General features: G+C 72.5%; 55 protein-coding genes (1 of these 55 only partly in view). 43 read left to right on the forward strand and 12 right to left on the reverse strand.

Features of this window, described 5'->3' with window-relative positions; translation table 11 throughout:
- The first annotated feature begins 48 nt into the window (after positions 1 to 48).
- Together DEI81_RS00740 and DEI81_RS00745 are read left to right on the forward strand one after the other, a co-directional pair.
- A complete protein-coding gene (locus DEI81_RS00740) occupies positions 49 to 1020 on the forward strand; it encodes an aldo/keto reductase (protein WP_111008598.1) in 972 nt (323 codons plus the stop codon).
- Positions 1021 to 1081: 61 nt separating this feature from the next.
- Entirely contained in the window at positions 1082 to 1654 is a 573-nt protein-coding gene (locus DEI81_RS00745; RefSeq protein ID WP_111008599.1) for a hypothetical protein, read from the forward strand.
- Between the two features lie 199 nt (positions 1655 to 1853).
- On the opposite strand, the gene DEI81_RS00750 is transcribed toward DEI81_RS00745, so the two are convergent.
- Positions 1854 to 2501, reverse strand: coding sequence for an NADPH-dependent F420 reductase (locus DEI81_RS00750; RefSeq protein WP_111008600.1), 648 nt, complete (start codon positions 2499 to 2501; stop codon positions 1854 to 1856).
- A gap of 81 nt (positions 2502 to 2582) precedes the next feature.
- On the opposite strand from DEI81_RS00750, the gene DEI81_RS00755 reads away from it, so the two are divergent.
- A complete protein-coding gene (locus DEI81_RS00755; protein WP_111008601.1) occupies positions 2583 to 2867 on the forward strand; it encodes a GNAT family N-acetyltransferase in 285 nt (94 codons plus the stop codon).
- Between the two features lie 98 nt (positions 2868 to 2965).
- On the forward strand, positions 2966 to 3460 hold the full coding sequence (locus tag DEI81_RS00760; RefSeq protein ID WP_111008602.1) for a VOC family protein: 495 nt from the start codon (positions 2966 to 2968) through the stop codon (positions 3458 to 3460).
- 23 nt (positions 3461 to 3483) lie between these two features.
- Here the strand turns inward: DEI81_RS00760 and DEI81_RS00765 are convergent, their stop codons facing one another.
- Positions 3484 to 4629, reverse strand: coding sequence for a hypothetical protein (locus tag DEI81_RS00765; protein WP_146243975.1), 1146 nt, complete (start codon positions 4627 to 4629; stop codon positions 3484 to 3486).
- Positions 4630 to 4756: 127 nt separating this feature from the next.
- Here DEI81_RS00765 and DEI81_RS00770 point away from each other — a divergent pair, with 127 nt between their 5' ends.
- From DEI81_RS00770 to DEI81_RS00780, 3 genes are read left to right on the forward strand one after another with little or no spacing between them, the layout of a single operon-like run.
- Entirely contained in the window at positions 4757 to 5263 is a 507-nt protein-coding gene (locus DEI81_RS00770; protein ID WP_111008604.1) for a MarR family winged helix-turn-helix transcriptional regulator, read from the forward strand.
- A 2-nt stretch (positions 5264 to 5265) separates the two neighbouring features.
- A complete protein-coding gene (locus DEI81_RS00775) occupies positions 5266 to 5784 on the forward strand; it encodes a metallophosphoesterase (RefSeq protein WP_111008605.1) in 519 nt (172 codons plus the stop codon).
- A gap of 55 nt (positions 5785 to 5839) precedes the next feature.
- Complete coding sequence (locus DEI81_RS00780) at positions 5840 to 6778, forward strand: NUDIX hydrolase (RefSeq protein ID WP_111008606.1); 939 nt, start codon at positions 5840 to 5842, stop codon at positions 6776 to 6778.
- Here the strand turns inward: DEI81_RS00780 and pcp are convergent.
- The 3 genes from pcp to DEI81_RS00795 are packed head-to-tail and all read right to left on the reverse strand — an operon-like array spanning position 6771 to position 9359.
- Positions 6771 to 7412 (reverse strand): pyroglutamyl-peptidase I, encoded by a 642-nt coding sequence (pcp, locus tag DEI81_RS00785; protein WP_111008607.1) that lies wholly within the window; start codon positions 7410 to 7412, stop codon positions 6771 to 6773. The genes DEI81_RS00780 and pcp overlap by 8 nt on opposite strands.
- Positions 7413 to 7422: 10 nt before the next feature.
- The gene (locus tag DEI81_RS00790; RefSeq protein ID WP_220035604.1) at positions 7423 to 8742 is read right to left on the reverse strand and encodes an MFS transporter; all 1320 of its coding nucleotides are present in this window, start codon (positions 8740 to 8742) and stop codon (positions 7423 to 7425) included.
- Complete coding sequence (locus DEI81_RS00795; RefSeq protein WP_181435284.1) at positions 8739 to 9359, reverse strand: GntR family transcriptional regulator; 621 nt, start codon at positions 9357 to 9359, stop codon at positions 8739 to 8741. Before DEI81_RS00795 ends, DEI81_RS00790 begins: the two co-directional genes overlap by 4 nt.
- 147 nt (positions 9360 to 9506) lie before the next feature.
- Between DEI81_RS00795 and DEI81_RS00800 the strand changes: the two genes are divergently transcribed.
- Together DEI81_RS00800 and DEI81_RS00805 are read left to right on the forward strand one after the other, a co-directional pair.
- Positions 9507 to 10241, forward strand: a complete 735-nt coding sequence (locus DEI81_RS00800) for an aminoglycoside phosphotransferase family protein (protein WP_111008610.1) — start codon at positions 9507 to 9509, stop codon at positions 10239 to 10241.
- Positions 10242 to 10360: 119 nt separating this feature from the next.
- Positions 10361 to 11305, forward strand: a complete 945-nt coding sequence (locus DEI81_RS00805; protein ID WP_111008611.1) for a DnaJ domain-containing protein — start codon at positions 10361 to 10363, stop codon at positions 11303 to 11305.
- Positions 11306 to 11356: 51 nt separating this feature from the next.
- Here DEI81_RS00805 and DEI81_RS00810 read toward each other — a convergent pair whose 3' ends face one another.
- Entirely contained in the window at positions 11357 to 11719 is a 363-nt protein-coding gene (locus tag DEI81_RS00810) for an RNA-binding S4 domain-containing protein (protein ID WP_111008612.1), read from the reverse strand.
- A gap of 44 nt (positions 11720 to 11763) precedes the next feature.
- Between DEI81_RS00810 and DEI81_RS16450 the strand changes: the two genes are divergently transcribed.
- Complete coding sequence (locus DEI81_RS16450; protein WP_258368395.1) at positions 11764 to 12084, forward strand: hypothetical protein; 321 nt, start codon at positions 11764 to 11766, stop codon at positions 12082 to 12084.
- A gap of 216 nt (positions 12085 to 12300) precedes the next feature.
- The gene (locus tag DEI81_RS00820) at positions 12301 to 13572 is read left to right on the forward strand and encodes a hypothetical protein (RefSeq protein WP_146243976.1); all 1272 of its coding nucleotides are present in this window, start codon (positions 12301 to 12303) and stop codon (positions 13570 to 13572) included.
- A 25-nt stretch (positions 13573 to 13597) separates the two neighbouring features.
- Here DEI81_RS00820 and DEI81_RS00825 read toward each other — a convergent pair whose 3' ends face one another.
- Entirely contained in the window at positions 13598 to 15052 is a 1455-nt protein-coding gene (locus DEI81_RS00825; protein ID WP_258368396.1) for a S1C family serine protease, read from the reverse strand.
- A 190-nt stretch (positions 15053 to 15242) separates the two neighbouring features.
- Between DEI81_RS00825 and DEI81_RS00830 the strand changes: the two genes are divergently transcribed.
- The 5 genes from DEI81_RS00830 to DEI81_RS00850 all read left to right on the forward strand — a co-directional run bounded on the left by DEI81_RS00830 (position 15243) and on the right by DEI81_RS00850 (position 19415).
- Positions 15243 to 16262: an iron ABC transporter permease gene (locus tag DEI81_RS00830; protein ID WP_111008614.1), complete on the forward strand. Its 1020-nt coding sequence runs from the start codon at positions 15243 to 15245 to the stop codon at positions 16260 to 16262.
- The gene (locus DEI81_RS00835) at positions 16259 to 17281 is read left to right on the forward strand and encodes an iron chelate uptake ABC transporter family permease subunit (RefSeq protein ID WP_258368397.1); all 1023 of its coding nucleotides are present in this window, start codon (positions 16259 to 16261) and stop codon (positions 17279 to 17281) included. The genes DEI81_RS00830 and DEI81_RS00835 overlap by 4 nt, the downstream gene beginning before the upstream one ends.
- A 166-nt stretch (positions 17282 to 17447) precedes the next feature.
- Complete coding sequence (locus DEI81_RS00840; RefSeq protein ID WP_111008615.1) at positions 17448 to 17930, forward strand: FHA domain-containing protein; 483 nt, start codon at positions 17448 to 17450, stop codon at positions 17928 to 17930.
- Entirely contained in the window at positions 17930 to 18637 is a 708-nt protein-coding gene (locus DEI81_RS00845) for a MerR family transcriptional regulator (RefSeq protein ID WP_111008616.1), read from the forward strand. Before DEI81_RS00840 ends, DEI81_RS00845 begins: the two co-directional genes overlap by 1 nt.
- Before the next feature lie 292 nt (positions 18638 to 18929).
- Positions 18930 to 19415 (forward strand): MerR family transcriptional regulator, encoded by a 486-nt coding sequence (locus DEI81_RS00850; RefSeq protein ID WP_258368453.1) that lies wholly within the window; start codon positions 18930 to 18932, stop codon positions 19413 to 19415.
- A 124-nt stretch (positions 19416 to 19539) separates the two neighbouring features.
- Here the strand turns inward: DEI81_RS00850 and DEI81_RS00855 are convergent, their stop codons facing one another.
- The gene (locus DEI81_RS00855) at positions 19540 to 20355 is read right to left on the reverse strand and encodes a ParA family protein (RefSeq protein WP_111008618.1); all 816 of its coding nucleotides are present in this window, start codon (positions 20353 to 20355) and stop codon (positions 19540 to 19542) included.
- 121 nt (positions 20356 to 20476) lie between these two features.
- Here DEI81_RS00855 and DEI81_RS00860 point away from each other — a divergent pair, with 121 nt between their 5' ends.
- The 3 genes from DEI81_RS00860 to DEI81_RS00870 all read left to right on the forward strand — a co-directional run bounded on the left by DEI81_RS00860 (position 20477) and on the right by DEI81_RS00870 (position 26394).
- On the forward strand, positions 20477 to 23884 hold the full coding sequence (locus DEI81_RS00860) for a pyruvate carboxylase (protein WP_111008619.1): 3408 nt from the start codon (positions 20477 to 20479) through the stop codon (positions 23882 to 23884).
- Positions 23884 to 24375 carry a peptide deformylase gene (locus DEI81_RS00865; protein WP_111008620.1) on the forward strand — a complete coding sequence of 164 codons (492 nt, stop codon included), beginning with the start codon at positions 23884 to 23886 and terminating at the stop codon, positions 24373 to 24375. Before DEI81_RS00860 ends, DEI81_RS00865 begins: the two co-directional genes overlap by 1 nt.
- Positions 24376 to 24498: 123 nt before the next feature.
- Positions 24499 to 26394, forward strand: a complete 1896-nt coding sequence (locus DEI81_RS00870; protein WP_146243977.1) for a hypothetical protein — start codon at positions 24499 to 24501, stop codon at positions 26392 to 26394.
- 61 nt (positions 26395 to 26455) lie between these two features.
- Here the strand turns inward: DEI81_RS00870 and DEI81_RS00875 are convergent, their stop codons facing one another.
- Positions 26456 to 28315: a long-chain fatty acid--CoA ligase gene (locus DEI81_RS00875; RefSeq protein WP_111008622.1), complete on the reverse strand. Its 1860-nt coding sequence runs from the start codon at positions 28313 to 28315 to the stop codon at positions 26456 to 26458.
- A gap of 118 nt (positions 28316 to 28433) precedes the next feature.
- On the opposite strand from DEI81_RS00875, the gene DEI81_RS00880 reads away from it, so the two are divergent.
- The 3 genes from DEI81_RS00880 (at position 28434) to DEI81_RS00890 (ending at position 31624) form a co-directional block, all read left to right on the forward strand.
- Positions 28434 to 29387 carry an ROK family glucokinase gene (locus tag DEI81_RS00880; RefSeq protein ID WP_111008926.1) on the forward strand — a complete coding sequence of 318 codons (954 nt, stop codon included), beginning with the start codon at positions 28434 to 28436 and terminating at the stop codon, positions 29385 to 29387.
- 27 nt (positions 29388 to 29414) lie between these two features.
- Positions 29415 to 30161: a 1-acyl-sn-glycerol-3-phosphate acyltransferase gene (locus tag DEI81_RS00885; protein ID WP_111008623.1), complete on the forward strand. Its 747-nt coding sequence runs from the start codon at positions 29415 to 29417 to the stop codon at positions 30159 to 30161.
- A 125-nt stretch (positions 30162 to 30286) separates the two neighbouring features.
- Positions 30287 to 31624: a class II 3-deoxy-7-phosphoheptulonate synthase gene (locus tag DEI81_RS00890; protein WP_111008927.1), complete on the forward strand. Its 1338-nt coding sequence runs from the start codon at positions 30287 to 30289 to the stop codon at positions 31622 to 31624.
- A gap of 103 nt (positions 31625 to 31727) precedes the next feature.
- Here DEI81_RS00890 and pknB read toward each other — a convergent pair whose 3' ends face one another.
- Positions 31728 to 33740 (reverse strand): Stk1 family PASTA domain-containing Ser/Thr kinase, encoded by a 2013-nt coding sequence (gene pknB / locus DEI81_RS00895; RefSeq protein WP_220035616.1) that lies wholly within the window; start codon positions 33738 to 33740, stop codon positions 31728 to 31730.
- Positions 33741 to 33879: 139 nt separating this feature from the next.
- Complete coding sequence (locus tag DEI81_RS00900; protein ID WP_146243978.1) at positions 33880 to 35106, reverse strand: LysM peptidoglycan-binding domain-containing protein; 1227 nt, start codon at positions 35104 to 35106, stop codon at positions 33880 to 33882.
- A gap of 212 nt (positions 35107 to 35318) precedes the next feature.
- Between DEI81_RS00900 and DEI81_RS00905 the strand changes: the two genes are divergently transcribed.
- Positions 35319 to 35672 carry an Rv2175c family DNA-binding protein gene (locus DEI81_RS00905; RefSeq protein WP_258368399.1) on the forward strand — a complete coding sequence of 118 codons (354 nt, stop codon included), beginning with the start codon at positions 35319 to 35321 and terminating at the stop codon, positions 35670 to 35672.
- A 110-nt stretch (positions 35673 to 35782) separates the two neighbouring features.
- Here DEI81_RS00905 and DEI81_RS00910 read toward each other — a convergent pair whose 3' ends face one another.
- Positions 35783 to 36901, reverse strand: coding sequence for a polyprenyl synthetase family protein (locus tag DEI81_RS00910; protein ID WP_111008625.1), 1119 nt, complete (start codon positions 36899 to 36901; stop codon positions 35783 to 35785).
- A 79-nt stretch (positions 36902 to 36980) separates the two neighbouring features.
- Between DEI81_RS00910 and DEI81_RS00915 the strand changes: the two genes are divergently transcribed.
- The 20 genes from DEI81_RS00915 to DEI81_RS01010 form a co-directional block, all read left to right on the forward strand.
- Positions 36981 to 37349 carry a DUF3040 domain-containing protein gene (locus DEI81_RS00915; protein WP_111008626.1) on the forward strand — a complete coding sequence of 123 codons (369 nt, stop codon included), beginning with the start codon at positions 36981 to 36983 and terminating at the stop codon, positions 37347 to 37349.
- A 353-nt stretch (positions 37350 to 37702) separates the two neighbouring features.
- Entirely contained in the window at positions 37703 to 38134 is a 432-nt protein-coding gene (gene mraZ / locus DEI81_RS00920) for a division/cell wall cluster transcriptional repressor MraZ (RefSeq protein WP_111008627.1), read from the forward strand.
- A 103-nt stretch (positions 38135 to 38237) separates the two neighbouring features.
- Entirely contained in the window at positions 38238 to 39197 is a 960-nt protein-coding gene (gene rsmH / locus DEI81_RS00925) for a 16S rRNA (cytosine(1402)-N(4))-methyltransferase RsmH (protein ID WP_111008628.1), read from the forward strand.
- Between the two features lies 1 nt (position 39198).
- Entirely contained in the window at positions 39199 to 39867 is a 669-nt protein-coding gene (locus tag DEI81_RS00930) for a hypothetical protein (protein ID WP_111008629.1), read from the forward strand.
- A gap of 29 nt (positions 39868 to 39896) precedes the next feature.
- On the forward strand, positions 39897 to 41678 hold the full coding sequence (locus tag DEI81_RS00935; protein ID WP_258368403.1) for a penicillin-binding protein 2: 1782 nt from the start codon (positions 39897 to 39899) through the stop codon (positions 41676 to 41678).
- 14 nt (positions 41679 to 41692) lie between these two features.
- Entirely contained in the window at positions 41693 to 43273 is a 1581-nt protein-coding gene (locus tag DEI81_RS00940) for a Mur ligase family protein (RefSeq protein ID WP_111008931.1), read from the forward strand.
- Positions 43270 to 44736: a UDP-N-acetylmuramoyl-tripeptide--D-alanyl-D-alanine ligase gene (murF, locus tag DEI81_RS00945; RefSeq protein ID WP_111008630.1), complete on the forward strand. Its 1467-nt coding sequence runs from the start codon at positions 43270 to 43272 to the stop codon at positions 44734 to 44736. The genes DEI81_RS00940 and murF overlap by 4 nt, the downstream gene beginning before the upstream one ends.
- Entirely contained in the window at positions 44733 to 45839 is a 1107-nt protein-coding gene (gene mraY, locus DEI81_RS00950; RefSeq protein ID WP_111008631.1) for a phospho-N-acetylmuramoyl-pentapeptide-transferase, read from the forward strand. Before murF ends, mraY begins: the two co-directional genes overlap by 4 nt.
- The gene (murD, locus tag DEI81_RS00955; protein ID WP_111008632.1) at positions 45836 to 47398 is read left to right on the forward strand and encodes a UDP-N-acetylmuramoyl-L-alanine--D-glutamate ligase; all 1563 of its coding nucleotides are present in this window, start codon (positions 45836 to 45838) and stop codon (positions 47396 to 47398) included. The genes mraY and murD overlap by 4 nt, the downstream gene beginning before the upstream one ends.
- The gene (gene ftsW, locus DEI81_RS00960; RefSeq protein ID WP_111008633.1) at positions 47343 to 48674 is read left to right on the forward strand and encodes a putative lipid II flippase FtsW; all 1332 of its coding nucleotides are present in this window, start codon (positions 47343 to 47345) and stop codon (positions 48672 to 48674) included. The genes murD and ftsW overlap by 56 nt, the downstream gene beginning before the upstream one ends.
- Positions 48671 to 49771 (forward strand): glycosyltransferase, encoded by a 1101-nt coding sequence (locus DEI81_RS00965; RefSeq protein WP_111008634.1) that lies wholly within the window; start codon positions 48671 to 48673, stop codon positions 49769 to 49771. Before ftsW ends, DEI81_RS00965 begins: the two co-directional genes overlap by 4 nt.
- A complete protein-coding gene (murC, locus tag DEI81_RS00970; protein WP_111008635.1) occupies positions 49768 to 51201 on the forward strand; it encodes a UDP-N-acetylmuramate--L-alanine ligase in 1434 nt (477 codons plus the stop codon). Before DEI81_RS00965 ends, murC begins: the two co-directional genes overlap by 4 nt.
- Positions 51198 to 52346 carry an FtsQ-type POTRA domain-containing protein gene (locus tag DEI81_RS00975; protein ID WP_111008636.1) on the forward strand — a complete coding sequence of 383 codons (1149 nt, stop codon included), beginning with the start codon at positions 51198 to 51200 and terminating at the stop codon, positions 52344 to 52346. Before murC ends, DEI81_RS00975 begins: the two co-directional genes overlap by 4 nt.
- A 172-nt stretch (positions 52347 to 52518) precedes the next feature.
- On the forward strand, positions 52519 to 53673 hold the full coding sequence (gene ftsZ, locus DEI81_RS00980) for a cell division protein FtsZ (RefSeq protein ID WP_111008637.1): 1155 nt from the start codon (positions 52519 to 52521) through the stop codon (positions 53671 to 53673).
- Complete coding sequence (locus DEI81_RS00985; RefSeq protein WP_258368404.1) at positions 53670 to 54398, forward strand: YggS family pyridoxal phosphate-dependent enzyme; 729 nt, start codon at positions 53670 to 53672, stop codon at positions 54396 to 54398. The genes ftsZ and DEI81_RS00985 overlap by 4 nt, the downstream gene beginning before the upstream one ends.
- Positions 54399 to 54441: 43 nt before the next feature.
- Entirely contained in the window at positions 54442 to 54975 is a 534-nt protein-coding gene (locus DEI81_RS00990) for a cell division protein SepF (RefSeq protein ID WP_111008639.1), read from the forward strand.
- A 79-nt stretch (positions 54976 to 55054) separates the two neighbouring features.
- Positions 55055 to 55351: a YggT family protein gene (locus tag DEI81_RS00995; RefSeq protein WP_111008640.1), complete on the forward strand. Its 297-nt coding sequence runs from the start codon at positions 55055 to 55057 to the stop codon at positions 55349 to 55351.
- Positions 55352 to 55528: 177 nt separating this feature from the next.
- The gene (locus tag DEI81_RS01000; RefSeq protein WP_111008641.1) at positions 55529 to 56221 is read left to right on the forward strand and encodes a DivIVA domain-containing protein; all 693 of its coding nucleotides are present in this window, start codon (positions 55529 to 55531) and stop codon (positions 56219 to 56221) included.
- Positions 56222 to 56223: 2 nt separating this feature from the next.
- Complete coding sequence (gene lspA, locus DEI81_RS01005) at positions 56224 to 56985, forward strand: signal peptidase II (RefSeq protein ID WP_309146659.1); 762 nt, start codon at positions 56224 to 56226, stop codon at positions 56983 to 56985.
- Positions 56982 to 57469 carry the 5' portion of an RluA family pseudouridine synthase gene (locus DEI81_RS01010; RefSeq protein WP_111008642.1) on the forward strand. It continues 436 nt past the right edge of the window, so 488 of the gene's 924 nt are visible here — the first part of the coding sequence; the start codon lies at positions 56982 to 56984; its stop codon lies beyond the right edge, outside the window. The genes lspA and DEI81_RS01010 overlap by 4 nt, the downstream gene beginning before the upstream one ends.

Raw genomic sequence — 57469 nt, forward strand, 5'->3', positions numbered from 1 at the left:
CCCGTTCCCGGACGCCCCAGTGCGGGTGACGCCGGTAGCGTCTGCGGCATGGCAGACATCGAACACCGTCCTCTCGGTCCCTCCGGCCTGGTCGTCTCGACCGTCGGGCTCGGCTGCAACAACTTCGGCAGACCAGGCACCGCCACCGAGACGCAGGAGGGCACGGACGCCGTCGTCCACGCTGCGCTCGACGCCGGAGTCACCCTGTTCGACACCGCGGACATCTACGGCGGCGAGCCCGGCCGGAGCGAGTCGATGATGGGCAGGTCCCTCACCGGTCGTCGCGACGAGGTCGTGCTCGCGACGAAGTTCGGCAGCGACATGCGCGGTGCGAACGGGCCCGACTGGGGTGTCCGTGGCTCGCGTCGGTACGTCCGGCTCGCCGTCGAGGGGTCGCTGCGTCGACTCGGCACGGACTGGATCGACCTGTACCAGATGCACGTCCCCGACCCGATCACGCCGATCGAGGAGACCCTGTCCGTGCTCGACGACCTCGTGCGCGAGGGCAAGATCCGCTACATCGGGCACTCGAACTTCGCCGGGTGGCAGATCGCCGAGGCCGAGCTCACCGCCTCCATCGCCGGCACCACGTCGTTCGTGTCGGCCCAGAACGAGTACAGCCCGCTCGCTCGTGGTGCCGAGGCCGAGGTCCTGCCGGCGGTGCGGGCCTACGCGCTCGGGTTCCTGCCGTACTTCCCGCTCGCCAACGGCCTGCTCACCGGCAAGTACACCCGACGCGGCGGCGGCCCGGCGGACGCCCGGATCACGAACATCAAGCCGCAGCTGCTCGACGACGCCCCGTGGGACGTCATCGAGGAGTACCAGAGCTTCTGCGAGGCCAGGGGCGTGACCATGCTCCAGGCGACGTTCGCGTGGCTGCTGGCCCAGCCCGGACTCACGAGCGTCATCGCGGGTGCGACCAAGCCGGAGCAGATCGCCCAGAACGTTGACGCCGGTTCGGCCTGGACCCCGTCCGAGGACGACCTCGCCGAGATGACGCTGGTGTTCGAGGGGGTCTGACCCGAGCGCCGACGTACGGCGGCTGGGCGTTCCTGCGCCGTCCGCGCGTAGCGTCCGGGACATGGCAGGCAACCTCCCCGGACGATCCATCCACGACCTGACCGCGGCCGCGTGGTTCGGCGGCTCCCTCATGGGTGCCATCGGGCTCAACGGTGCCGCGGCCCGCGCCAAGGACCCGGAGGAACGGACCCGTCTCACCACCATCGGGTGGCGGCGCTGGGGACCGATCCAGACGGGCGCCGTCGTGCTGCACCTGCTCGCCGACCTCGACGTGACCGCGCACAACGCGCCGCGGAGCGCGGTCCAGCACGGCATGCACCGCATCAACACCTACAAGGCCGTCGTGACCCTGGTCGGCGCGGGTGTGACGCTGTGGACGGCCGTCGTCGGCAACCGCTACGGCAAGCTCGTCGAGGCGGACGCGCGCAAGGGGCAGCCGGCGGCCGGGGCCACGGAGCCGGCGCCTGGCACGTCACCCGAACTCGCGCGCGTGCAGCGGAAGCTCCAGCGCCTGCAGTGGCTCCAGGCGATCTTCGGCGGTTGGATCATCGTGGTCGGTGCCAAGGAGGGCGAGATGCAGCGCCCCCACAACGTCGCGAAGGGCGTGGTGCGCAAGGCGCTCCGCCGCCGCTGACCCGGGCGGGCCGGCCCGGCCGCCCGGCCGGCCCCGCCCCCCTTCGCCGAGATCGCAGAAGATGCCGCTCCGACCCAGGTCAGAGCGGCATCTTCTGCGATCTCGGCGGGTGTGCCGGGGGGGGCTGGCGGCCGCGGCCGCCAGTGGCCGCGGCCGCCAGTGGCCGCGACCGCCAGCGGCCGCGGCCGCCGGCCCGGACTCACATGTCGCGGTAACGCTTCGCGTCCGCGACCGCCAGCTCGAGGTCGATCGCGGCGTACGGCTTGACGTACCCGGGGGTGTCGCGCTGGATGCGCCAGCCCTCGCTCAGACGTCCGATGTCCACGGCGTCGAACCCGAACTCGTCGATCAGGTCGCCCACGGCCTGCTTCGCCTCGTCGTCGTCACCGGCCACGACGAGGGCACGGCGCCCCTCGGTACCGCGCGGGGTCCCCGCGGTGGTCAGGTCGGCCGCGGCGATGTGGTTGAAGGCCTTGACGACGTGCGACTGCGGCAGGTGGTCCTGGAGCAGTTCCGACACCGTGGTCGTCTCCTCGTCGAGGGCCGCGATCTGCCCGTCACGCTGCGGGTAGTAGTTGTTCGTGTCGATCACGACCTTGCCGACGAGGGGCTCGACGGGGATGGTCTCGATCGCGGCGAGCGGCGTGGTCACGACGACGACGTCGCCCTTGGTCGCTGCGTCCTCCGGGGTCCCGGCGGTCGCGTGCGGTCCGAGTTCGTCGACGAGGTCCGACAGGGTCTCGGGGCCGCGTGAGTTGCTCATCACGACGTCGTAGCCGTTCTGCACGGCGAGCCGGGCGAGCTGCGAACCGATGTTCCCTGATCCGATGAATCCGATGGTGGTCATGGATCGAGTGTGCTCCGGTCGGACGCGCGATGGTCAGCGCACGTCCGGGCAGCGCGCGGGGGTGGCGGGCAGGATGGCACGATGGCCCACGAGTTCCGCAACGAGACCGACCGCGACCGCTACGCGCTCTACGTGGACGGGGCCCTGGTCAGCGTGCTCGACTATCGGGTGAACGGCGACTCGATCGCGTTCCCGCACACGTACACGGTGCCCGCGCATCGGGGTCACGGCTACGCGGGTGAGCTCGTCGAGCAGGCCGTCGCCGACGTCGAGGCCACGAGCACCCGCCGGATCGTCCCGATGTGCTGGTTCGTCGGTCAGTGGTTCGAGGACCACCCGGACAAGGCCGACCTGCTCTCCCGATGACCCCCACGATGCGGACCGCCTGGTGATCCCGGCGCCTCGGCAGTAGTGTCCCGCCGAGGCGGTCGTCCGACGTCGTGACCGCTGGAGAGGACACTCCCGTGCAGCGAATCGTCCCGTTCCTCTGGTTCGACGACCAGGCCGAGGAGGCCGTCACCTTCTACACGGGCCTGTTCCCGGACGCCCGCATCGACTCCATCGGCCGATGGCCGGACGGCACGCCCGACGCGGGCAAGGCGCTCGTGGTCGAGTTCACGCTCTTCGGGCAGCGATGGCGAGCGATGAACGGCGGACCGGGGCACCCGCACTCCGATGCGATCTCGTTCCAGGTCGACTGCGACACGCAGGACGAGGTCGACCGGCTCTGGGACGCGTTCACGAGCGACGGCGGCCATGAGGTGGCGTGCGGGTGGTGCACGGACCGGTGGGGCGTCGCGTGGCAGGTCACGCCCGTCCGACTCGCCGAGCTCCTCGCGGACCCCGTTCCCGAACGGCGGACCCGCGCCATGCTCGCCATGCAGGACATGGTGAAGCTCGACATCGCCGCGCTCGAAGCAGCCGCCGACGGACGCGGAGGCGCGGGGACCGCGGGCTGAACCTCGCTCCGAACCGGGGGTGCTCAGGCAGCGACGACCTGCTCCTCCTCCAGTCGGGAGACCTCGCGTTCGCGGGCGATCCGGGTCCGTCGGGCGACGAGTCCGTGCACGACGAGCACCAGGAGCACGGCGGTGGCCAGCCAGAGCGCCAACACGAGGGCGCTGCGGCCGAGGGACGCCGCGGGGAAGTACTGCAGGTCCTGTGCCGCTCGCAGCCAGGCCGCGCCGCTCCAGAAGGTGTGGAGTCCCGCGAACAGCCCGGGCTGGAACGCCGGCTGGAAGATCCCGCCCGACGACGTGAAGTTGAGCATCACGAACAGCATCGTGAGGATCGGCGTGGTCCACCGGCCGAGCATCGGGTGGAGTCCGACACCGAGCGCGATGATGACCAGGTCGTACATCCAGGCGAACAGGAAGATCGGCCACGCATGGTGCGTGATCACGCCGTAGACGGGACCGGCGATGACGACGCCGATCCCCGCGACGACCCCGGCGGTCGCGACGCCGATGACCGCCGTCCAGAGCAGGCGGAGCCGCCCGGAGAACGCGGCGACCGCGATCGCGCTCGAGTACCCGCCGACGCTGAGTGCGACCAGCAGGAAGAAGAGTCCCTGGCCCGTCGCGTCCTCGTCGTGCACGGCGACGACGTCGACCACGTGGAACGGCAGGTGCTGCTGGTAGGCGATGGGCACGAAGATCCGCTCGGCAGCGGTCGCGGTGGTGTCCGACGCGGCGGTGGACACGTAGAGGGTGGCGCTCGTCGACCCCGGCGCGTACACGGCCGCCAGATCACGGTCGCGGATCGCCGCACGCGCATGGGCGGGGTCCTCCACCACGTGGGCGACGAGCGCGCCGTCGGACCGGTCGGTGACGGTCTGTGCGAACACCTGGGTCGCGGCTCCCGTGCCGACGACCCCGACGGGCAGGTCCTTCGGGGCCGGGGCGTGGAATGCGCCGAGGTAGGCCAGGCCCATCCCCGCGGCGAGGAACAGTGGGACGAGGATGTGGGAGGCGAACGACAGCAGGAGCCGACCGAGCCCGGCGGGACGGAGCATGGACGGCTCGTGCGCGGGCGCGCTGCCGGCGTGGCGGTCGGCGGCGTGACCGGGCGTCGGCCGCTCGGTCAGGCGACGGACGGGTAGCAAGTTGTTCTTTGCAACATCGGACACGTGTTGCACTGTACAACTTCGATTCCCGGTCCGCTAGCGTGTCGCGTACACGACGCGGTGCACCGCGCACGCTGGCACGTTCGCGGAGCGGGTCGCGGCGGACGCGACGACAGGGAGGGACTCGTCGATGGAGCAGGGAACCGATCGGCTTCGTGCCGCCGAGATCACCCGGGCCTACCGGGAACTCGCGCGGATCACCCGGCGCGCCGCGGTCCGCGCACGAGGTCCCGAAGCCGCGCTCAGCATCGTCGACCACTCGCTGGTCGACTTCGTCGCCCAGCACTACGGGTGCATGGCGATCGACATCGCCCGGTACCTGCGGCTCAACCGGTCGACGATCTCACGCCAGTTGTCGGGCCTCCTGGCCGCCGGCCTGATCGAGCAGGTCGACGGGGGCACCGGGAACGCGAAGCCGCTCGCGGTGACGGCGGCCGGCGAGGCGGCGCTGGAACGCTCCGTCCGCGTGCACCGCGAGAGCCTGGAGGAACGGCTGGCGTCGTGGTCCGACGACGACGTCGCGCTGCTCGCCGGTCTGCTCGAGCGCCTCAACGCCGCGGAGACCGAGGACCCCGTGCCGGTTCCCGACGTCGACGACGACGACCTGCCGGGCGCCGCGGCCCCGATGGAGGCCTGACCGTGCCCACCCGCCTCGTGTTCCTGTCCGACACCCACCTGCCCCGGCGCGCGAAGGACCTCCCGCCGGCGCTCTGGGCAGCGATCGAGGACGCCGACCTCGTGGTGCACGCGGGGGACTGGGTGGACCTGGCGACCGTCGACCGGATCGCAGCCCGGGCTCGACGGCTGGTCGCGGTGCGCGGCAACAACGACGTCGAACCGGGGTTCGCGGACCGGCTGCCACTCGTCGCACACGAGCACGTCGAGGGCCTGCGGTTCGCGGTCGTGCACGAGACCGGCGCCGCGGCGGGACGCGACGCCCGGATGGCGCAGCGGTTCCCCGACGTCGACGTCCTCGTGTTCGGGCACTCGCACATCCCCTGGGACTCCACCGCGTCGAGCGGGCTCCGACTGCTCAACCCCGGATCGCCGACGGACCGGCGACGACAGCCCGACCACACGTGGATGACCGCGGTGGTCGACGGTCGCGACCTCGCGGTCGAACTCGTGCGCCTCCCACCGGTCCCGCGGGAGCGCTGAGGCCGCGGCGCGACCCGACTGGCCGTGCGGTGTGCCGACGTGGGACGCTGGGGCGATGACGGACGACCGGCACGACGAGCGCGCGGTGCCCGCGGAGGCCGCGCCGTCCCTCCCGCCGGGTCCGCCGCCCGGCCCCCGGGACCCGGGCGACGCGTGGGCGTACGGGCCGGACGGTCAGAAGGCGTGGGGCCTGTTCGGCGCCGCGGGGCTGCTCGTCGACGACGGCGCGGGCCGCGTCCTGCTGCAGCACCGTGTGGAGTGGAGCCACCACGGCGGGACCTGGGGCATCCCGGGTGGTGCCCGACACCAGGGTGAGGACGCGGTCACCGGAGCGCTCCGCGAGTCCGCGGAAGAAGCCGGTGTCCCCGCCGCCGCGCTCCGGATCCGCCACACCTCCGTGCTCGACCTCGGGTTCTGGACGTACACGACGGTGGTGGCACGCGCCGTCCACCCGTTCCGGGCCGAGGTCGGCGACCGCGAGAGCCTGGCCCTCGACTGGGTGCCGGTCGACGACGTCGAGGGGTTGCCCCTGCACCCGGGGTTCGGCGCGAGCTGGCCGGCCCTCCGCGGTGTGCTCGTGACCGAGCCCGTGGTCGTCGTCGACGCCGCGAACGTCGTCGGCAGCGTGCCGGACGGCTGGTGGCGGGACCGCGCCGGCGCCGCCGAGCGACTCGTGGACGCGATCGGCGCGCTCGCCGCGTCGGGACTGGCCGCTGCAGAACTCGGACTGGGTGCTGGTCGCTGGTGGCCGCGGTGGTCGGTCGTCCTCGAGGGAGATGCGCGAGCCGCCCGGACCGACGGCCCCGAGGTCGAGGTCGTCCGCGCGACCGGCGCGGGTGACGACGCGATCGTCGAGTCCGTGCACCGGGCGATCGCGAGAGCGGCCGGTCCGGTCGTCGTCGTGACGGCCGACCGCGGGCTGCGAGCGCGCGTCGAGGCCCTCGGAGCGTCGGTGACGGGGCCGTCCTGGCTCCGAGCGCTGACCGCTAGCTGATCGCACCGCCCGCGACGGCCAGGTCGGGTGCCGGGTCCACCGCGGCGCGGACCGCTGCGGCGAGTCCGGTGACGAGCACGTCGAGCGACACCGTCGGGACGGCGTCGTCCGCCTCGCGCAGGGTCTCGGGTGTCGCGGGCACGTGCACGAACCCGGAGCGCACCCCGGCCCCGGCCAGCGCCTGCAGCGCGTAGAACACGTGGTTGCACACGTACGCGCCGGCCGTGGCGGACAGCGCGGCCGGTGCGCCCGCCGCGCGTGCGGCGGCGACCATGCGCTTGACCGGGAGCGTCGTGAAGTACGCGGCCGGGCCTCCCGGCAGGACGGGCACGTCCACGGGCTGCGCGCCGTCGGCGTCCGGGATCCGGGCGTCGTCGAGGTTGACGGCGACCCGCTCGGGCGTGATCGTGGTGCGCCCCTCGGCGAGCCCGACCGCGACGACGAGGTCCGGCGTCACCCGCTCGACGGCGTCACGGAGTGCGTCGACCGAGCGTCCGAACGCGACGGGCAGCAGGACGGCCTCGACGCGTTCCGGACCCGTCCAGGTCGCGGCGACGCGCTCGACGGCGTCCCAGGACGGGTTGCGGGGCGCGTCCGCGAACGGCTCGAACCCGGTCAGGAGGATCGTGGTCACGCCCGCGACCCTAACCCAGGTGCGCCGTGGGGTCGTCCGGTCCGACGCCCGCGGCCGCGGCGGGCAGGTGGCGGCGCGACGAGACGCCCACGAGCACCCACGCCACGAGACCGAGGCCGACGACCACGAGCAGGATCGCCGTCACCGGCGCGACGGCGGCCACCGCGGCGATCACGGCCGGGGCGAGGAACCCCGCGTACGCGACCGCGTAGAACACGCCGGTGAGGCCCGCGAGGTCCCGACTCGACGCGATCCGCTGCACCTCGAGCAGGCTCGACACCAGGGCGATGCCCATGCCGGCACCGACGACCGCGTTCGCCACGAGCCCGATCCAGACCGAGTCGGCCGCGATCGCGAGCGCGACGACCGCGGTGCCGACGGTCATCACGAGCACGGCGACGACGAGCCCGCGCGCGCTCGACACGGAGTGCACCCGTGCGGCGATCGGTTGGACCGCACTCGACACCCCGAGCGCGACGACCGTCGCGGCGGTCGCGAAGACGAGCCCCCAGCGTCCGGTCGCGTCGTGCAACTGGGTGGGCAGGTAGCCGTACGCGATCGCGGCGGACGCGAACACGAGCGGGGCCGACACCATGACCACGCGGACGAAGCGCCGGTGTCCGGCCGACGGCACGCGGAGCTGCCGCCACCAGGGCCCGGTGACGCCGCCGGACGTGTGGGTCTCGGGTGCGCGCAGCACGACGACGAGGAACGGGACCGCGACGGCGATGTGCACGAGGAACGGCAGGACCTCGGGGACCGGGCCCCACTGGGCCATGCAGCCGGCGACGAGTGCGCCGCTGCCGGATCCGAGGGTGAACGCGAGCGATGCCCGTCGTGCACCCGATCCGGCGTCCGCCGTCGGGTCGTACCGGCCCTGGGACAGTTCCTTCACCCAGCTGTTCCCGACCGCCATGGCGATGCCCACGGTGATCCCGGAGCACAGTCGCCCGGCCGCGAGGTACCCCGCGCCGAACGGACCGAGGGCCAGGAGGCCGCTGCCGACGAGCGCCGCCGTGACCCCGACGAGCATGAGGGGGCGGCGTCCGTGCCGGTCGGAGAGCGACCCGGCGACGAGCAGTGCCGGTGCGAGACCGAGGACGTACACGCCGAGGAACGCGTTGACGAGGAGCGTCGAGTAGTGCGCACGCTCCTGGTACATGAGCAGCAACGGGCTGAACTGGTTGCCGCCCCACGAGCAGACGAAGACGGCGCCCCACACCGCGAGCCACGGCCGCACCCGTGCTGCCCGCCGGCTCGTCACACCGGGCCGGCCGGGAGGCCCGGTCCGCTGCAACGGGACCGCTCCCGTCGACGTGTCCACGCTCACAGCGCGCCCCGGTGCCCGGCGACGTGGTCGCGGAGCACCTCGGCGTAGCGGGCGGCGTCGCCGGCGGCGACGGCCCGGGCCAGTGCGCGGTGCTGGTCGAGCGCCGGGTGGAGCTGTTCGGGACGGACCCGGATGAGCTGGTGCCGGAGGCGTTGCTGGCGGTCGTGGAGGAGGCGGGTGAAGTGCACCGCGACGGGGTTCTCCGCGGCCGCGACGACCGCGGTGTGGAACGCGTCGTCGGCGTCGACGAACCGGTCCACGTCGTGTTCCGCGATCGCGTCGGCCTGGTCGCGCAGGAGGTCGTCGAGCACGGGCACGAGGTCCGGACGCGGGCCACTGCGGAGTGCTCGGGTCGCCGCGGACGCCTCGACCGCTTCCCGCATCTCGAGGACGTCGGCGGACTCGCTCGGGGACATGGGGCGGACGACGGCGCCCTTCCGGGACTCGAGCGTGAGCAGTTGCTCCGCGGCGAGCCGGAGGAACGCCTCGTGCACCGGGGTCCGGCTGATGCCGAGCTCCTGGCAGACGACCCCCTCGCTGAGGAGGGCACCGCCAGGGAGTTCACCGCGGATGATCCGCTGCTTCGTGTGCTCGTAGGCGCGCTCCGCGGACGACATGTGTCGATCGTACGTCTTGCATGCAAGTGCCCGTGCAGCTTGTCCGAGGAGCATGTGAACATCGCGTTTCCGGCCCGGACTCCCGAGGTGCCACCGCGTAGATTGACGGGACGGCGTCGACGGCGACGTCCGACTGGAGGGACCGTCATGGAGAGGATCACGCGAGCCGAGGACCGTGTCCACCGCCCCGCTGGGCCCTGGACACCGACCGTCCACCGGCTGCTCGCACACCTCCACGAGCGCGGGTTCGTGGAGGCGCCGGAGCCGATCGCGCTCGGTGAGGTGCTCGAGACCGTGTCGTTCATCCCCGGTCTCGCGGGTGAGTACCCCTGGACCGACGACGTCGCGTCCGAGGCCGCGCTCGTCACCGCGGCCCGGCTGCTGCGCAACTACCACGACGCCGCTGCCACCTACGCGGTGGCGGCGGACGACGTGTGGTCCCAAGCCGACCGCGCTCCTGTCGAGACGATCTGCCACGGCGACTTCGCCCCGTACAACTGCGTGTTCGACGGCCGGGCCGCGGTCGGGATCATCGACTTCGACACGGCCCACCCCGGGCCGCGGGTGTGGGACGTCGCGTCGGCGGTCTACCGGTTCGCGCCGCTGACGACCGGGGACACCCCCGTGACGCGTCTCGACGACCAGCTCGCCCGTGCGGCCGAGTTCTGCCGTGCCTACGACCTCGACGCGTCCAGCCGAGCGGGGCTCGTGGAGGCCGTGGTCGCGGGCCTCGTCGCCCTCGTGACGACCATCGAGTCCGAGGCCGCCGCCGGGGACCCGAAGTTCGCCCGGGACCTCGCGGCCGGCCACGCCGAGCTCTACCGCGCCGACGTCGCCTACATCGAGCACCACGCCGACGCCATCCGGCACGCCGTGGCCTGAGCAGGGCTCCACGCGGGCGGCACCACACCGGCACGCAGCCCGCGCCCAGCGGGAGCACGGCGAGCCCACGGCGAACACGGGGCGTCCTCCGCGCGGCGAGCCGGTAGTGTTCCACCGCCATGAGCGACAGCCCTGCCGACGCCACCCCGTACGAGGTGCTCGGCGTCCCCGCCTCCGCCGACGACGACACCCTCCGGCGCGCCTACCGCCGGGCTGCCCGCGAGACCCATCCGGACCTCGGCGGGGACCCGCGCTCGTTCCGCCTGTTGCAAGAGGCGTGGGAACGCGTCGGCACCCCCGAGGCGCGCCGGGCGTACGACGCCGGAGCCTCCCGTTCGGCGATCGCCGGGCACGGACCCGCCGGCGACCCCACGGGGCGTCCGGCCTCGGGCCGTGACGCCTACGCGCCGCCCGCCGCGCGCCGCGACTCCCGCCCACGTGCCCGGTCCTTCGGGCACCCCGGCGGACTGTCGCGCGAGGTCTTCCTCGCCGCCGAGCGCGAGTGGGTCGGCCTCGGCGACCCGATCGAGGACCCGTACGACCCGGCACTCGTCCGCTCCGCCCCGCGCCACATCCGCCGTCTCCTGGCCGAGGCGCTCGCCGAGGAGGCGACCGCGGCGATCGTCGCCGACCTCGGGATCGGTGTGACCGTGTGGCACGACCTCGACGCCGGGCCGGAGGGCAAGCTGGACCACGTCGTCCTCACGACGAGCGGACTCTGGGCGCTCGAGTCCATCGACTGGGGTGCTCCCGTCCGCATCGAGCACGGCGAGGTCGTCGGCGCGACCCTCGCGCCGGGGGAGCGCCCGGTGCGCGAACTCGTCCGGGCTGCGCGCACCGTCCAGAAGGCGACCCGCGTCCGGTTCACGGGCCGGCTCCTGGTCGTCCCGGACTCCGCGGTCGACGACGACGTCCGGCTCGTGGGGCCGGCACGCAGACCGACCGCGTTCGTCGTGCGGCGGAGCGCCCTGGCCGGCGTGTTGCTCGGCCCCGGTGCCGAGACGGGATCGGTCGACGTGTTCGAGCTCCGCGCGCGGCTCCAGGAGACGGTCCGCTTCGTCTGACCGTGCTCGTCGTCGGACCGCGAGCGCCGAGCGCCGACCCGAGACGCGGCTTCAGTACCCGCGCAGCTTCTCGAGGTCGCGGCGCTCCCGCCCGGTCGGTCGACCCGCTCCGCGGTCCCGCACCGGCAACCAGGCCGTCTCCTCGCGCGGCGGCGGTGGGGGCGTCCGGTCCTCCAGACACGTGGCGGCCACCGGTGCCCCGACGCGCTTGACGACGATCCCGCGCACGACGACGATCCGTTCGACCCCGTTGGTCCGCAACCGCACCTCGTCGCCGATCCCGACCGACTGCGCTGCCTTGACGCGCTCGCCGTTCACCCGGACGTGCCCGGCACGGCAGGCAGCGGTGGCGGCGGAGCGGGTCTTCGTCAGCCGCACCGCCCACAACCAGCTGTCGACGCGGGCGCGGTCCATGCGCGACAGCCTATGCGGAACGCCCCGGTCCTACCATGAGTGCCGTGGACGACGACCCCGACGGCCAGGCCGACCCTGCCGACCACGCGGGCTCCGCTGCGCGTGACGACGTCCGCCGCGCGGACGCCCACCGCCGCCGGGCGCTCGCCCTCCTCGCCACCGCCCCGATCGGCACGCGCCTGGTGGTGCGCGCCCACCACGGCGACGGTGCGCGGGACGCCCTCGGCACGCTGGTCGCACGCACCGACACGATCTGCACGGTGCGCACCCGCCGCGAGGACGTCGACATCGCCCTCGCCGCCGTCGTCGCCGCCCGTCCGGTGCCACCTCCGCCGCCGCCCCGCGAGCGCCGACACGCGTCCTGAGCGCGCCGTCCGCGCGCCTCGCCGAACGGGGGACCCGACGCCCGTACCGTGAACGGCATGGTCCCCGCACCACAGGTACCGAACCCGGCACCGGCCCCGTCATCGGTGGGCCCGTCGTCGGTGGCCCCGTCGTCACCGGACGTGAGCTCGTCGACCGGGATGCCGGCGCCGTCGCCCGGCCGGTCGACGCCGGGTCGCCGCGAGCACGCGGACACCGTGACCGACCGCACCGCCCGCGTCAGCATCGCGCGCCCCGCGTCCTGGGCGACCGTGCACGCCGCCGACGCGGACCTCCGGACCACGGGTGACGGCGTCACCGTGACCGTGCGCTCCCGCCCCAGCGACAACGGCATCGCGGACGAGACCGCCGCGCTGGTCGCTCGGCTGCCCGGCTCGGTCGACGGCGTGCTCGTCGTCGGGTGCGACCCGTGGGGGAGCGCCGGGGCGCCGGCCCGCCTCGTCGAGTACCACCGCCCCGCTCCGCCGCTGGAGGCCGCCGCCGCGACGGACCGTCCCGCGGTCGGCGAGTCGGACGGCACCGAGCACGGACACGAACCGCACCGGCCCGTTCCCGCCGTCGGCCACCGCGCCCCCGACCGCACGGGCGTCTTCGTGTCGCACCTGCTCGTCACCACCGGTCGCCACCGCATCGACGTCGTCGCCGAGCGCCCGCTCGCCGTCCTCGACGCCACCGACGACGTCGTCGCCCGCGTGCTCGAGTCCGTCCGCGTCGTCGGCCCCGCGCCGGCCGCAGCCCACCCGTCACGCGTGCTCGAGGACGTCCCGGTCCCCGTGCGCCCGACGCTCGCCCCGTTTGGTGTGCCGGTGGACGCCGAGGCGCTCGCCGCGCTGCAGGGCATGGCGGGTCGCCGTTGGAACCCCGCGGTCCTCCGGTCGCCCGGCGGTCGCGCGCTCATCGACCAGGGGCTCGTCGGCCGCTTCGGCACCGTCCCGTCACTGACGAGCGCGGTGCTCGCGCCCTGGGAAGCCGGCGTCGACCCAGTCACGCTCGAGCAGCAGCGGGAGGACGGGCCCGCCACCCGGCTCCGCTGGTGGCGCGGCGACGCCGCCGTGACCGTGCTGGACGGGACCGAGGAGGCCGGCTTCCGCATCGGCAGCGTCGACGACGCCACGCTCCTGGCGCTCGCGGCCGGGAGGCTCGGGGTGACCCCGTCGTGGACCTTCGCCTTCGCGACGCCGCGGCTCCCGGCCGCGGTCCTGGACCGCCGGGTCGAGGACCCGACGGCCCGCCCCGACCTGCCGGTGGCGGTCCGCACGGCCGATCCGGTGCTCGCGCGGTTCTGGGACGCCCCGTGGACCGTGTCGCACCTCCGGGTGCCGACGCGGCCGCGTCCCGTCACGGTGGTCCACGCCGCGGGCGTCGGCTTCGCGCGCATCGGACGGGCGACGGCCGAGGGGACCGCGATCCGGGTCGAGGCGTCCGCGAACGTCCACCGTCTGCTCGTCCGCACGGTCCTGGCGGGCTGACCCCGGTCCTCCCGGACGTCCCGCGTCAGGCGGCCGGACCGGCGACGAGCGTCGCGGTGACCGTTCCCGCCGTGCCGTCGGCGGCGGTGTACCCGACGGTGACCGAGTCCCCGACGGCGTGTGCCTGGATGAGCTCGGTGAGCTGATCGGCACCGGTCACGGCGGTGCCGTCGATGCTCGTGATCGTGTCGCCCGCGGCCAGCCCGGCGTTCTCGGCCGGGGACCCGGACACGACGCCCTGCAGCGTGACACCCGAGCCGGTGGTCGGAGTCGTCGACGAGACCTCCGCGCCGAGGAAGGCCGGGGTCCCGATGACGATCGTCGAGGTCGCGGTGCCGGACAGGATCCGTTCGGCGATGCTCTTGGCCGTCGCGATCGGGATCGCGTACCCGGTGACGTCGCTCGTGCCCGACGACGCGGCGGTGGTCATCCCGACCACCTCGCCCTCGGAGTCGAGCAGCGGACCGCCCGAGTCGCCGGACACGACGTCGGCCGCGACCTCGATGAGACCGGTGAGCGACTCCGTGCCGGTGCCGGACTCGCTCTGCACGGTGATGTCCTGGTCGAGCGCGGTCACGGAGCCCTTCGCGGCGACGAGTTCGCCCTGGCCCTCCGCGTTCCCGACGTCGGTCACGGTGTCGCCGACGGCCAGGTCGTCGTCGTCGTCGAGCGTCGCGGTGGTGAGGTCCGACGCCCCGCGCAGCTCGAGCACGGCGACGTCGTCGGTCTTGTCGGTGCCGACGACGTCCGCCGTGTAGGTCTTGCCGGTGGACTCGACGGTCACCTCGATGCTCGTGGCGTCCTCGACGACGTGGTTGTTCGTCAGGATCTCGCCGTCGGAGGAGATGATCATCCCGGTGCCGGCGGCCTGCGACGAGGAGTCGTAGTCGAGCGTCGTGTCGATCGTCACGATCCCGGCCTTCTGCGAGTCGGTGGCCGCGGTCCGGGCGCTGTCGGTGGATCCACTCGACCCCGTCCCGCTCGTCCCGGAACCGCTCGATCCGCTCGACGAGCCGTCGCCCGGGACGGACCAGCCGCCACCGATGCCGCCGCTGTCCGACGATCCGTTGCTCGAGGACCCGCTCGACTGGCTCGAGGTCGTGGTCCCCGTGTCCCGGGAGGCCAGGCCGAAGGCGGTGCCGCCCGCGGCGCTGACGATCGCGAGGGTGGCGACACCCGCCCCGACCATGAGGCCGACGCGGCGGCGCTTCGGCTTCGCTCCCGCGGTCGCGTCGGTGGCGCCCGCCGTGGCCCCGACGAGGTAGGGGCCGTGGCCGTCGTGCGTGTACGTGTAGGGGCCGGAGCCGTCCGGCGCGTAGAGGTAGGGGCCCGATCCGTCGAACGCGTAGGCGGACCGTAGCGTGCTCGGGTCGACGTGCGGTGCCGCTGCGGGAACCGGCGTGCCGATGGGCTGCGTGTTGTCGCGCGGGGCGTCCTCGTCGCGCTCGTCGTCGGCGGGGGTGGTGGGGTGCTCGGTCATTGGTCTCTCCGGTGGCTCGTCCGACAGCCGGTGGGGCGTCGATGCGTCCAGTACAGGACCCGATCCGATGAGTGACCTATGAGCGGCGTGGACAGCGGCTCCGCACTCCCTCGGGAACGGCTGCGGCGCCGTCCCCGTCTCCACCGCGCCCGCCGTTCGACCGCGGGGGAGCCGGACTAGGCTTGCGCCGATGTCCCCGACCGCTCGTCCGCGCCGAGCGCGCCTCGTCGGGACGACCGCCGTGTCCCTGGTGGTGCTCGTCGCGGCGTGCGTGCTCAGCGTCATGGTCGGCGCGCGTCCGATCGATCCGCTGACGGTCGTCACGGTGCTCCTGCACCCCGGCCGGACGGACGAGATCACGCTCATCGTCGTCGGCGAGCGGGTGCCCCGGACGGCGCTCGGACTCGTCGCCGGAGCCGCGCTCGGGGTGGCGGGCGCGGTGATGCAGGGCGTCACCCGCAACCCGCTCGCGGATCCGGGCATCCTCGGCATCAACGCCGGCGCCGCACTCGCGGTGGTCGTCGGGACGACGGTGTTCGGGATCGCGGGCACGGCGGCGACGCTGCCGTTCGCCTTCGTCGGCGCCGCCGTCGCGGCCGTCGTGGTGTACGGGATCGCATCGGCCGGGAGGCGCGGGCCGACCCCGGTGGGCCTCGCTCTGTCGGGTGCCGTGGTCGCCGCCGCACTCGGGTCGGTCACGACCGCGGTCCTCCTGACGCACCAGTCGGCACTCGACCGCATCCGCTTCTGGCAGGTGGGTTCGCTGGCGACGGGGGACCTGCACGTCGTCGCTGTCGTCGCCGTGCCGGTCGTCGTCGGCCTGGCCATCGCCATGACCCTCGGCCGGTCACTCGACACGCTCGCCCTCGGGGACGAGCTCGCGGCGTCCCTCGGGCAGCGGGTCGTCGTGGCGCGGGCACTCGGCGCGCTCGCCACGGTCCTCCTGGCGGGCGCGGCGACGGCGGCGATCGGACCCGTCGGGTTCGTCGGGCTCGCGGTGCCGCACGCCGTCCGCCGTGTCACCGGTCCGGCGAACCGGTGGACCCTGCCGTTGTCCGCGATCGTGGCCCCGGCCCTCCTGCTCGTCGCCGACGTCATCGGTCGTGTCGTCGCCTTCCCGGGCGAGGTCCAGGTCGGCATCGTGACGGCGGTGATCGGCGCTCCCGTGTTCATCGCGCTCGTCCGGAGCAGGGCGGTGCGGGACCTGTGAGCGTGTCGACCCGGACCCCTCGGCGACCACGGGGCACCGATGCCGGACTGCGGCGCGAGCTCCTCGTGCTCGCGGGGGCCCTCGTGCTCGTCGTGGTGCTCGCCGTCGCCGCGCTCGGCCTCGGCGAGATCGCGATCTCCCCGGGTGAGGTCCTGGCCGCGCTCGTGGGACGCGCGGACCGCGTGACGGACTTCGTCATCACCGAGCTCCGCGGGCCCCGGCTGCTGGCGGCGGTCCTCGTCGGCGCGAGCCTCGGCACCGCCGGCGGCATCGTGCAGAGCGTCGTGCGGAACCCGATCGCGAGCCCCGACGTCATCGGGATCACCTCGGGAGCGAGCGCGTCGGGCATCACGGCCATCGCGCTGTTCGCCGCCTCGGGGCTCACCCTGTTCTCGGTCGTCGTCGTCGGTGCCGTCCTCGTGACGGTCGTCATCGCCGCGCTGAGCTGGCGCGGCGGGATCGGGGACAACCGGCTCGTCCTCGTCGGCGTCGGCGTCGCGGCGATCGCCGTGAGCGTCACGGGGTGGATGCTCACGCGCGGGAACGTGCAGGACGCCGCCGTCGCGCTCGTGTGGCTCACGGGCAGCCTCAACGCGGTCGACCCCACGGTGCTCGCGGTGCTGGCGGTGGCGTTCGTCGTGCTGTTCGTCCTCGCCCTCCTCCAGTCGCCGCGGCTCGGGGTGCTCACCCTCGGGGACGACGTCGCGGCGTCGTTGGGGCTGCCGCCGGACCGGACCAAGGTGCTGCTCGTCCTCACCGCGGTCGGCCTGAGCGCCTCGGCGGTGGCGGCTGCGGGCCCGGTGTCGTTCGTCGCGCTCATGGCCGCGCCGATCGCCCGTCGTCTCGTCGGTCGTGGTCGCGTCGCCCTCGCTCCCGCCGCGGCGGTGGGGGCCGTCATCGTGCAGGCGAGCGACCTCGTGGCGCAGTTCGCGATCCCCGGGGTGGCGGTGCCCGTCGGCGTCGTCACGGGCATCGTCGGTGCGCCGTACCTGCTCTGGCTGATCGCGCGCGGGCGCTGACCGCGCCCGCCCGTTCCACGCTGCTCCACGCCGACCGAGCGGGACCTCCCGGCGGTCCCGCCGTGTGCGGGACGTGTGTGGACCGTGCGGTCGCTCCACAGGAGTGAAAGGGCGTTCGCGGTGCCGCGCGTTTCCGATACGCTGGTCCGCCAGAAGGAGGTCCACGATGGCAGGTCCAACGGGTCCGCGCGACGGCGCCGCACGATCCGATGCGCCCGAGCGGCGCGTCGACACCACCCTGACCTTCAGCATGGACATGGGGGCGGCGCTCACGCCGGAGAACGGTGTCTCGACCGAGGAGATCGACGCGATCGGCGCGCTGCCGTCCGGGTCGGCGCTGCTCGTCGTCCGCCGCGGGCCGAACGCCGGGGCTCGGTTCCTGCTCGACTCCGACGTCACGACGGCCGGGCGGCACCCCGACGCCGACATCTTCCTCGACGACGTCACGGTGTCGCGCAAGCACGCCGAGTTCCTCCGGCACGGCACGAGCTTCAGCGTCAAGGACCTCGGATCGCTCAACGGCACCTACTTCGACGGCGTCCGCATCGACGAGGCCCTGCTCGCCGACGGCGCCGAGGTGCAGGTCGGCAAGTTCCGCCTCACCTTCTACGCGTCCCGCGTCGACATCGCGCGCCTGGCGACCGCGTAGTGCCGGCGCGGAGCGCTGCGGCCCGGTCGACGGCCGCGGGTCCCGACCTGCTCACGATCGGGCAGGTGCTCGCGCGGTTGAAGCCCGAGTTCCCGGACCTGTCGAACTCCAAACTCCGGTTCCTCGAGGAACGCGAGCTCGTGACGCCGATCCGGACCGAGAGCGGATACCGCAAGTTCTCGCCCGCCGACGTCCAGCGGCTCCGGATCGTCCTGGGCCTGCAGCGAGACCACTATCTGCCGCTCAAGGTCATCAAGGAGTACCTGGCCGACCTCGACGCCGGGCGCGACCCCGTCCTGCCGGGTGGTGCCGACGGCCCGCGGCCCTCGATCCTCGGCACCGAGCGGCGGTACACGCGCGACGAGCTCGTCCGCGCGGCCGGCGCGACCCCGATGCTCGTGTCGGACGCCGTGTCCGCGTCGCTGCTGCCGGCCGTCGAGCACTACGGCGAGGACGCCGTCACCGTCGTCAAGGCGCTCGTGGAGTTGCAGCGCACCGGCATCGAGCCACGGCATCTCCGCACGTTCCGGGCGTCGGCGGAGCGCGAACTCGGTCTCATCGAGTCGGCGCTCATGCCCGTCCGGCGCCGGTCCGACGCCACCTCACGCGCCAAGGCGGCGGAGCTCGCCCGCGAGATCGCAGGGCAACTCGAGGTCGTCCGGTCGAGCCTCATCCGGGCTGCGATCGGGCGGTTCGACGCCTCGTGAGCACGGGGCCCGAACGTGGACAGCCGGTGTCGGTCGGGCTTATCCTCGACACGCCGAACTCCCCGGTGCGGATGTCCCGGGACGACCGGGTCCGACTCGCTAGCGTGGACCTCGGCACAACTCTCAACCGATCGTTGAACGTTCGGTTGCGGGCCGGAACGTCGTGGAAGGCAGTCTGATGAGTGGGAACGAAACGCCCCGGACCCCCGGGGACGCACCGTCCGACGCAGCCGTGGACACGCCCGACGGCGAGCTGACCCGCTACGACCTCGGCCTGCTGTTCACCGACGGCATGCCCGAGCGCGACGAGTCCAACGGCTACCGCGGCACCGTCGCCGCCCGGGCCGCGGGCATCAGCTACCGCCAGCTCGACTACTGGGCGCGGACGGGCCTCGTCGAGCCGACCATCCGTGGCGCTGCGGGGTCCGGTTCGCAGCGGCTCTACGGCTTCCGCGACATCCTCGTGCTCAAACTCGTCAAGCGCCTGCTCGACACCGGCATCTCGCTGCAGCAGATCCGCACCGCGGTGAACCAGCTCCGCGAGTCGGGGGTGAACGACCTGGCACAGACGACCCTGATGTCCGATGGGGCGTCCGTGTACCTCTGCACCTCGAACGACGAGGTCATCGACCTGGTCTCCCGAGGGCAGGGTGTCTTCGGCATCGCGGTCGGCAAGGTCCTGCGCGAGGTCGAGACGAGTCTCGTGGAACTCGACTCGACGCCGGCGGCCGACCCGAGCGACGAACTCGCGGCGCGCCGGGCCTCCCGGGCCTCCTGACCGGCGCGGTCTCCCGGGCCTCCTGACCCGCGCGGTCTCCCAGGCCTCCTGACCCGCGCGTCCGACGCGTCACACGGCGCAGCGCACACGGCAGGCGGCACGGGGACGCCGCGCCTCGGCCGGCTCAGGCCTGCGCGACCCCCTCGGCGTACTCGCCGATCTTGCCCGTCCGCATGATCCGCTCGAGCAGCAGGTCGAAGTTCCGTGCCATCTCCTGCGCGGACTCGCCCGGCCACACGTGCAGCGGCTTCGCGGCACCCTGGGCCTGCTGCAGTGACGTCCGTTCGGGCAGCTGGGGCGACAGCACGAGCGGGCCGAACATGTCGCGGAGCTCCTTGATGCGGAACTGGTGCTCGAGCGACTGCACGCGGGCACGGTTGACGATGATGCCGAGCGGCTGGAGGCGCGGGGAGAGTCCGCGGCGGATCTCCTCGATGGCGCGCAGTGCACGGTCGGCCGCCGCGACGGAGAACAGCCCCGGCTCGGTGACGACGGACACGCGGTCCGAGGCGGCCCACGCCGTGCGGGTCAGGGCGTTGAGCGAGGGAGCGCAGTCGATGAGCACGAGGTCGTAGTCGGCCTCGACGTTGGCGAGGGCCTCCTCGAGCTTCCAGATGTCCCGGATCGAGGGGTGCGGACCGTCGAAGTTGATGGCCGAGGGAGAGCCGACCATGACGTCGATCTTGCCCTGGCGTCCCTTGGTCCACCCGGACGGGGCGATCGCCTGACGGACGATCTTCTCCTTCGGGTTCTCGAGCACGTCGGCGACGTTGAGGTGGCCGGCGAGCGAGATGTCGAGCCCCGTGGAGACGTCCGACTGGGGGTCGAGGTCGACCACGAGGGTGCGGAGTCCCTTGGCGAACGCGGCGGACGTCAGGCCGAGGGTCACGGTCGTCTTGCCGACGCCTCCTTTGAGGGAGCTGACGCTGAGTACATGCACGTCGAGACACGATAGCCCCACTAGGGTTGAACCACCTCAAGATCCGCCGTGCTCGACGGCCGATCGCGCCGTCCGCCCGGGCACCACGACGACGCCCGGGTGCATGCCGAAAGGGCAGCCCGTGTTCCGCAAGATCCTGGTCGCGAACCGAGGCGAGATCGCCATCCGGGCGTTCCGCGCCGCGTACGAGCTCGGTGCCCGGACGGTCGCCGTCTACCCCTACGAGGACCGGAACTCCGAGCACCGGCTCAAGGCGGACGAGGCGTACCAGATCGGCGAGCCCGGTCACCCGGTCCGCGCCTACCTCGACGTCGCCGAGATCGTCCGCGTCGCCCGTGAGTGCCGCGCGGACGCGATCTACCCCGGGTACGGCTTCCTGTCCGAGAACCCGGAGCTGGCGGCCGCTGCGGCAGCGGCCGGCATCACGTTCATCGGCCCGGGCGAACGCGTGCTCGAGATGGCCGGCAACAAGGTCACGGCGAAGGAACACGCCGTCGCGGCGGGGGTGCCCGTCCTCGCCAGCACGCCGGCCTCCCGCGACGTCGACGAGCTCGTGCGCGGCGCCGAGGCCATCGGGTTCCCGGTGTTCGCCAAGGCCGTCGCCGGTGGCGGTGGCCGGGGGATGCGCCGTGTCGCCCGGCCCGAGGCCCTCCGTCCCGCCCTCGAGGAGGCCATGCGCGAGGCCGACAGTGCGTTCGGCGACCCGACGATGTTCCTCGAGCAGGCCGTGCTCCGGCCCCGGCACATCGAGGTCCAGATCCTCGCGGACGCCACCGGCGACGAGGCCGGGACCATCCACCTGTTCGAGCGCGACTGCTCGGTGCAGCGCCGGAACCAGAAGGTCATCGAGATCGCGCCGGCGCCGGACCTCGACCCCGCGGTGGCGGCAGCGCTGCACCGGGACGCCGTCGCCTTCGCCCGGTCGATCGACTACGTGAACGCGGGCACGGTCGAGTTCCTGCTCGACACCGTCGGCGAGCGCGCCGGGCAGCACGTCTTCATCGAGATGAACCCCCGCATCCAGGTCGAGCACACCGTGACCGAGGAGGTCACCGACGTCGACCTCGTCCAGGCGCAGATGCGGATCGCGGCGGGCGAGACGCTGGCGGACCTGGGGCTGTCGCAGGAGGACGTGGCGGTGCACGGCGCTGCCCTGCAGTGCCGCATCACGACCGAGGACCCGTCGCAGGGCTTCCGCCCGGACACCGGCCGGATCACGACCTACCGGAGCCCGGGTGGCGCGGGGGTCCGCCTCGACGGCGGCACGGTGTCGACCGGCGCGCAGATCAGCCCGCACTTCGACTCGATGCTCGCCAAGATGACGTGCCGCGGGCGGTCGTTCCCCGCCGCGGTCGCCCGGGCCCGTCGTGCCCTCGCCGAGTTCCGCATCCGCGGCGTGAGCACGAACATCCCGTTCCTCCAGGCCGTCCTGGAGGACCCGGACTTCGCTCGCGGTGACATCAGCACGTCGTTCATCGAGGAGCGCCCGCAGCTGCTCGGCGGCCACGTCTCGCGGGACCGTGGCACCAAGGTGCTGGCGTGGCTCGCGGACGTCACCGTCAACCAGCCGAACGGGCCGGGCACGGGTGCACTCGACCCGGCGGTGAAGCTCCCGCATGTGGACCTGGGACAGGAGCCGCCGGCCGGGCAGCGGCAGCGCCTCCTCGCCCTCGGTCCGGCGCGCTGGGCGGAGGCCCTGCGCGCGCAGACGGCCCTGGCCGTCACCGAGACGACCATGCGCGACGCCCACCAGTCCCTGCTCGCGACCCGCGTCCGCAGCACGGATCTCGTCGCGGTCGCCCCGTACGTCGCGCGGCTCACCCCGGAACTGCTCAGCATCGAGGCCTGGGGCGGCGCGACGTACGACGTCGCCCTGCGGTTCCTCGGCGAGGACCCGTGGGAACGACTCGCGGCCCTCCGTGCGGCGATGCCGAACATCCCGATCCAGATGCTCCTGCGCGGCCGCAACACGGTCGGCTACACGCCGTACCCGACCGAGGTCACCGCGGGTTTCGTCGCCGAGGCCGCGGCGACGGGCGTCGACGTCTTCCGCGTGTTCGACGCCCTCAACGACGTCGCGCAGATGCGACCCGCCCTGGAGGCCGTGCTCGCGACCGGCACGGCCGTCGCCGAGGCCGCGCTCTGCTACACGGCCGACCTGCTCGACCCGGCGGAGGACCTCTACACGCTCGACTACTACCTGCGCCTGGCGGAGCAGATGGTGGCGGCGGGTGCGCACGTGATCGGGATCAAGGACATGGCGGGCCTCCTCCGTGCCGGTGCTGCCGAGCGCCTCGTGGCGGCCCTGCGGGAGCGGTTCGACCAGCCGGTCCACGTGCACACGCACGACACCGCCGGCGGGCAGCTGGCGACCCTCCTGGCGGCGAGCCGCGCCGGAGCGGACGCCGTCGACGTCGCGGCCGCGCCCATGGCGGGCACCACGAGCCAGCCGAGCATGTCGGCGCTCGTGGCGGCGCTGGCGCACACGGAGCGCGACACCGGGCTCGCACTGCGGGCGGTGAGCGACCTCGAGCCCTACTGGGAGGCCGTCCGCCGCGTCTACCGGCCGTTCGAGTCGGGCCTCCCGGGTCCCACCGGTCGGGTGTACGTGCACGAGATCCCGGGCGGGCAGCTGTCGAACCTCCGGCAGCAGGCGATCGCGCTCGGCCTCGGCGACCGGTTCGAGGAGGTCGAGGACCAGTACGCCGCGGCCAACCGGATCCTGGGACGCCCGACCAAGGTGACCCCGTCCTCCAAGGTGGTGGGCGACCTCGCACTCCAGCTCGCGGCGGTCGGCGCCGACCCCGCCGACTTCGAGCAGCACCCCGAGCGGTACGACGTGCCGGACTCGGTCGTGGGGTTCATGGCGGGCGAGCTCGGGGACCTGCCCGGCGGCTGGCCGGAGCCGTTCCGCAGCAAGGTGCTCGCCGGGCGCGAGGTCCACCTCACGACGACGCCGATCTCGGACGAGGACGCCGCGGTGCTCGCCGAGCCGGGCCGGGCGCGGCAGGCGGCCCTGAACCGGCTCCTGTTCCCGGGTCCGACCGACGAGTTCCACCGTGTCCGGGACCAGTACGGCGACCTCTCGGGCGTGGGGACCGCCGACTACCTGTACGGGCTCAAGCAGGGGCGGGAGCACGTCGTGTCCATCGCCCGGGGCGTCACGCTCCACGTCGGCCTCGAGGCCATCGGCGACGCCGACGAGCGCGGCATGCGCACGGTCATGACCACCCTGAACGGGCAGCTTCGCCCCGTGTATGTCCGTGACCGGTCGGTCGCGGTGGAGTCGAAGGCCGCCGAGAAGGCCGATCGCGACGACCCGGGTCAGGTCGCGGCACCGTTCTCCGGTGTCGTGACGCTCAAGGTGCAGCCCGGCGACCACGTCGAGGCGGGTCAGGCCGTGGCGAGCATCGAGGCGATGAAGATGGAGGCGGCGATCACGACGCCCCGTGCGGGAACGGTGACGCGGCTGGCCGTCCCGGTGACCCAACAGGTCGACGCCGGGGACCTCCTGGTGGTGGTCGCCTGATGACGGTCCGTCCCATCCGGTTGTTCGGCGACCCCGTGCTGCGGTCACCGGCCGACCCGGTCCGGATCGGCGCGGACGGCGTCGCGGACCTCGTGCAGGACCTCCTCGACACGGTGCGGGTGCCGGGCCGTGCCGGCGTGGCCGCGCCGCAGATCGGCGTCGGACTGCGCGCCTTCAGCGTCAACGTCGACGGTTTCGTCGGCTACGTGCTCAACCCGGAGCTCGTCGAGACCCGTGGCGAGCCCGAGCTCATGGACGAGGGATGCCTCTCGGTGCCCGGCCTGGCGTACCCGACCCGACGGTTCCCGTACGCGCGGGTGCGGGGCCTCGACGTCGACGGCGCCGAGGTCGTGCTCGAGGGCGAGGGGCTCATGGCGGAGGCGCTGCAGCACGAGACGGACCACCTCGACGGCACCGTCTACGTCATGACGCTCGATCCGGAGACACGACGACGTGCGCTCCGCGACATCCGCGGGCAGGATTGGTTCTGACCGGGGCGCACATCGCTCCCGACGCGGTCACCCCCGTTCACGGGGTGGACGCGGATCAGGTTCCCTGGTCACCGTGGACCCGGACGCAGAGAGGGCGTCCGCCGACAGGATCAGGGGACAGCGATGTCATCATCAGGAACACGTCTCGTCCGTGCGCGATCGCGCCGCGGACGACTGACCGCCCTCGGGGTGGTCCTCACGGTCGTCGCCGCGCCGCTCGCGGTGGTGACGGTCAGTGGTGCGGCACCGGCCCACGCCGCGACCGAGCCGGTGGTGGGGGAGTCCCCGGACTACGCGTCCGAGACCTTCCAGGACCCGTGGGACTTCAGCGACGCGGCCGACTACAACACCGACCTCAGCGGGCCCGGCACCTACAAGGTGGCCAACGGGCAGCTGTCGATGAACTACGGCACCGGGGGCTTCATCTCGCTCGTCGACACGGTGAGCGGCAGCTTGGCCTACGGGCGGGACGGTGCCGCGGCGCCGATCAACACGTCGCGCTACCAGCGCCTGTCGTTCGAGATGAACACGTCGTCGGCCGGTTCGGGCAAGGGCATCGTCTACTGGTACACCTGCCGCGAGAAGACGAGCAGCTGCCTCGGCGGGACCACCTTCAACGTCACGGCGGGCGACCACGTGTACGACATCCCGCTCAACGGAACGTCGAACCAGGGCAGCAAGATCCCGTGGACGAGCGCGAAGGTGGTCGCACTCCGCGTCCAGCCCATCGTCACGAACGCGGCACACCCCACGGTGTCGGCGACCCTGAACTGGGTGCGCCTGCACGGCGGCACGACGACGCAGGCCGCGATGCCGCCCGGCGACCACGGCACCTACCGGGTCGAGCCGATGCCCGAGCCGGTGGTGGACAGCCCCAGCCCGGCGGACGGCAAGGACCTCGCGACGGTCCAGCGGGGCAAGCCGTGGGAGTTCACCTCGTCGGCGAACGCGTCGGGCGTCACGCTGCAGAACGCGCGGCTCATCCACTACGGCAGCGACGGTCTGACGGCGCAGAACCAGGGGCCGAACCAGGGCGACCCGCAGGTCCACCTGCCCGTCCAGAAGTTCAGCGCGAACCAGTACCACTACCTCACCTTCGACCTGACCTACGACGGCGGGTTCTCACTGGCGAGCGCTGCGGGCGGCGGCAAGATGGCGCGCGTCATCTGGTACGGCGCGAGCACGTCGACGCCGCAGATCGGCAACGACATCCTGACGTTCTCCGGGGCGAACGCCCGTGAGGTCGCGATCGACATGACCGCGGTGAACCCCCTCGACGAGACCGCCCTCAACCCGAAGGTCGGGTGGGCCGGCCAGGTCATCACCGGGTTCCGGTTCGACCCGAACGAGGACAAGGGTGCCGCGGTCTGGCACCTCAAGTCGATCCACCTGCGGAACACGCCGGCCGCGACCGGCAGCACGACGGTCAAGTTCCACGACGCGGCCTGGGTCGCCGGCACGACGGCCGACGTCAAGGTCGGTACGAGCGCGAACGGTTCCGGCTTCACGACGATCGCGTCCGGCGTCCCGGTGCAGCAGGGCACGAACGCCACGACCTTCTCGCTCGGCTCGATGGCCGCGGGGACCTACCACGTCGAGGTCGTGCTCCACCACCCGAACAGCGGGAACGCACTGGCGTTCTCGTCCGCGCCGGTCATCATGTCCAAGGCCGCCGCGTCGGGCTCGACCGCCTCGGCCACCCCGAAGGGCAGCTTCGACACCCTCACGGCGACGAGCGGCGGGGCCACGGCACGCGGGTGGGCATGGGACCCGGACCAGACCTCGAGCACGGAGGTCCGGCTGTACGACCAGACCTCCGGGTCGAAGTACCTGGGAAGCGTGACGACCTCCATCGCCCGGTCCGACGTGGCGCGTGCGGTGGCGGGAGCCCCGGCGAACACCGGGTGGAGCACGACGGTCTCGCTGGCGAAGGGCACCCACAAGGTGTGCGCGTACGCGATCAACCAGGGCGGTGGGTCGAACCCGACGCTCGGATGCAAGTCCGTGACGGTCGGCTGAACCGCGGCCACACACGAACGCCCCGCCGGTGCTCCGGCGGGGCGTTCGTCGTCGGGTCGGGTCAGTACCCGCGGTGCCGGTGCTCGACGACCGGCACCGCGGTGGTCTGCACCTCGGAGCCCGAGTAGATGTGCTCGACGTCGACGGCGTGGTCGAAGAGCACCCGGTCCCGCTTGACGGTGAGCTTCGGCGTGAGGTGCCCGGACGCCTCCGTGAACTCGGCGTCCAGGATCGTGAACGAGCGGATCGACTCGGCGCGGGACACGCGCTGGTTCGCGGCGTCGATCGCGTGCTGCACGGCCGTGTGGACGCGTGCGTCGTGGGCGGCGCTCCGGGGGGTGAGCGCGGGGACGATCCCGTTGGCCGCGCACCAGCCGGCCAGCATCTCGGAGTCCAGGGTGACGAGCGCCGCGACGAACGGCTTGCCCTCGCCGACCACGACGACCTGCGCGACGAGCGGGTGCTCGCGCACGGCGTCCTCGAGCGGGGCGGGTGCGACGTTCTTGCCGCTCGCGGTGACGATGAGCTCCTTCGCGCGCCCGGTGACGGTCAGGACGCCGTGCTCGTCGAGCGTCCCGAGGTCACCGGTCCTGAACCAGCCGTCGACGAACGCCTGCTCGGTGGCGTCGGGGCGGTTCCAGTACCGGTCGAACACGTCGACGCCACGGACGAGGATCTCGCCGTCGTCGGCGATCCGCACCTCGACGCCGGGGAGGGCGCGGCCGACGGACCCGATGCGGATCTCCGCCGCCCGGTTGACGGTCGCGGGTGCGGTCGTCTCGGTCAGGCCGTAGCCCTCGAGCACGAGCACCCCGACGGACCGGAAGAAATGGGCCAGGCGGGGCGACAGCGGCGCCGACCCACTGATCGCGTACCGCACCCGACCGCCGAGCGCTTCGCGGAGCTTCGCGTAGACGAGCCGGTCGAACAGCCGGAACCGCAGGCGGAGGCCGAGCGGGACCGTCCCGGTGGCGAGCGCCTCGGAGTGCTCGACCGCGGTGTCGGCCGCCAGCCGGAACACCCGGCCGCGTCCGCCGACGGCCGCCTTCTGCTCGGCCGCGTTGTAGATCTTCTCGAACACGCGCGGGACAGCGAGCAGGAACGTCGGCCGGAACGTGGCGACCGCGTGCATGAGGTCCTTGGTGTCGGGCTCGTGACCGACGAGCACACCGGTCCCGATCGACATGACGGCGATGAACCGCGCGAACACGTGCGCCATGGGGATGAACAGCAGTGTCGAGGCGCCGTCCTCGACGACGTCCGCCATCGCCTCCGCCGCACCCTCGACGAGCGTCGTGAAGTTGTCGTGACGGAGGACGCAGCCCTTCGGCCGACCCGTCGTGCCGGAGGTGTAGATGATGGTCGCGTCGTCGTGCGCGGACACCGCGTCGAGGCGGGCGTCCAGCTCGGCGTCGGTCACCGGTTCGCCGAGTCGCGCCAGGTCGTCGAGCCCGCCGCCGTCGATGGTCCAGTGCTGCGCGAGACGTGGGAGGTCCGGGGCGACGCCCGCCACCCGGCGTGCGTGCTCCTCGCTCTCGACGACGATCGCGACGGACTCGGAGTCCTGGAGGATGTACCGGACCTGGTCGGGCGAGCTCGTCTCGTAGACGGGCACCGACACCAGACCCGCGTGCCAGATCGCGAAGTCGACGATGGTCCACTCCGACCGCGTGCGGGACAGCACGGCGATGTGGGCGCCCGGCTCGAGTCCCGCGGCGACGAGGCCCTTGGCGACGGCGCGGACGCGGGCGAGGACGCTCGCAGCGCTCATCGGCACCCACCGTTCCCCGTGCCGCTGGGCGAGGAGTCCGCGATCGGGCGTCGCCGCGGCCCGTTCGACGAGGATCCGGGCGGCGGAGCCGTGCCCGGCGTCCGCGTGGGTCTGGTCGGTCCCCTCCGGTGAGGTTCGGTGATCGTGCACGGCAACTCCCTCGTCGACCGTCGATGCTGATCCGCCTCGTCGTCGAGCCGGACGCGCTCAGCATAGGACCCACGCCCCCGCGCGAGTCCAGTGTCCACACCGGGTAGGGTCGATGTTCGTGCATGCCATCGGAATCGACATCGGGGGCACGAAGATCGCGGGCGCGGTCGTCTCCGAACTCGGCGAGATCGTCGCGGAGGACCGGGTCCCCACCAACGCCGCGGACCCCACCGCCATGCTCGACGACGTCGTCTCGATGGTCGAACGCCTCCGCGCGGAGCACGCGATCGAGGCCGTCGGTGTCGCGGCTCCCGGGTTCATCGACGCCTCGCAGTCGATCGTCTACTACACGCCGAACATCCGGTGGCGGAACGAGCCGCTGCGGCAGCGGCTGCAGGAACGCCTCGGCGACGTGCACATCACCGTCGACAACGACGCCAACGCCGCGGGCTGGGCGGAGTTCCGCTTCGGTGCCGGCCGCCTCGTCAGCGACATGACGATGCTCACGATCGGCACCGGTGTCGGCGGGGCGATCGTCACCGAGGACCGCTTGTTCCGCGGCGGCTTCGGCACCGGTGGCGAGATCGGCCACCTCCGCATCGTCCCGAACGGCCTCCCGTGCGGCTGTGGCGCGCGCGGGTGCATCGAGCAGTACGGCTCGGGTCGGGCGCTGCAGCGGATGGCGAACGACGTCGCGGACGCCGGTGGGATCGGTGTCGCCCTCGCCGAGGCCCGCGACGCCAACGGCGGCACGCTGGACGGGCAGATCGTCGGCGACCTCATCCTCGCCGACGACCCGGGGGCCCTCGCGGCGCTCCGTCGACTCGGACGACACCTCGGCGAGGCGTGCGCGTCGCTGTCGGCTGTGCTCGACCCGCAGCTGTTCGTGTTCGGGGGTGGGGTCGCGAGCGCGGGGGACCGCCTGCTCGAACCGATCCGTCAGGCGTACCTGAACAACCTGCCCGCGCGGGGTTACCATCCGGAGCCGGACTTCGTCATCGCGGAGCTCGTGAACGACGCGGGTGTCGTCGGTGCCGCGGACCTGGCGCGGATCCACGCGCGGACCGCCTGACCGCTCGACCGGACCGAGGACGCGACGATGCTCTACTGGGTGCTCAAGAACCTGCTCATCGGACCACTGCTCACGGCGGTGTTCCGCCCGTGGGTCGTCGGGCGTGAGCACGTTCCGGCGACGGGTCCCGTCATCTTCGCCAGCAACCACGTGTCGTTCATCGACTCCGTGATCCTGCCGGTCGTGCTCGACCGCCGGATCTCGTTCCTCGCCAAGAGCGACTACTTCACCGGTCGTGGGATCAAGGGCTGGGCCACGAAGACCGCCTTCGGCGCGCTCGGCCAGCTGCCCATCGATCGATCGGGCGGCAAGGCGAGCGAGGCCTCCCTGCGGACGGGCCTCGGCGTGCTGGCGCGCGGAGAGCAGCTCGGCATCTACCCGGAGGGCACGCGCAGCCCGGACGGGCGCCTCTACCGCGGCCGCACGGGCGTCGCCCGCATGGTGCTTGAGGGGCGCGTCCCGGTCGTCCCGGTCGCCATGGTCGGCACGCGCGAGGTCATGGCGATCGGTCAGCACGTGCCGAAGATCAAGCGCGTCGGGGTCGTCTTCGGCGAGCCCCTCGACTTCTCCCGCTTCACGGGCCTGGAGTCGGACCGCTTCATCCTCCGCAGCGTGACCGACGAGATCATGCACGAGCTCCGACGCCTGAGTCACCAGGAGTACGCCGACGTGTATGCGTCGAGCGTGAAGGAGCGCGGCGCAGCGGCCCTCCGGTCCACGGGGCAGCGCGTCGGTTCCACCGCTGGGGAACAGGGCGCCACGCTTCCACGTTAGGCTCAGTCAGTCCGCACGCCCCGACCGGTGTGGACAGCCCTGCCCGACGTGGCATCGAGCCACACAACCACGAGGGAATCGAAGTGTTCGAGTCGACCGACATCGTCGCCCTGCAGGATCCGGACGTGATCGAGGGGCTCGACTATTGGCGGACGCTCCCGATCAAGCAGCAGCCGGCGTGGCCGGACCCGGTCGCGGCTGAGGCCGCATCGGCCGAGATCGCGACCTTCCCGCCGCTCGTGTTCGCTGGCGAGGTCGACGTGCTGCGCGACCGGCTCGCGGCGGCGGCTCGGGGTCAGGCCTTCCTCCTCCAGGGCGGTGACTGCGCCGAGACGTTCGCCGGTGCGACCGCCGACGCCATCCGCAACCGGGTGAAGACGATCCTGCAGATGGCCGTCGTCCTGACGTACGGCGCCTCCACGCCCGTCATCAAGATGGGACGCATGGCGGGGCAGTTCGCCAAGCCGCGGTCGAGCGACTTCGAGACCCGCGGTGACGTCACCCTGCCCGCTTACCGCGGCGACATCATCAACGGCTACGACTTCACGCCGGAGTCCCGGCAGGCGGATCCCCAGCGTCTCGTGCGGGGGTACCACACCGCGGCGTCGACGCTGAACCTCATCCGCGCCTTCACGCAGGGCGGGTTCGCCGACCTCCGACAGGTGCACAGCTGGAACAAGGGCTTCGCCGAGAACCCGGCGAACGCGCGGTACGAGCACCTGGCCCGCGAGATCGACCGCGCCATCCGGTTCATGGAGGCCGCGGGCGCGGACTTCGACGAACTCAAGCACGTCGAGTTCTACGCGTCCCACGAGGGCCTCCTCATGGACTACGAGCGCCCGATGACGCGTATCGACTCCCGGTCCGGTCTGCCGTACGACACCTCCGGCCACTTCGTGTGGATCGGGGAGCGCACGCGCGACATCGACGGCGCGCACGTCGACTTCCTGTCGCGGGTTCGGAACCCGATCGGCGTGAAGCTCGGGCCGTCGACCTCGGCCTCCGACATGGAGGCGCTCATCGACAAGCTCGACCCCGAGCGCGAGCCGGGCCGCCTGACGTTCATCACGCGCATGGGGGCGGGCCTCGTCCGCGAGAAGCTCCCGCCCCTGCTCGAGGCGATCAAGGGCATGGACGCCAACCCGCTCTGGGTCTCCGACCCGATGCACGGCAACGGCCTGACGACGCCGACCGGCTACAAGACGCGGCGTTTCGACGACGTCGTGGACGAGGTCCGCGGCTTCTTCGAGGCCCACCGCGCGGTCGGGACCTACCCGGGCGGCATCCACGTCGAACTCACGGGCGACGACGTCACCGAGTGCCTCGGTGGGTCCGAGCACATCGACGAGGAGACCCTCGCCACGCGGTACGAGTCGCTCTGTGACCCGCGCCTCAACCACATGCAGTCGCTCGAGCTCGCGTTCCTCGTGGCCGAGGAGCTGAGCGCGGCACCGCGGTCCTGACGGTCCCCGGGACGGACGGGAGGCACGGCACCGGACCGGTGTCGTGCCTCCCGTCCGTCCGGCCCCCGGTCGCGTCAGCCGAGGGCCGGACGGCGCGCACCGGTCACTGCTCGTAGTCGAGCGTGATCGTGTCGCCCTTGTGCACGGTGGAGCCGGGGGCCGGGTCGGTCGCGGACACCGGCAGCGACGACTTCCAGTCGTAGAACGAGCACAGCACGTTCGTGCAGTCCGGGTAGGACACGTGCAGGCCGAGGGCCTGGAGGGTCGACGCGGCCTGGTCGATCGGCTTCTTCCGGACGTCGGGGAGCGTGATCGGGACGGGGCCCTTCGACACCACGAGCTGCACCGTGGAACCCTTGACCACGGGGTCTGCCGGGAGGATCGCCTTGATGACGTCGCCGGTGGGGACGTCGTCGCTGTACTGGCCGGGCGCCTGGCCGGCGTCGAGCCCGACCGCCTCGAGCGCGGCGGTGGCCGCGTCGCTCGACTTGCCGACGACGTCCGGCACGGCGCCGAGCGACACCGTGAGGCGGACGGGCATCCGCTCGCCGTACTGGTGCACGGTGGTCAGGTCGACGTCGTCGCCGGCCTCGGTCGTGCCGGTCGCGGTGAGGACGGTGCCCGCGGCAGCGGATCCGTCGAACCGGTAGCGCAGCTGCTCGAGTGTGAAGTGCGGGGCGAGTTCGCTCCGCACGGTCGCGACCGGCTGTCCGACGATCGCGGGGAGCACGATGGGTCGGGGCCCGGACGAGACGAGGATCCGGATCGTCGTCCCGCGGGTCACGATGCGCCGGGCGTCCGGCGCGGTCGCCGAGACGGCGCCCGCGTGGACGACCGCGTCGGGGCGCGCGCCGGTGCTCGACGCGGCGTGCAGTCCCCGCTCCTCGATCAGGCGGCGTGCCTGGGAGACGCTCTTGCCGGCGACCTCCGGCACGCGCACGTTGCCGCCGGGCCCGGGTCCGAACCACCACGCGATGACCCCGACGACGAGTGCCACCACGACCACGACGGCGAGGAGGACCCACCCGCGGCGACGGCGCCGGGCGGTCGTGTGCGCGAGGCGTCCCGCGGCGGGAGCGAGAGCGGTCTCGAGCGAGTCGCTCGCCGTCGGTGGGAACCGGGGCGCCGACGTCGTCGAGCGCTGCGGTCCGATCGGGCTCCGGGGCGGAGCGAGCGGACCACGCGGACCGAGCATCGTGGTGTCCGCGGGCGCGGCGTCGAGCGGCAGGACGGTGGTGGTGCCGGCGGGGTGGAGCACGGACGTCGCGCGAGGGCCGCTCATCCGCTCGTCGATGCCCGCGAGGCCGTCGAGCATCGCGCGGGCGTCGCGCGGTCGTTCATCGGGGTCGCGGGCGGTGGCCCAGCGGACGACGTCGTCGAGTTCGGGCGGCACCGCCGGGTTGCTCGCGCTCGGCGCCGGGACCGTGTCGTTCGCGTGCTGGTACGCGATCTGCATCGGCTGGTCGCCCTTGTACGGCTGCTCGCCCGTGAGCATCTCGTACAGCATGATGCCGACGGCGTAGATGTCGCTCCGGGTGTCCGCCACTCCGCGCGTGACGAGTTCGGGGGAGAGGTACGCGATGGTCCCGAGCAGGGCAGCGCCGGTGGCGGTGTTCGCCGTCGCGGCGCGCGCGAGGCCGAAGTCGCCGAGCTTGATCCGGCCGTCGTCCGCGAGGAGGACGTTCTCGGGCTTGAGGTCACGGTGCACGATGCCCGCCCGGTGCGCGGACGCGAGCCCGGCGAGGACGGCGCGGAGGATGTCGAGCGCCTGGTCGCTCGTGAGTGCCCGGTGCTCCTGCAGGAGGTCACGGAGCGTGATGCCCGGGATGTACTCCATGACGATGTAGGTGCAGTCGGTCTCCTGCCCCTGGTCGAACACCCCCACGACGTTCGGGTGGGACAGACGGGCGGCGGACCGGGCCTCCTGGATGAAGCGTCCGCGGAACGCGGCGTCGTCCGCCAGGTGACCGTGCATGATCTTGATCGCGACGCGGCGCTCCAGACGGACGTCCGTGGCGAGGTACACGGTGGCCATGCCACCGCGGGCGATGCGCGACCGGACGCGGTACCGCTGGTCGATCATCCGACCGATCATCGGATCCGTCGCGGCGTTCATGGTCACGGTCGGCATTCTACGAATCGGGCGTCGGACCACCGCCGCTGACGCACCGACCGTGATGCAATCTCGATCTGGAGGAGGAGGCGGTGCTCACGGACGACCGGTCCCGCTTCCGACCTGGCGGCCGGATCCGGCGTCAGAGGGTGGCGAGCCACGCGGTCGCGGGCTTCTCCCACTGGCCGTACGCCTTCGGGTACGCCGAGTTCTGCACGGCCTGGGCCGCGTCCGTGACCGACATCGACTGCCAGCCGGGGACGTCGAGGAGACCGGCCGTCGTGCCGGCGTTCGGGTTGTGCGGACCGCCGAAGAACAGCCTCGCCGCGTACGTCGGGTCCATGAGCTCGGACGCGGATCCCCAGCCCTGGCTCGGCCGCTGCTGGAACAGTCCGATCGAATCGCGGTCCCCGTGGTCGAGGTCGCGGAGCCCGGACTCCTGCATCGCGGCCGCGAGCGCGACGACGAGGCCCCGCTCGGGAACCCCCAGGGCGCGGCCGACGCGGACGATGGTCTCGGCGTTGGCCCGCATCTCGTTCGTCAGGCCGACACCGCTCGACGCCGGCACGACGAGGGTGCTCCCGGCGTAGATCGTGCTCGTGTAGGTCAGGCCGTTCGCGGCGAGCAGGTCGGCGACCGAGACGGCGTGCGCCGACGCGATCGTGGCCAGGGTGTCGCCGGCGAGGATGTGCACGGTCGTCGCGCTGCTGACCGCCGGAGCCGCGGTGCTGGTCCCGGCGTTCGTCGTCACCGCGACCGTCGAGGTGGTGGTCGCCGACGGTACCCGGAGCGTCTGCCCCGGGTAGATGACACTCGTGGCCGACAACTGGTTGGCGGCGAGCAGCGCGTTCGTGGAGACACCGAGCCGCGCCGCGATGCCGGTCGCCGTGTCGCCCGACACCACGTGGTAGGTCGAGGTCCCGCCGGTCCGGCCGGTCGCGGTCGACCCCGACCGCAGCGTCAGGGTCTGCCCCGGGTGGATGATCGCGTTCCAGCTCAGGCCGTTCGCGCTGAGGACGTCGCGCGGCGAGAGCCCGTACCGGGCCGCGATCGCGCTGACCGTGTCGCCCTGGACCACGGTGTATGAGGCCGGCGCCTCGGTGATGGCGGCGACGGTCGTGACCGTCGGGGACGAGGTGGCGACCGCGGTGCCGAACACCGGGTGGTCGGTCTCGACGCGGTCGGGCGCGGCTCGTCGCGTGTGGTCGCCCTCGTGCTTCTCCTCGGGGCGGTGGCGCTGGTCCAGGTGTCCGGCGGCCACCGGTCCGGTCAGGCCGGCGGCGACGGCGATCGTGCCGGCGAGGACGATCGGCATCGTCGCGAATCGGGCTGCGCGCGGGCGCCGTGCGGCGGCGTCGTCGGTGTCCACGGTGATCACTCTCCTCGGGGGCCGCGGCGGGGGTGCCGTGCTGCTTCGGCCGGGTGCCGCGCCGCGGGTGCTCCGTCGCGCCGCGGCAAGGTCCGCACCACCGTGGCACGGATCGTCACGCGAGTCAATCAACGAGACGGATGTGACTGGTGTGACCCAAGTGCCCCTCGCCCCCGTTCGAGGACCGCGGGGGATTCTGGCACCATGGCAGCGTGACTGACGCACTGACGGACGACGCCCTGTCCGAGCGCTGGCTGACCGTGCCCGACCTCGTGGAGCTGCTCGGTGTGAGCCCGGGCCGGGTCCACCGGCTGTTCGAGCAGCGCACCCTGCTCCCCGCGCGGGTCGACGGTGTGCTCCGTGTCCCGGTCGAGTTCCTCGACGGTGCGGAGCCGTTGCCGGAGCTCCGCGGCACGCTCATCGTGCTCGGCGACAACGGCTTCAGCGACGACGAGGCCGTGCGCTGGATGCTCACGACCGAGGAGTCGATCGGCGTCCCGCCCATCGCAGCGCTCCGGGCCGGACGCAAGGCCGAGGTGCGCCGGGTCGCGCAGTCCCTGCTCTGACCGGCCGCGACGGTCGGCGAGGCGCGGCGAGGCGGGTCGTCGCGGCGCAGCGGGTCGTCGAGGCGTAGCGGGTCGTCGAGCCGCGACCGGTCGCCGAGTCGGGGTGGTCCTCAGGCGACGCGCTGGGCGACCGTGTCCGCCAGGGCGACGAGCTGCTCCCGCGCCGACGGCGTGAGCGGCGCCGCCGCGAGCGCGGCCTTCGCCCGGGCGACGTGCCGCTCGATCGACCGCTCGACGGCGGCGACGGCGCCGGACTCGGTGAGGGTCGCCCGGAGCATCGTGATCTGGTCCTCGTCGAGCTCGGGATCGCCGAGCAACTCGTCGACGAGCTGCCGGGCGCCCGTGGGCAGGGCCTTCCGTGCGGTCGCGATGAGCACCGTCCGCTTGCCCTCGCGCAGGTCGTCACCGGCGGGCTTGCCCGTGACCTCGGGGTCGCCGAACACGCCGAGCAGGTCGTCGCGCAGCTGGTACGCGACGCCCAGGGGGAGGCCGAAGGCCCGCAACCCCTCGAGCTGGCGGTCGTCCGCGCCGGCGATGAGTCCGCCGATGGCGAGCGGCGCCTCGACCGAGTACTTCGCCGACTTGAACACGATGACCCGCTGGGCGCGGACGAGCAGGTCGGCCTCGTCGACGGTCGGCCACGCGGTCTCCTCGTGGATGTCGAGGTACTGCCCCGCGGTGACGTCGAGTCGCATCGCGTGGAACTCCTGACGGACCAGGCGCGCACGGCCGGGCTCGAGCAGGGCCAGGGCTTCGTCGAACACGCTGTCGGACAGCGAGAGCAGGAGGTCGCCCATGAGCAGCGCGCTGTTCGTGCCGTACGCGGCGCTGTCGCCGATCCATCCGTGCTCTGCGTGCAGGCGCTCGAAGCGACGGTGGGCTGCGGGGCGGCCGCGCCGCGTGTCCGAGCGGTCCATGATGTCGTCGTGCACGAGGGCCGCCGCGTGGAACACCTCGAGGGCCGCGGCCGCGGTGACGACGGCCTCCGCGGTGGTCTGACGGGATCCCGCGGCGAGCGGGTCGAACGAGCCCGACCGGCCGGCGACGGACTGCCAGCCCCAGTAGCAGAAGAGGGCACGGAACCGCTTGCCGCCGGCGAGCAGATCGCGCGAGAAGTCGCTGAACGGCGCGAGGTCGGGACTGATCGCCGCGAGCCGCGTGCGCTGCTCCGTGAGCGCGCGTTCGATGCGATCCGAGACGAGATCCACTAACCGCGTACTCTCAGCCACCCTCCTTACCTTAGTGGGTGGCCGAGGCATAGAATCGGCCCACTGAACCAGCGTCGATCCCAGGGATGAGGGACTTGAGATGCCACTCTCGGAGCAAGAGCAGCGACTCCTCGAGGAGATGGAGCGCAGCCTCTACCAGAACGACTCCGACTTCGTGGCCCGCGTCACCAAGCGGCAGGGGCGGCCGACCTACACCTCGATCACGCTCGGTGTCCTCGGGGCACTCGTCGGGGTCGGCGTCGTCGTGCTGGGCCTCGCGCTCCGGCAGCCCGTGATCGGCGTGGTCGGCTTCGTGCTCATGCTCGCGGGCGTCCTCTTCGCACTGCGTCCCGGTGTCGGCTCGCGTGCCGGCCGGCCGGCCGCTCGTCCGACCGCCAAGGGCGGCGCCGGCGGCTCGTTCATGGACCGCATGAACGAGCGCTGGGACAAGCGCAACCAGGAGCAGTAGCCGCTCCCGTCCACCTGCACCACCACAGCGGGGTCGACCTTCGGGTCGGCCCCGCTGTCGCGTTCCCGGGCGACAGCCGTCGATGGTCCGACGACACACCGCGGCCCTCCACCCCCTCCACTCCGCTCCACACGATCCCCCCACTTCCCTCCACCCCCACTCCGACCGGGAGGAACGGCGCCGGATCCGCATGCGCGCGGGCGTTCCGCAGCGCTCCAGCCCGCCGCGACGCCGCCTTCTCGCCCCCAGAACGGGGGCTTCGGGGCCTTCCATGGGCCCGTTCCGTTGCTCGGTGGTGGGCGGTGGAGTAAAGTGGAGGAACGAGGTGGTCGTTGGAGCAGAGGGGGTCGGCCGTGCTGCTCGGTACGTACGCTCCGAAGCTCGACGAGAAAGGGCGCGTCATCCTTCCCGCCAAGTTCCGTGACGAGCTGTCCGACGGCATCGTCATGACGCGCGGACAAGAACGGTGCGTCGTGGTCTTCAGCCAGCAGGAGTTCGCCGCGCTGCACGACCGCATCCGGCAGGCACCGATGACGAACAAGCGCACTCGCGACTACATGCGCCTGTTCCTCTCCGGGGCGAGCGCGGAACAGCCCGACAAGCAGAACCGCGTGACCATCCCCCAGAACCTTCGCGAGTACGCGGGCCTCGAGCGCGACCTGACCGTGATCGGCGCGGGTGACCGAGCCGAGATCTGGTCCACCCCCGCGTGGGAGGCCTACTACGCCGCGAGCGAGGCCGACTTCGCCGAGAACGACGAGGAGGTGATCCCGGGCGTCTTCTGACCCGCGGACCCGGACTCCCAGCCATGCGCCCTGACACACCTTCCCCGGTGTCAGGTCGGGATGGATGGGGATCCGGATCCACGGTCCAGGAAGCGGGGGCGACATGACAGCATCCGACGGCGGGACCTTCCCGCACACACCGGTCCTCCTCGAGCGCATCGTCGAGCTCTTCACGCCGACGCTCGAGGGGTCCGGCAAGGTCCTCGTGGACGCCACGCTCGGCATGGGCGGTCACTCGGCCGCACTGCTCGCGCGCTTCCCGGAGCTCACCCTCGTCGGCCTCGACCGCGACACGGACGCCCTCGGGATCGCGGGGGAGCGCCTCGCGCCCTTCGGTGACCGTGTCCACCTCGTGCACACCGTGTACGACGAGCTGCCCGCGGCCGTCGCGTCCGTCGGGATCGACGCCGTCGACGGCGTGCTGTTCGACCTCGGCGTCTCGTCCCTGCAGCTCGACCGGGCCGAGCGCGGCTTCGCCTACAGCAAGGACGCGCCGCTCGACATGCGCATGGACCGCACCGCCGGCCCCACCGCCGCCGACGTCCTGGCCGAGTACGACGAGCGCGCGCTCCGCCGGATCTTCACGGTGTACGGCGAGGAGAAACTGGCGGCGCGGTACGCCCGGGCCATCGTCGCGCGCCGGACCGAGCGCCCGTTCGAGCGGTCGGCGGACCTGGTCGAGGTGCTCACCGCCGCCACCCCGGTCGCGGTGCAGCGGCAGGGCCACCCCGCGAAACGGGTGTTCCAGGCCCTCCGGATCGAGGTCAACCAGGAGCTCGCGGTGCTCGAGCGCGCGATCCCGGCCGCGCTCGACGCCCTGCGCGTCGGCGGCCGGATCGTCGTCGAGGCCTACCAGTCGCTCGAGGACCGCATCGTCAAGCGCGCGCTCGCCGAGCGGACGCGGTCGAGCGCACCCGCGGGCCTCCCGGTCGAGCTGCCCGAGCACCGCCCGACCTTCACCGCCGTCGTCAAGGGCGCCGAGCTGGCCGACGAGGCCGAACGCGCCGCCAACCCCCGAGCCACCCCCGTGCGACTCCGCGCGGCCGAGCGAATCCGGAAGTGACATGACCACGAACCTCGCCCTCGCGGCCGGCATCGCGGCCGAGCCCCGCCCCGACCACCGCCGTGCCCGCCCAGAACTCGTCGAGGTCACGGCGACCCGCGCGCAGCGTCGGGCACGACCGCGGATCATCGCCGCCTTCGTGGCGGTCGCCGCACTCGCGGCGCTCCTGCTCGCGCAGCTCGGCATCAGCATGGTCCTGAGCAAGGGCGCCTACCAGCTCGACGCGTTGCAGTCGACGCAGACGGACCTGAGCCGGTCGCAGCAGCAGCTCGACGAGCAGCTGTCCGTCCTCCGTTCGCCGCAGAACCTCGCTCGGAACGCCCAGGCGCTCGGGATGATCGCGAACTCGTCGCCCGTGTACCTCGACCCGAAGACGGGCGTGGTGTACGGCACGCCGACGCCGGCAGCGGCGACCGACTCGACCGCGGCCACCACGACGAACCAGGTGCCGAACGCGTTGCTCGACGGCACCGCGGTCGTCGCGAAGCACGGGGACACGGCCACGAGCGCGGAGCAGCCGACGACCCACACCACCACGACCGGCTCGGCGACCGGCGCGTCGGGCTCCGATGCTGGGAAGAGCAGCGGCGCCAGCGCGTCGGGCCAGGGTTCCTCGGACTCGTCCGTATCGTCGGACGCGGCCGAGCTCCAGGCGCCCCAGACGCGCTGACCGTCGCCCTCGGTCCGGAAGGACGCAGTGTGAGGAAGACCCTCCAGAACCGGCGCATCCGCTACAGCGTCGCGATGGTGGCGATCATGGCACTCGTCGCGGTGTTCGTCGTCCGCCTCGTCGACATCCAGGTCGTGCAGGCGGCCGAGCTCGACAAGGCCTCCGTCGCCAAGCGGAGCATCCCGGTGACGCTGTACGGCACCCGCGGGTCGATCGTCGACCGCGACGGCACGCCCCTGGCGGACAGCGTCACGCGCTACAACATCACGACGGCGCCCCGCATCGTCGACGCGTTCCAGGGCAAGCTCGGCGGGACCCGGATCAAGCACGTCTCGATCGCGCAGGCGCTCCAGGCGCTCGCGACGGCGTCCGGTGGCGACGTCCCCACCATGAAGCGCGCCATCGCGGCCGCCCCGAACTCCGACTTCGCCTACCTCGTCAAGGGGTTGGACGTCGGGCACTACCGCGCGGTCGAAGCGCTCGGGATCCCCTGGGTCTACCCCGAGAAGCAAGCATCGCGGACCTACCCGAACGGGGCCGCCGCCGGCAACCTCACGGGGTTCATGGGCACGGACGGGGCGCAGGCGGGGCTCGAGCTGGCGTACGACAAGTGCCTCGCGGCGACGAACGGGTCCGAGACCTACGAGCGCGGCGAGGACGGCGTCCAGTTGCCGGCCAGCACGGTCACGACGAAGCAGGCGAAGAACGGCGGGACCGTCGAGACGACGATCGACGAGGACCTGCAGTACATGGCGCAGCAGGACATCGCCCAGCAGGCGCAGGCCCTCGGAGCGCAGTCGGCCACCGCGACGGTCGTCCAGGTCGGGACCGGGGAGATCCGCGCGATCGCGGACTGGCCGAGCGTCGACCCGAACGACGTGGACGCGACGAAGGACACCGGGTCGTTCGGCTCGCGGGCGCTCACCGCGACCTACGAGCCGGGGTCGACGATCAAGGCGGCGATCGCGGCGGCTCTCCTCGACACCGGCAAGGCGACGCCGCTCACCCCGGAGTCGGTCCCGTACTCGCGGACCTTCCCGTGGGGCGGCAGGATCTCGGACGCCGAGTACCACGGCACCGAGAACCTGACCCTGACCGGGATCCTCGCCCAGTCGTCGAACGTCGGCATCACGGAGGCGGGGCAGGTGCTCAGCGCCCAGCAGCGGTACGACTACATGCGCAAGTTCGGCCTGTTCGAGTCGCAGTCCGGGATCGCCTTCCCGGGGCAGCCGACCTGGCCCGACGCCGCGTCGCCCTCGTGGGACCCGCAGACGAACATGAACTCGATGTTCGGCCAGGGGATCTCGACCACCGCGCTGCAGGTCGCGAGCATCTACCAGACGCTCGCGAACGGCGGGGAGCGGATCCCGCTGCACTTCGTCTCGGGGTGCGAGCAGGCCGACGGCACCGTCACCGACAAGCCCGACGTCACGCCGACGCGCGTGGTGTCCACGTCCGCGGCCGACCAGGTCGTGCAGATGCTGCAGAGCACCCTGACCGACCACGCGGGCACGCTCGCCGGCATGCAGCCCATCTCGGGCTACAACGTGGCCGCCAAGACCGGGACCGCCGAGGTCGCCGTGGCGAACGGTGGCGGGTACGGCAGCGACCGCATCATCTCGGTGGCCGGAATGGCACCTGCCGAGGACCCCCAGTATGTTGTCACGGTGACGTTCACGAAGCCGGGGCCGGGACATCGGTTCTCCAGCTCCGCCGCTCCGGCGTTCCACACCCTCATGTCCCAGGTGCTCGAGAAGTACCGCGTCACCCCCTCCACGACGGCGGAGAAAACCTACCCGTCCACGTGGTGAGGAAGAAGGAGCACGTGTCCGCTCGGATCCCTCCGGTCCTCCGTCCCGAACACCCGGCCGCACGCCCGCTCGCCGAACTCGTCAACGCGTTCGGCCTGCGCGTCGTCGGTTCGTCGGACGGCATCGAGGTCACCGGCGTGACCCTCAGCGCCGCCGAGGTGCAGCCGGGGGACGTCTTCGTCGGCGTCCACGGAGCGCACCGTCACGGGGCCGAGTTCGCGGCTGACGCTGCCGAGCGTGGTGCCGTCGCGGTGATGACGGACGACGCCGGGGTGGCCCTGGCGGCACCGAGCGGTCTCCCCGTGATCGTCGTCGAGGACCCGCGCGCGGCGCTCGGAGACGTGTCCGCGTGGGTGTACCGCACGACCCAGGACGCCGAGGACCTGCCGCAGCTCTTCGCCGTGACCGGCACGAACGGCAAGACGAGCACCGCCTACCTGCTCGAGGCGGTCCTCGGGCAGCTCGGGCTCGTCACGGGACTCAGCTCGACCGCGGAGCGGCACATCGGGCAGCTCAGCGTGACGAGCCGCCTCACGACGCCGGAGGCGAGCGAGATGCACGCGCTCCTCGCCCGGATGCGTGAGAGCGAGGTGCGCGCGGTCGCCGTCGAGGTGAGCGCCCAGGCCCTCAGCCGACACCGGGTCGACGGCATCGTGTTCGACGTCGTCGCGTTCACGAACCTCAGCCACGACCACCTCGACGACTACGCCGACATGGAGGAGTACTTCCAGGCGAAGCTGCCCCTGTTCCAACCCGAACACGGGCGTCGGGGCGTCGTCTCGCTCGACTCGGAGTGGGGGGCGCGCGTGGTCGCCGAGTCCCGGATCCCGGTCACGACGATCACGGTCCGACCCGAGGTCGAGGCCGAGTGGCGCGTGGAGATCACCGAGGCCGCTGCCGCGTACACCGAGTTCCGGCTCACCGGCCCCGAGGGCCGGTCGTTGACCACCCGCGTCCCGCTCATCGGGTGGCACATGGCCGCGAACGCAGCACTCGCGATCGTCATGCTGGTCGAAGGCGGGTTCGAGCTCGGCGCCATCGAGCAGGCCCTCCGCCACGAGGACGGCACGAGCGGTATCGACGCGTACCTCCCCGGCCGCACCGAGCGGGTCTCCGGCGACGAGGGACCCAGCGTCTACGTCGACTTCGGGCACAGCCCCGACGCCTTCCTCAACACCCTCGCCGCGGTCCGGCAGTTCACGCCCGGCAAGGTGATCATGCTCTTCGGCGCGGACGGCGACCGGGACACGACGAAGCGGGCGGACATGGCCCGTGTGGCCGCGGCGGGCAGCGACGTGCTCGTCGTCACCGACCACCACCCGCGATTCGAGGACCCGGCGTCGATCCGCAAGACGCTCGTCGACGCCGCACGCGAGGCCTACCCGGACCACGAGCTGTACGAGGTCACGCCGCCCGAGGCCGCCATCCGGCACGCCGTGTCGCTCGCCGGCGAGGGCGACTCGATCCTCTGGGCGGGACCGGGACACCAGGACTACCGCGACATCCGCGGGGTCCGGACGGAGTACTCCGCCCGTGACGAAGCACGCGCCGCCCTCCGTGAGGCCGGCTGGACCCCGGGGGAGGCCCGCCGGTGATCGCGCTCACCCTCGCCGAGGTCGCCGCGGCGGTGGACGGCGAACTCGTCGCCGGCGCGCCCGAGCGGGTCATCGAGGGCTCCGTTGAGACGGACTCCCGGCTCGTCGGGCCCGGGTCGGTGTTCTTCGCCCTCGCCGGCGAGACGACCGACGGCCACCTGTTCGTCCCCGCAGCGGTGTCGGCGGGGGCGGCGCTCGTGATCACCGAGCGCGTCACGGCGACCGAGGTGGCGGGCCGGCCGGACGCCGACGTCGCCCAGATCGTCGTCGCGGACGGCTACGCCGCGTTGGCCGCGCTCGCGCACGAGGTCGTCGCCCGGGTCCGCGCCGGCGGCCGCCTGCGGGTCGTGGGCATCACCGGCTCGAACGGCAAGACGAGCACCAAGAACATGCTGCGCACGATCCTGTCCCGGCACGGCGAGACCGTCGCACCCGAGGGCTCGTTCAACAACCACGTCGGCGCGCCGATCTCGATGCTGCGACTCACGCACGACACGCGGTTCCTCGTCGTCGAGATGGGCGCGAGCGGTGTCGGGCACATCGCGAAGCTCGTCCGCATCGCCGAGCCGGACGTCGGGGTCGTCCTCAAGGTCGGACTCGCGCACGCGGGCGAGTTCGGCGGGATCGAGGCGACCCAGCGCGCGAAGTCCGAGATGGTGACCGACCTGCCGTCGACCGCGACCGCCGTGCTCAACATCGACGACGACCGCGTTGCCTCGATGCGCGCGCTGACAGCCGCACGAGTCGTCGGCTTCGGCACCTCCCCGGACGCCGCGTACCGCATCGGGGACCTGACGAGCGACCGGCACGGCACCGCGTTCACGCTGACCCGTCGGAGCACGGACGCGTCGGCGGTGCCGGGAGGCCCGACCCAGGCCGAGGAGACCGTCACCGTCCGCCTCGCCATCCTCGGCGAGCACCACGCCATCAACGCCACGGCCGCGCTCGCGGTCGCCGCCGAGTGGGGTGTCCCGCTCGCCGACGGTGCCGAGGCGCTCGCCACGATGACGCGCGCCGAGCGGTGGCGGATGGAGCTCCTCCACGGCGGCCCGGAGGGCGTCACGGTCGTGAACGACGCGTACAACGCCTCGCCGGACTCGATGGCCGCCGCGCTCCGGACGCTCGCGCAGATCGCCCGTCCGGGCGAGCGCACCGTCGCGGTGCTCGGCGAGATGGCCGAGCTCGGCGAGTACTCCGTCGAGGAGCACGACCGCGTCGGACGGCTCGTCGTCCGCCTCGGCATCGGGCAGCTCCTGGTCGTCGGGCCCGGAGCGCTCCCCATCCACCAGGCCGCCTCCCTCGAGGGATCGTGGGACGGCGAGTCGGTCTACGTCGAGGACGCCGAGGACGCCGTCCGTACCCTGCAGGACATGCTCCGCCCCGGCGACGTCGTCCTGGTCAAGTCCTCGAAGTCCGCCGGTCTCCGACACCTCGGTGACCGCATCGGAGGTGTTCCGGCATGATCGCACTGCTCATCGCCGCGGCGGTGTCGCTCGTGTTCACGTTGCTGCTCACCCCGCTGTTCATCAAGCTCTTCCACCGACTCGGGTGGGGGCAGTTCATCCGCGACGACGGTCCGCAGTCCCACCACACCAAGCGCGGGACGGCCACCATGGGCGGGATCGTCCTGATCCTCGGGTCCGTCATCGGGTACTTCGTGGGGCACCTCGCCGGCCGCGACACCGTGACCCTGTCCGGGATGCTCGTGCTGTTCCTCATGGTGGGGCTCGGCGTGGTCGGGTTCGTGGACGACTTCCTCAAGGTGCGTCGGCAGCGGAGCCTCGGGCTCGGCGGCTGGGCGAAGGTGCTGGGGCAGGTCATCGTGGGCGTGATCTTCGCGACGGTCGCCCTCGTCGTGCCGAACGCGCACGGGCAGTACCCGGCGTCCAAGATGATCTCGGCCGTACGGGACATCCCGTGGCTCGACTTCATGGCCCTCGGCACCGTCATCGGGACCGTGCTCTACCTCGCGTGGATCGTGTTCCTCACGGTGTCCACGTCCAACGGTGTCAACGTCGCCGACGGGCTGGACGGGCTGGCGACCGGGTCGAGCATCCTCGCGATCGCGTCCTACATCTTCATCGGCTTCTGGCAGTACAACCAGGAGTGCGGCGGAGCGCGACTCGACGACAGCGTCGTGCATGCGTGTTACCGGGTGACGAACCCGCTCGACCTGGCGGTCGTGGCCGCATCGATCTGCGGCGGGCTCATCGGGTTCCTCTGGTACAACACGTCGCCGGCGCAGATCTTCCTCGGTGACACCGGCTCGCTCGGCCTCGGGGGCGCCCTCGCCGCGCTCGCGATCCTCAGCCGGACGGAGCTGCTGCTCGTCCTCATCGGCGGCCTGTTCTTCATCGTCACCGGCTCGGTCATCCTGCAGCGGGCCTACTTCAAGATCACCCACGGCAAGCGCATCTTCCTGATGAGTCCGCTGCACCACCACTTCGAGCTCAAGGGCTGGGCCGAGGTCACGGTCGTGGTGCGGTTCTGGATCATCGCCGGACTCTGTGTCGCCGCCGGCGTCGGGCTGTTCTACCTCGAGTGGATCACGAGAGCCAACGCATGACACGACCCACCCGGGCCTCCCGGCTCGACGGTCTGACCAGCTGGCACGCCACCGGATGGCGTGGGCTCCGCGTGGCGGTGCTCGGGCTCGGCGCCACCGGGTTCTCGGTCGCCGACACCCTCGTCGAACTCGGCAGCGAGGTCACCGTGTGGTCCGAGGATGCCCCGGAGGACCGTGTCGAGCTGCTCGGCGTGATCGGCGCGCGGTTCGTGCGGACCTCCCTGGCGACCGTGCCGGACGAGCTCGTCGTCGCCGCCCCGGACCTCGTCGTAGCGTCACCCGGGTTGCCGCCGTCCAACCCGACGCTCGCCTGGGCCGTCGAGCACAGCACGGTCTGGGGCGACATCGAACTCGCCTGGCGCGTCCGCGACAAGGTGGTGCGTCCGAGCGGACCCGCGCCGTGGGTGCTCATCACCGGGACGAACGGCAAGACGACCACGACGCAGCTCACCCAGGCGATGTACGCGGCCGGCGGCTGGCGTGCCGCGGCCTGCGGCAACATCGGCGTCCCCGTGCTCGACGTCGTCCGCGACCCGGACGGGTACGACGTGCTCGTCGTCGAGCTCTCGAGCCACCAGCTGCACAGCATGCCGACGACCGGACCGGGCGCCGTCGTGCCCCTCGCGTCCACGTGCCTCAACCTCGCCGACGACCACCTCGAGTGGCACGGATCCGCCGCGGCCTACCGGGACGCCAAGGCGAAGGTCTACGCGAACACCGTCGTCGCGTGCGTCTACAACGTCGTCGACGAGGCCACGCGGCGCATGGTCGAGGACGCCGACGTCGTCGAGGGGTGCCGTGCGGTCGGGTTCACCTCGGGCGTCCCGGCGCCGGGCGACGTCGGGGTGGTCGAGGACGTGCTGTGCGACCGTGCGTTCCTCGACGACCGGCGGAACGCCGCGCTCGAACTGGCCGCGCAGGCGGACCTCGAGCTCGCCGGCCTCGCGTCGCCGCACATGACGATGAACGTGCTCGCGGCGGCGGCGCTCGCCCGCGCCGGTGATGTGACGCCCGCCGACATCCGTCAGGCGGTCCGGGGGTTCCGTCCCGACCACCACCGCACGGAGCTCGTGGCGGTCGCCGACGGCGTGCGCTGGGTCGACGACTCCAAGGCGACGAACCCCCACGCTGCAACGGCGTCCCTCGCGGCCTTCGAGGACGTGGTGTGGATCGTCGGCGGCCTGTTCAAGGGCGTCGACGTCGACGACCTCGTGGCCCGGTTCGGACCCGAGGTGCGTGCGGCCGTCGTGATCGGGACGGACCGCGCACCGGTGCTCGCGGCATTCGCACGACACGCGCCCGATGTGCCCCTCGTCGAGGTCCTCGCATCGGACACTGAGCAGGTCATGCCCGAGGCGGTCCGGCATGCCGCCGCCGTCGCACGACCCGGCGACACGGTCCTCCTCGCCCCGGCTGCCGCGTCGTTCGACCAGTTCGGCTCCTACGCGGACCGGGGGCGCCGGTTCGCGGCGGCCGTCCACGAGCACCTGGGAGGAGACGCCGATGGCGAACCCGCCGACGACCGTCCGCACGGGGACGACCCGGACCGGGGGCGGTGACCGGTCTGCCGGTGCGGCCGCTCGACGCGCGAACGGGGCCGTGGTCGCGGTCCGCCAGCTGTTCGTCGCCGAGACGGGCGCGTTCTACACGATCCTCGGGGTGACCCTGTTCCTCGTCGTGTTCGGCGTGGTCATGGTCCTGTCCTCGTCGAGCGTCGAGCAGTACGCGGCCACGAAGGACTTCTTCGGGGCCTTCACGCGACAGGGCATGTACGCCGTGATCGGCGTCCCGCTCATGCTCGTCGCATCGCGGCTGTCGGTGCGCTTCTGGCGGAAGTGGGCGATGCGGATCGTCGTCGCGGGCCTGGTCGTGCAGGCGCTCGTCGTGCTCACACCGCTCGGGTACTCGATCCAGGGCAACCGGAACTGGATCCGGATCGGCTCCTTCACCGCGCAGCCGTCCGAGATCCTCAAGCTCGCCCTCGCGCTCGGCATCGGTGCGATCATCTACGCCAAGCGGGACAAGCTCGACGACTGGCGCGAGGTCTTCATCCCCGTGGGGCTCGCGGCGCTCGGCTCGATCGGGCTCGTCCTCGTCGGCAAGGACCTCGGGACCGCGATCATCATGATGCTGCTCGTGTTCGGTGCGCTGTTCATCGGCGGCGCCCGCCTGCGGCACCTCGGGGTGGGCGTGCTCGCGATCGCGGTGGTCGTCCCGTTCCTCACGATGTCGTCGAGTTCGCGGTCGTCCCGGATCAGCGCCTGGTTGTCGGGCTGCACGAACTCGAACCAGTACCAGGACCTCTGCTGGCAGCCCGTGCACGGCATGTGGGCGCTCGCGTCCGGCGGGGTGTTCGGTGTCGGCCTCGGCAACTCGAAGCTCAAGTGGTCGTGGCTGCCCGAGGCGGACAACGACTTCATCTTCGCGATCATCGGCGAGGAGCTCGGGCTCATCGGCGCGATCGTCGTGCTCGTCCTCTTCGTGGTCCTCGCGATCGGGTTCGTCAAGGTGATCCGGACCTCCCGCGACCCGTTCGTGCGGACGGTGACCGGCGCGGTGATGGTGTGGATCGTCGGGCAGGCACTCGTCAACATCGCCGTGGTGCTCGGCCTCCTACCCGTGCTCGGCGTGCCGTTGCCGTTGATATCCGCGGGTGGCTCGGCGCTCATCATGACGCTCGTCGCGATCGGCGTCGTCCTGTCCTTCGCCCGCGTCGCTCCGGACGCCGACACCGCAGTACCCGTGGACGGGCACCTCGTCGCGGCGCAGCGATCCGCGGCGGCCGCGGCGGCGCGTGCCGGCCGGGTCGCGAACCCCGGACGGGGTGCTCGGTGAGCCGCTTCCTCTTCGCGGGCGGAGGCACGGCGGGGCACGTCAACCCGCTCCTCGCCGTCGCCGACCGGCTGCGCGAGCGTCGTCCGGACGACGACGTGCTCGTGCTCGGCACAGCCGAGGGCCTGGAGGCGCGGCTCGTCCCCCTGCGCGGCTACGAGTTGACGACCATCCCGCGCCTGCCGTTCCCGCGCCGTCCGAACGCGGCGGCTGTCCGGTTCCCCGGCGCCTTCCGGCGCACCGTGGCCCACACCGAGGCCCTGATCCGGGATCGCGGCATCGACGTCGTGTTCGGCGTCGGCGGGTACGCGGCCGCGCCGGCCTACATCGCCGCACGGCGGACGGGCGTCCCGCTCGTGGTGCACGAGGCGAACGCCCGTGCGGGGCTCGCCAACCGCCTCGCCGCGCGCTTCACCGACCACGTCGGCACCACGTTCTCGAACACGCGCCTCCCGCACGCCCGCCTCGTCGGCATGCCACTCCGGCGCGAGATCGAGACGCTCGACCGACGCGCCGCCCGCGCCGAGGGGCTGGCCGCGTTCGGTCTCGACCCCGCGCGCCCGGTGCTGCTCGTGACCGGAGGCTCTTCCGGCGCGCGACGGATCAACGAGACCGTCCACCGCGCCGCGGCCGCCGTGCTCGGGGTGGGGTGGCAGATCCTGCACATCGTGGGCGCGAAGTCCGACATCGGCCCCTCGTCGCTCGAGGGGTACCACGTCCTGCAGTACTGCGACCGCATGGACCTCGCCATGGCCGCCGCGGACTTCGTGGTCTCCCGATCCGGCGCGGGGATGGTCTGCGAGCTCACCGCCGTCGGCGTGCCGAGCGTGCTCGTGCCGTATCCTGTCGGCAACGGCGAGCAGCGGCTGAACGCCCGCGACGTCGTCGAGGCCGGCGGCGCGGTCCTGGTGGCGGACGAGGCGTTCCTGCCCGAGTGGGTGACGTTCGACCTGCTCGGGATCCTCCAGGACCGGGCGCGGATCGCGGACATGGCGGTGCGCGCGGGCAGCGTCGGACACCGCGACGGCGCCGATCGCATGACGGACCTCGTGATCGACGCGCTCCGCGGGCACGGCGCGGGACGGACGGAGGAACCATGACCATCAAGCCCGACCTGTCGCAACCGATCCCCGACGACTTCGGCACCGTGCACTTCATCGGCATCGGCGGTTCCGGCATGAGCGGCATCGCACGGATGTTCCTCGCCGCCGGGCACCGGGTCACCGGGTCGGACTCCCGGGAGTCCGCGACGACGGGACGCATGCGCGAACTCGGTGCCGACGTCCGCATCGGCCACGACGCCGCGAACGTCGGTGACGCCGACACGGTCGTCGTCACGAGTGCGTTGTGGCCCGACAACCCGGAACTCCTGGAGGCCCGGCGTCGCGGTCTGCCGGTCATGCACCGCTCGCAGGCCCTCGCAGCGCTCATCGCGGGCCGGCGGCTCGTCGCGGTCGCGGGCGCGCACGGCAAGACGACGTCGACCGGCATGATCGTCACGGCCCTGGTGGAGCTCGGCCTCGACCCGAACTTCGTCAACGGCGGCGTCATCCAGTCCCTCGGTGTCAGCTCGGGCAGCGGTGCGAGTGACACCTTCGTCGTCGAGGCGGACGAGTCCGACGGCTCGTTCCTGCTCTACGACACCGCGATCGCCCTCGTCACCAACGTCGACGCCGACCACCTCGACCACTACGGCAGTGAGGACGCGTTCATCGACGCGTTCGTGACGTTCGCCTCGCGCGCGTCCGAGCGGGTGGTGATCTCGAGCGACGACGCCGGAGCGCGACGCGTCACGGCTGGTGTCCGGGCGACCGCGCACGCACCGTCCATCGTCACGTTCGGTGAGGCCGACGACGCCGACGTCCGCGTGACCGATGTCGTCGAGACCGCGGGCGTGCAGGCCGTGGTCCACGTCGCGGGCGTCGCACACCCCCTGGCGCTGCGGGTACCCGGGCGGCACAACGCGATCAACGCGGCGGGGGCCGTGGCCGTGCTCGTCGGCCTCGGGGTCGACGCGGCCGACGCCGTCCGTGGCGTCGAGGCCTTCGGGGGGACGGAGCGGCGGTTCGAACTGCACGGCACCGAGCGCGGCGTCCGCGTCTACGACGACTACGCGCACCACCCGACGGAGGTGGCGGTGGCACTGCGCGCCGCGAGGAGCGTCGTCGGCGAGGGCCGCGTCATCGCGATCCACCAGCCGCACCTGTACTCCCGCACCCGGCTCATGGCCGGGGATTTCGCCCGCGTCTACGAGGAGCTCGCGGACCACACGGTCGTGCTCGACGTCTACGGCGCCCGTGAGGACCCGGAGCCCGGGGTGACCGGAGCGCTCGTGCAGGAGCGGTTCACGGACCAGTCGCGCGTCGACTACCTGCCGGACTGGTCCGAGGCGGCGGCCCGTGCCGCCGACCTCGCCGAGGACGGCGACATCGTCATGACGCTGAGCTGTGGCGACGTCTACCGGATCATCCCGCAGGTGCTCGCCGACCTGCACGGCGGCCGAGTCGCGGCGGAGGCCCCGGCACGGTGAAGCGTCCCGAGGGGTTCGACCCGGGCTCGCTGCCCGTCCCGGAGCGTCCGGCGCCGCCGCGTGAGGACCGTGCCGCGTCGGACACGGACGCGAGCGCTCGCGGTGGTGCGACACCGGGTGGTGCGACGCCGGGCCGTGCGCCGTCGGACGGTGCGCGGAGCCTCCTGACCGGTGCGACGGGTCAGCGGCTCGGTGCGGGCATCACCGCACTGGCCGGCCGGTTCCGTGCACTGAGCCCGGACGAGGACTTCGTCGACCCCGTGGCGCAGGAGCGCGCCGCCGCGCGTGCCGCACGGGCCGCCGAGGCCGCCGAGGATCCCGACGTCGACCACGAGCGGCCGCTGGGCGCGGGCGTCCGCGCCGCCGAGACCGCTCGCGAGGCCCGCGCGGCCCGCCGCCGTCGTCGTCTGGTGGAGCGCCAGGAGGTCCGTCGGTTCACGCGGCGGAGCCGCCACCGGCGTGCAGCGTGGCTCACATCCGGCGCCGTGCTGCTCGTGCTCGTGCTGTCGGTCGTCGTGGCCGTGTACTCGCCGCTCATGGCGCTCCGGACGATCGAGGTGCGGGGCACCGACCGGGTCGACCGGCAGCAGGTGCTCCACGCGGTGGACGGCCAGCTCGGCACGCCGCTCGCCCGGATCGACTTCGGTGCCATCAATCGGCAGCTCGCCGGGTTCCCGCTCATCGCGAGCTACGTGACCGAGGAGGCTCCGCCGCACACGCTCGTCATCACGGTGACCGAACGCGAGCCGATCGTGGCGGTGAAGACCGGGTCCGGGTACGACCTCGTCGACCCGGCGGGCATCGTCGTCGAGTCCGACCCGAAACAGCCCGCCGGGATGCCGCTCGCGGCGGTGCAGCCGTCTCAGCTCGGCAGCACGGCCTTCCGGTCGATGACCGAGGTCGTGCTGGCGCTGCCCACCTCGGTGCGCTCGACGGTGACGCAGGTGACCGCGAGCACCTCGGACGACGTGACGCTCACCCTGCACTCCGGTGCGAAGGTCGTCTGGGGGAGTCCCGACGACTCCGCCGCGAAGGCGCGGCTCCTCGCGGCGTTGATGACGTCGCAGGCGCCCTCGGGCAAGGTTGAGTACGACGTCTCGGCGCCCGACAACGGGATCGTGCGGCAGCAGCGATCCGCGGGATGATGGGCGTGCACGCCGATTCGCGGGTCGCTCCTGCGACACGCGGCGTGGCGTCGTCCCTCGTTCGGAGGGGCACCCCTAGCGTCGTCAGCAGTACCCATACCAGCAAAATCCCTGAACTTCAACCAGAGGTTGAGGCTTGCTCTCGGAGAGCACTACCGGAGGCCGGACCAACGTGACCACGAACCACAACTACCTCGCCGTCATCAAGGTGGTCGGCGTCGGCGGCGGCGGCGTGAACGCCGTCAACCGCATGATCGAACTGGGTCTCCGCGGTGTCGAGTTCATCGCGATCAACACGGACGCCCAGGCGCTCCTGCTCAGCGACGCCGACGTCAAGCTCGACGTCGGCCGCGAGATCACCCGTGGGCTCGGTGCTGGTGCCGACCCGGAGGTCGGCCGTCGCGCCGCCGAGGACCACGCGGAGGAGATCGAGGAGGCCCTCGCCGGCGCCGACATGGTGTTCGTCACCGCGGGTGAGGGCGGTGGCACCGGGACGGGCGGCGCGCCGGTCGTCGCGCGCATCGCGAAGTCGATCGGTGCGCTCACCATCGGTGTCGTCACGAAGCCGTTCGGGTTCGAGGGCAAGCGCCGTCAGGCGCAGGCCGAGAACGGCGTCGCCACGCTCAAGGACGAGGTCGACACGCTCATCGTCGTGCCGAACGACCGCCTGCTCGAGATCAGCGACCGCGGTATCAGCATGGTCGAGGCGTTCGCGACCGCCGACCAGGTGCTCCTGGCCGGTGTCCAGGGCATCACCGACCTCATCACGACCCCGGGACTCATCAACCTCGACTTCGCCGACGTCAAGAGCGTCATGCAGGGGGCCGGGTCGGCACTCATGGGCATCGGTTCCTCACGCGGCGCGGACCGTGCGATCAAGGCCGCCGAGCTCGCGGTCGCGTCGCCCCTCCTCGAGGCCTCGATCGACGGTGCGCACGGCGTGCTGCTCTCGATCCAGGGTGGGTCGAACCTCGGCATCTTCGAGATCAACGACGCCGCCCGCCTGGTGCAGGAGGCCGTCCACCCCGAGGCGAACATCATCTTCGGCGCGGTCATCGACGACACCCTCGGCGACGAGGTCCGGGTCACGGTCATCGCCGCGGGCTTCGACGGCGGGGAGCCGTCCGGGCAGCAGCAGAAGGACCGCCGGTCGAGCTACGTCGACCCGGACACGACCGCCCCGGTCGCGGCGAGCCACGCGCACGACGAGACCGCTCCGGTCGCCTCCTGGGCGACGCAGGAGCACGAGCCGCCCGTGCAGCGCGCAGCCGACCCGGCGTTCGACGACGACGACGACGAGCTCGACGTCCCCGACTTCCTGAAGTGAGTCGGGTGGACGGGGCCGAGCCGCCCCTCCCGTCCGGGGAACCCGGTCTGGAGGAACGGCTCGGCTCCGTCCGCAACGGCATCGCCGACGCCGCGCGAGCCGCGGGGCGCGGCGTCGACGAGCTGACGCTCGTCGTCGTCACGAAGTACCACCCGGCTGCACTCGTCCGGTCCCTGGCCGCACTCGGCGTCACCGACGTGGGGGAGAACCGGCACCAGGAGGCGCAGGCCAAGGCGGCCGAGCTCGCCGACCTGTCGCTGCGCTGGCACTTCGTGGGCCAGCTCCAGAGCAAGAAGGCGCGGCAGGTCCGTCGCTACGCGGACGTCGTGCAGTCGCTCGACCGGGCCAGTGTTGTCGACGCGCTCGCACCGACGGAGGGCGAGCCGCACCCGCGGGTGATCGACGGCTTCGTGCAGGTGAACCTGACGACCGATCCTGCACGCGGTGGCGCTCAGCCGTCCGAGGTCGACGCACTCGTCGAGCAGGTGCTGGCATCCGGCGGCGTCCGCCTGCGCGGCGTCATGGCCGTCGCTCCGCTCGACGAGGAGCCCCGTCGGGCGTTCGCCCGGCTCCGCGCGATCTCCGAGCGCGTGCGTGCCGTGGCGCCGTCGGCGACCGCGATCTCCGCCGGCATGAGCGGCGACTACCCCGACGCCGTGCTCGAGGGCGCGACACACCTTCGGATCGGGACGGCAATCACCGGAAACCGCCCGGCTCCTCGTTAATCTCGCACTGGACACGCACGAGCACCCACCACCCGGAGGAACCATGGCCCACCCGCTGCGCAAGACGATGGTGTACCTCGGCCTCGCCGACGAGGACGTCGAGTACGACGAGCCGGCCGCCCAGGCCGCGCCCTCCCAGCCGACCGCGGTCGCGACCCAGCCCGCCGTCCAGGCGGCTCCGCCCGCGCCCACCCAGTCACCCGTCGCGTCCGTCGCGACCCAGAACCAGCAGCGCGCGCAGGTGACCCCGCTCCGACGCGCCCACGCACAGAAGGCGACCCCGGTCCAGGAAATGAACGAGATCCTCACCGTCCACCCCCGCGAGTACAAGGACGCGCAGTCCATCGCCGAGAGCTTCCGCGACGGCATCCCCGTGATCATCAACCTCACCCAGATGACCGAGGGCGACGCGCGTCGCATGATCGACTTCGCGAGTGGCCTGTCGCTCGGCCTCTACGGCAAGATCGAGCGCGTCACGAGCAAGGTGTTCCTCCTGTCGCCGGCGCACGTCGCGGTGAGCGGCGAGCCCGCTGAGGTAGAGTCCGACATCGAGGCGTCCTTCTTCGCCCAGTCCTGAGGACCGCTCCCCGCGCGTCCTCCGCCGGGTCCACACCGGCCCCGGTGCCCGCCCCGACCGAACGAGTTGATCAGCCCCGATGGTGTCCCTCGTCGCGAGCATCCTGCATCTGCTGCTCCTGATCTACTTCTTCATGATGTGGGCGCGGTTCGTGCTCGACCTGCTCCGGACCTTCAACCGGTCCTGGCGGCCCCGGGGTGCCGTGCTCGTCATCGCCGAGGTCGTGTTCGGGGCCACCGACCCGCCGGTCCGCGCCGTCCGACGGGTGCTCCCGCCGATGCGCATGGGTGCGGTCGCGCTCGACTTCGGGTGGAGCATCGTGATGCTCCTCGTGATCATCCTGATGGGCGTCACGGAGCGCTTCGCCATCGCCTGACCGCGCGTCCGACCCCGCGCCACACCGGGCGACGCGGGGGGTGCGGCCGACCGGCGGTGTACGGTGGTCGGGACCCGATGCGCGTCACGCGCGCATCCGCACCGGAGGTCACGGCTGGTAGGTTCGGTCGTGACCGTTCGGTTCCACACGATCAGCAGTTCTATTGAGGTGACGGCAATGGCTTTGACGCCGGAAGACGTAGTCAACAAGCGGTTCCAGCCGACGAAGTTCCGCGAGGGCTACGACCAGGACGAGGTCGACGACTTCCTCGACGAGGTCGTCGTGGAACTGCGTCGTCTCGGGCAGGAGAACGAGGAGCTGCGCCAGCGCCTCAGCGCCGCCGAGGCCCGCGCCGCCGAGACGCCCGCGCCGGCCCCGCAGCCCGAGCCGACCCCGGAGCCGGCGCCCGTCGCCGCCGCACCGGAGCCGACGCCCGCTCCGGCGCCTGTCGCCGCCGCCGCCCCCACGACGACCACGACCGACGACGAGACCGAAGGCACCTCGAGCCTCCTGCAGCTCGCCCGTCGCCTGCACGAGGAGCATGTCCGCGAGGGCGTCGAGAAGCGTGACGCCCTCATCGCCGAGGGTCACGCCACCGCCGCGCGTCTCGTCTCCGAGGCCGAGGCGCAGCAGCGCCAGATCCTCGCCGACGCGGAGCAGCAGCAGCGGCAGCGTGTGTCGACCTACGAGCAGGAGCGCAAGCAGCTCGAGGGTCGCATCGAGGAGCTCCGCACGTTCGAGCGTGAGTACCGCGCGCAGCTCAAGAACTACATCCAGGGCCAGCTGCAGGAACTCGACAGTGCGAGCAACGAGCAGCCCAGCGGGTTCCAGCCCGCGCCGGCGTCGGCGCAGGGCTTCGGGTCCAACTGACGTTGCCCCAGCCCCATCCGGCTGAACGAGCCGAACGTCCGGCGAAGGTCAGTGTCCGCGCGATCGCGGCACTGGCCTTCGCCGCTGTCTGCGTCTACGCACTCGACCAGGTCGTCAAGGCGCTCGTCGTCGCCCACCTGACCTACGGCGCGACCGTGCCGGTGCTCGGCGGGCTCCTGCAGCTGCACTACGTCACGAACCCCGGCGCCGCGTTCTCGTTCGCCACGGGTCAGACCTGGATCTTCTCGATCGTCGCCGCCGCGGTGGTCGTCGCGATCGTGATCACGGCGCGGCGCATCCGCTCCCTCTGGTGGGCCGTGCTCTTCGGCATGTTGCTCGGCGGTGCCCTCGGGAACCTGACGGACCGCCTGACGCGGCCGCCGGGCTTCGGGCGCGGCCAGGTGGTCGACTTCATCTACACCCCGTGGATGATGCCGGCGATCTACAACATCGCCGATTCGTTCATCTGCATCAGCATGGCGATCTTCGTCGTGCTCACGCTGCTCGGCGTGAACCTCGACGGCACGCGGACGCCGTCCAAGCGGACCCAGGCCGCCCGCGCCGGCGCCGACGACCGTGCCGGCACGGACGACCGGGAGGCCCAGGGGCGCGTCCCCGGGGCGGCGCCGGCCACGGACGGGGGAGCCACCGCGGTCACGAGCGAGGCGACGTCCGCCGTGGGGGCCGCACCCGACGCGACCGCGGGCGGACCGGCGGACGGGGACCGGGCCTCCAGGCCGTCGCTCGGGCACGACGCGACGTGAGCGAGTCGCGCAGCCTGCCCGTGCCCGACGGGCTCGCGGGCGAACGTGTCGACGCGGCGATCGCCAAACTGCTGGGGTTCAGCCGGTCGTTCGCCGCGGACGTCGTCGCCGCCGGCGGCGTCCGGGTCGACGGGGTCGTCGTCGACAAGTCGGACCGCCTGCACGCCGACAGCTGGCTCGAGGTCGAGTGGTCGCCGAAGGAGTCGCCGCGGGTCGTCCCGATGGCGGTGCCCGGCATGACGATCGTGTACGACGACGAGGACATCGTGGTCGTGGACAAGCCGGTCGGTGTCGCGGCGCACCCGTCGCCGGGCTGGGACGGGCCGACGGTGCCCGGCGGCCTCGCGGCGGCGGGGTTCACGATCGCGACCTCGGGTGCGGCGGAACGCGCGGGCATCGTGCACCGGCTCGACGTCGGGACGAGCGGCCTCATGGTCGTGGCCAAGACGGAGCTGGCGTACACGGCGCTCAAGCGCGCGTTCAA

The organism is Curtobacterium sp. MCBD17_013 (genome assembly GCF_003234565.1).
GTDB lineage: Bacteria > Actinomycetota > Actinomycetes > Actinomycetales > Microbacteriaceae > Curtobacterium.

Excerpts from the sequence above, each read along its gene's own strand:
- DEI81_RS00930 (WP_111008629.1), top strand. The coding sequence starts at position 39,199 with ATGACCACGAACCTCGCCCTCGCGGCCGGCATCGCGGCCGAGCCCCGC.
- murD (WP_111008632.1), top strand. The coding sequence starts at position 45,836 with ATGACACGACCCACCCGGGCCTCCCGGCTCGACGGTCTGACCAGCTGG.
- DEI81_RS00825 (WP_258368396.1), bottom strand. The coding sequence starts at position 15,052 with ATGACCGAGCACCCCACCACCCCCGCCGACGACGAGCGCGACGAGGAC.
- DEI81_RS00810 (WP_111008612.1), bottom strand. The coding sequence starts at position 11,719 with ATGGACCGCGCCCGCGTCGACAGCTGGTTGTGGGCGGTGCGGCTGACG.
- DEI81_RS00915 (WP_111008626.1), top strand. The coding sequence starts at position 36,981 with ATGCCACTCTCGGAGCAAGAGCAGCGACTCCTCGAGGAGATGGAGCGC.
- DEI81_RS00750 (WP_111008600.1), bottom strand. The coding sequence starts at position 2,501 with ATGACCACCATCGGATTCATCGGATCAGGGAACATCGGTTCGCAGCTC.
- DEI81_RS00850 (WP_258368453.1), top strand. The coding sequence starts at position 18,930 with ATGCCCGAGCGCGACGAGTCCAACGGCTACCGCGGCACCGTCGCCGCC.
- mraY (WP_111008631.1), top strand. The coding sequence starts at position 44,733 with ATGATCGCACTGCTCATCGCCGCGGCGGTGTCGCTCGTGTTCACGTTG.
- DEI81_RS00840 (WP_111008615.1), top strand. The coding sequence starts at position 17,448 with ATGGCAGGTCCAACGGGTCCGCGCGACGGCGCCGCACGATCCGATGCG.
- DEI81_RS00885 (WP_111008623.1), top strand. The coding sequence starts at position 29,415 with ATGCTCTACTGGGTGCTCAAGAACCTGCTCATCGGACCACTGCTCACG.
- DEI81_RS00740 (WP_111008598.1), top strand. The coding sequence starts at position 49 with ATGGCAGACATCGAACACCGTCCTCTCGGTCCCTCCGGCCTGGTCGTC.
- DEI81_RS00755 (WP_111008601.1), top strand. The coding sequence starts at position 2,583 with ATGGCCCACGAGTTCCGCAACGAGACCGACCGCGACCGCTACGCGCTC.
- pknB (WP_220035616.1), bottom strand. The coding sequence starts at position 33,740 with ATGAACGCCGCGACGGATCCGATGATCGGTCGGATGATCGACCAGCGG.
- DEI81_RS00830 (WP_111008614.1), top strand. The coding sequence starts at position 15,243 with ATGTCCCCGACCGCTCGTCCGCGCCGAGCGCGCCTCGTCGGGACGACC.
- DEI81_RS00870 (WP_146243977.1), top strand. The coding sequence starts at position 24,499 with ATGTCATCATCAGGAACACGTCTCGTCCGTGCGCGATCGCGCCGCGGA.
- DEI81_RS01000 (WP_111008641.1), top strand. The coding sequence starts at position 55,529 with ATGGCTTTGACGCCGGAAGACGTAGTCAACAAGCGGTTCCAGCCGACG.
- DEI81_RS00995 (WP_111008640.1), top strand. The coding sequence starts at position 55,055 with ATGGTGTCCCTCGTCGCGAGCATCCTGCATCTGCTGCTCCTGATCTAC.
- DEI81_RS00745 (WP_111008599.1), top strand. The coding sequence starts at position 1,082 with ATGGCAGGCAACCTCCCCGGACGATCCATCCACGACCTGACCGCGGCC.
- DEI81_RS00800 (WP_111008610.1), top strand. The coding sequence starts at position 9,507 with ATGGAGAGGATCACGCGAGCCGAGGACCGTGTCCACCGCCCCGCTGGG.
- ftsW (WP_111008633.1), top strand. The coding sequence starts at position 47,343 with ATGGCGAACCCGCCGACGACCGTCCGCACGGGGACGACCCGGACCGGG.
- DEI81_RS00770 (WP_111008604.1), top strand. The coding sequence starts at position 4,757 with ATGGAGCAGGGAACCGATCGGCTTCGTGCCGCCGAGATCACCCGGGCC.
- murC (WP_111008635.1), top strand. The coding sequence starts at position 49,768 with ATGACCATCAAGCCCGACCTGTCGCAACCGATCCCCGACGACTTCGGC.
- DEI81_RS00780 (WP_111008606.1), top strand. The coding sequence starts at position 5,840 with ATGACGGACGACCGGCACGACGAGCGCGCGGTGCCCGCGGAGGCCGCG.
- DEI81_RS00795 (WP_181435284.1), bottom strand. The coding sequence starts at position 9,359 with ATGTCGTCCGCGGAGCGCGCCTACGAGCACACGAAGCAGCGGATCATC.
- rsmH (WP_111008628.1), top strand. The coding sequence starts at position 38,238 with ATGACAGCATCCGACGGCGGGACCTTCCCGCACACACCGGTCCTCCTC.
- DEI81_RS00865 (WP_111008620.1), top strand. The coding sequence starts at position 23,884 with ATGACGGTCCGTCCCATCCGGTTGTTCGGCGACCCCGTGCTGCGGTCA.
- DEI81_RS00805 (WP_111008611.1), top strand. The coding sequence starts at position 10,361 with ATGAGCGACAGCCCTGCCGACGCCACCCCGTACGAGGTGCTCGGCGTC.
- DEI81_RS00990 (WP_111008639.1), top strand. The coding sequence starts at position 54,442 with ATGGCCCACCCGCTGCGCAAGACGATGGTGTACCTCGGCCTCGCCGAC.